At 55.5% G+C, this 57,671-nt stretch carries 47 protein-coding genes (1 of these 47 running past the window's edge); 18 read left to right on the forward strand and 29 right to left on the reverse strand.

The genetic code is table 11. From position 1 onward, the window contains the following. Positions 1 to 94: 94 nt before the first annotated feature. The 3 genes from JX360_RS07065 to JX360_RS07075 all read right to left on the reverse strand — a co-directional run bounded on the left by JX360_RS07065 (position 95) and on the right by JX360_RS07075 (position 3,861). Positions 95 to 2,812: a GAF domain-containing protein gene (locus JX360_RS07065; RefSeq protein WP_244349946.1), complete on the reverse strand. Its 2,718-nt coding sequence runs from the start codon at positions 2,810 to 2,812 to the stop codon at positions 95 to 97. 91 nt (positions 2,813 to 2,903) lie between these two features. Continuing rightward, positions 2,904 to 3,530 (reverse strand): MATE family efflux transporter, encoded by a 627-nt coding sequence (locus JX360_RS07070; RefSeq protein WP_244349947.1) that lies wholly within the window; start codon positions 3,528 to 3,530, stop codon positions 2,904 to 2,906. Next, positions 3,514 to 3,861 (reverse strand): ArsR/SmtB family transcription factor, encoded by a 348-nt coding sequence (locus JX360_RS07075; RefSeq protein WP_244349950.1) that lies wholly within the window; start codon positions 3,859 to 3,861, stop codon positions 3,514 to 3,516. The genes JX360_RS07070 and JX360_RS07075 overlap by 17 nt, the downstream gene beginning before the upstream one ends. A gap of 108 nt (positions 3,862 to 3,969) precedes the next feature. On the opposite strand from JX360_RS07075, the gene JX360_RS07080 reads away from it, so the two are divergent. Then, positions 3,970 to 4,302 (forward strand): hypothetical protein, encoded by a 333-nt coding sequence (locus tag JX360_RS07080; RefSeq protein WP_244349951.1) that lies wholly within the window; start codon positions 3,970 to 3,972, stop codon positions 4,300 to 4,302. Between the two features lie 45 nt (positions 4,303 to 4,347). On the opposite strand, the gene JX360_RS07085 is transcribed toward JX360_RS07080, so the two are convergent. The 7 genes from JX360_RS07085 to JX360_RS07115 form a co-directional block, all read right to left on the reverse strand. Continuing rightward, the gene (locus JX360_RS07085; RefSeq protein ID WP_244349952.1) at positions 4,348 to 4,623 is read right to left on the reverse strand and encodes a hypothetical protein; all 276 of its coding nucleotides are present in this window, start codon (positions 4,621 to 4,623) and stop codon (positions 4,348 to 4,350) included. Between the two features lie 87 nt (positions 4,624 to 4,710). Further along, positions 4,711 to 7,323, reverse strand: a complete 2,613-nt coding sequence (locus JX360_RS07090) for an EAL domain-containing protein (protein WP_244349953.1) — start codon at positions 7,321 to 7,323, stop codon at positions 4,711 to 4,713. A gap of 184 nt (positions 7,324 to 7,507) precedes the next feature. Further along, the gene (gene mutY / locus JX360_RS07095) at positions 7,508 to 8,608 is read right to left on the reverse strand and encodes an A/G-specific adenine glycosylase (protein WP_244349954.1); all 1,101 of its coding nucleotides are present in this window, start codon (positions 8,606 to 8,608) and stop codon (positions 7,508 to 7,510) included. A 62-nt stretch (positions 8,609 to 8,670) separates the two neighbouring features. Next, a complete protein-coding gene (locus tag JX360_RS07100) occupies positions 8,671 to 8,808 on the reverse strand; it encodes a hypothetical protein (protein ID WP_244349955.1) in 138 nt (45 codons plus the stop codon). A gap of 334 nt (positions 8,809 to 9,142) precedes the next feature. Next, the gene (locus JX360_RS07105) at positions 9,143 to 9,760 is read right to left on the reverse strand and encodes a CHRD domain-containing protein (RefSeq protein ID WP_244349956.1); all 618 of its coding nucleotides are present in this window, start codon (positions 9,758 to 9,760) and stop codon (positions 9,143 to 9,145) included. Between the two features lie 235 nt (positions 9,761 to 9,995). Further along, entirely contained in the window at positions 9,996 to 11,021 is a 1,026-nt protein-coding gene (locus JX360_RS07110; protein WP_244349958.1) for an aromatic ring-hydroxylating dioxygenase subunit alpha, read from the reverse strand. A 299-nt stretch (positions 11,022 to 11,320) separates the two neighbouring features. Continuing rightward, a complete protein-coding gene (locus tag JX360_RS07115) occupies positions 11,321 to 12,337 on the reverse strand; it encodes a glucokinase (RefSeq protein ID WP_244349959.1) in 1,017 nt (338 codons plus the stop codon). A 364-nt stretch (positions 12,338 to 12,701) separates the two neighbouring features. Here JX360_RS07115 and JX360_RS07120 point away from each other — a divergent pair, with 364 nt between their 5' ends. From JX360_RS07120 to JX360_RS07135, 4 genes are all read left to right on the forward strand, one after another. Next, positions 12,702 to 13,319 (forward strand): DUF3120 domain-containing protein, encoded by a 618-nt coding sequence (locus JX360_RS07120; RefSeq protein WP_244349960.1) that lies wholly within the window; start codon positions 12,702 to 12,704, stop codon positions 13,317 to 13,319. A gap of 243 nt (positions 13,320 to 13,562) precedes the next feature. Then, positions 13,563 to 15,521, forward strand: a complete 1,959-nt coding sequence (gene acs, locus JX360_RS07125) for an acetate--CoA ligase (protein WP_244350009.1) — start codon at positions 13,563 to 13,565, stop codon at positions 15,519 to 15,521. Between the two features lie 94 nt (positions 15,522 to 15,615). Further along, positions 15,616 to 16,866 carry a cysteine desulfurase family protein gene (locus JX360_RS07130; RefSeq protein ID WP_244350010.1) on the forward strand — a complete coding sequence of 417 codons (1,251 nt, stop codon included), beginning with the start codon at positions 15,616 to 15,618 and terminating at the stop codon, positions 16,864 to 16,866. A 63-nt stretch (positions 16,867 to 16,929) separates the two neighbouring features. Next, positions 16,930 to 17,529 (forward strand): CPP1-like family protein, encoded by a 600-nt coding sequence (locus tag JX360_RS07135; protein ID WP_244349962.1) that lies wholly within the window; start codon positions 16,930 to 16,932, stop codon positions 17,527 to 17,529. Here JX360_RS07135 and JX360_RS07140 read toward each other — a convergent pair. Next, entirely contained in the window at positions 17,526 to 17,663 is a 138-nt protein-coding gene (locus JX360_RS07140) for a hypothetical protein (protein ID WP_244349963.1), read from the reverse strand. The two genes, JX360_RS07135 and JX360_RS07140, sit on opposite strands and share 4 nt — an antisense overlap. 151 nt (positions 17,664 to 17,814) lie before the next feature. Between JX360_RS07140 and JX360_RS07145 the strand changes: the two genes are divergently transcribed. From JX360_RS07145 to JX360_RS07155, 3 genes are all read left to right on the forward strand, one after another. Further along, on the forward strand, positions 17,815 to 19,713 hold the full coding sequence (locus tag JX360_RS07145) for a peptidoglycan D,D-transpeptidase FtsI family protein (RefSeq protein WP_244349965.1): 1,899 nt from the start codon (positions 17,815 to 17,817) through the stop codon (positions 19,711 to 19,713). A 96-nt stretch (positions 19,714 to 19,809) separates the two neighbouring features. After that, on the forward strand, positions 19,810 to 22,455 hold the full coding sequence (locus JX360_RS07150; RefSeq protein WP_244349966.1) for a TIGR03960 family B12-binding radical SAM protein: 2,646 nt from the start codon (positions 19,810 to 19,812) through the stop codon (positions 22,453 to 22,455). 725 nt (positions 22,456 to 23,180) lie between these two features. Beyond that, on the forward strand, positions 23,181 to 25,415 hold the full coding sequence (locus tag JX360_RS07155; protein WP_244349968.1) for an Rne/Rng family ribonuclease: 2,235 nt from the start codon (positions 23,181 to 23,183) through the stop codon (positions 25,413 to 25,415). A gap of 238 nt (positions 25,416 to 25,653) precedes the next feature. On the opposite strand, the gene chlP is transcribed toward JX360_RS07155, so the two are convergent. The 6 genes from chlP to JX360_RS07185 all read right to left on the reverse strand — a co-directional run bounded on the left by chlP (position 25,654) and on the right by JX360_RS07185 (position 38,398). Beyond that, the gene (gene chlP / locus JX360_RS07160) at positions 25,654 to 26,874 is read right to left on the reverse strand and encodes a geranylgeranyl reductase (RefSeq protein ID WP_244350011.1); all 1,221 of its coding nucleotides are present in this window, start codon (positions 26,872 to 26,874) and stop codon (positions 25,654 to 25,656) included. 140 nt (positions 26,875 to 27,014) lie between these two features. Next, the gene (locus JX360_RS07165) at positions 27,015 to 31,772 is read right to left on the reverse strand and encodes an alpha-2-macroglobulin family protein (protein ID WP_244349971.1); all 4,758 of its coding nucleotides are present in this window, start codon (positions 31,770 to 31,772) and stop codon (positions 27,015 to 27,017) included. Between the two features lie 113 nt (positions 31,773 to 31,885). After that, the gene (locus JX360_RS07170) at positions 31,886 to 33,115 is read right to left on the reverse strand and encodes a type II secretion system F family protein (RefSeq protein ID WP_244349972.1); all 1,230 of its coding nucleotides are present in this window, start codon (positions 33,113 to 33,115) and stop codon (positions 31,886 to 31,888) included. Between the two features lie 182 nt (positions 33,116 to 33,297). After that, the gene (locus tag JX360_RS07175) at positions 33,298 to 34,437 is read right to left on the reverse strand and encodes a type IV pilus twitching motility protein PilT (RefSeq protein WP_244349973.1); all 1,140 of its coding nucleotides are present in this window, start codon (positions 34,435 to 34,437) and stop codon (positions 33,298 to 33,300) included. 137 nt (positions 34,438 to 34,574) lie between these two features. Beyond that, complete coding sequence (locus JX360_RS07180) at positions 34,575 to 36,635, reverse strand: GspE/PulE family protein (protein ID WP_244349974.1); 2,061 nt, start codon at positions 36,633 to 36,635, stop codon at positions 34,575 to 34,577. Between the two features lie 125 nt (positions 36,636 to 36,760). Beyond that, a complete protein-coding gene (locus tag JX360_RS07185; protein ID WP_244349975.1) occupies positions 36,761 to 38,398 on the reverse strand; it encodes an acetolactate synthase large subunit in 1,638 nt (545 codons plus the stop codon). A 184-nt stretch (positions 38,399 to 38,582) separates the two neighbouring features. Between JX360_RS07185 and JX360_RS07190 the strand changes: the two genes are divergently transcribed. Together JX360_RS07190 and JX360_RS07195 are read left to right on the forward strand one after the other, a co-directional pair. Beyond that, positions 38,583 to 39,641 carry a dipeptide epimerase gene (locus JX360_RS07190; protein ID WP_244349976.1) on the forward strand — a complete coding sequence of 353 codons (1,059 nt, stop codon included), beginning with the start codon at positions 38,583 to 38,585 and terminating at the stop codon, positions 39,639 to 39,641. A 9-nt stretch (positions 39,642 to 39,650) separates the two neighbouring features. Beyond that, positions 39,651 to 40,712 (forward strand): N-acetyltransferase DgcN family protein, encoded by a 1,062-nt coding sequence (locus tag JX360_RS07195; protein ID WP_244349977.1) that lies wholly within the window; start codon positions 39,651 to 39,653, stop codon positions 40,710 to 40,712. A 20-nt stretch (positions 40,713 to 40,732) separates the two neighbouring features. Here the strand turns inward: JX360_RS07195 and JX360_RS07200 are convergent, their stop codons facing one another. Then, positions 40,733 to 41,173: a DUF29 domain-containing protein gene (locus JX360_RS07200; RefSeq protein WP_244349978.1), complete on the reverse strand. Its 441-nt coding sequence runs from the start codon at positions 41,171 to 41,173 to the stop codon at positions 40,733 to 40,735. An 88-nt stretch (positions 41,174 to 41,261) separates the two neighbouring features. Between JX360_RS07200 and JX360_RS07205 the strand changes: the two genes are divergently transcribed. The 4 genes from JX360_RS07205 (at position 41,262) to JX360_RS07220 (ending at position 45,016) form a co-directional block, all read left to right on the forward strand. Continuing rightward, complete coding sequence (locus JX360_RS07205; protein ID WP_244349979.1) at positions 41,262 to 41,411, forward strand: hypothetical protein; 150 nt, start codon at positions 41,262 to 41,264, stop codon at positions 41,409 to 41,411. Positions 41,412 to 41,670: 259 nt separating this feature from the next. Next, complete coding sequence (locus JX360_RS07210; RefSeq protein WP_341830538.1) at positions 41,671 to 42,165, forward strand: DUF2062 domain-containing protein; 495 nt, start codon at positions 41,671 to 41,673, stop codon at positions 42,163 to 42,165. Between the two features lie 204 nt (positions 42,166 to 42,369). Then, the gene (map, locus tag JX360_RS07215) at positions 42,370 to 43,155 is read left to right on the forward strand and encodes a type I methionyl aminopeptidase (RefSeq protein ID WP_244350012.1); all 786 of its coding nucleotides are present in this window, start codon (positions 42,370 to 42,372) and stop codon (positions 43,153 to 43,155) included. 7 nt (positions 43,156 to 43,162) lie between these two features. Then, complete coding sequence (locus JX360_RS07220; RefSeq protein ID WP_244349981.1) at positions 43,163 to 45,016, forward strand: chloride channel protein; 1,854 nt, start codon at positions 43,163 to 43,165, stop codon at positions 45,014 to 45,016. Here JX360_RS07220 and JX360_RS07225 read toward each other — a convergent pair. From JX360_RS07225 to JX360_RS07240, 4 genes are read right to left on the reverse strand one after another with little or no spacing between them, the layout of a single operon-like run. Then, positions 44,999 to 45,742: an endonuclease III domain-containing protein gene (locus JX360_RS07225; RefSeq protein ID WP_244349982.1), complete on the reverse strand. Its 744-nt coding sequence runs from the start codon at positions 45,740 to 45,742 to the stop codon at positions 44,999 to 45,001. The two genes, JX360_RS07220 and JX360_RS07225, sit on opposite strands and share 18 nt — an antisense overlap. 33 nt (positions 45,743 to 45,775) lie before the next feature. Continuing rightward, positions 45,776 to 46,852: an undecaprenyldiphospho-muramoylpentapeptide beta-N-acetylglucosaminyltransferase gene (gene murG, locus JX360_RS07230; RefSeq protein ID WP_244349983.1), complete on the reverse strand. Its 1,077-nt coding sequence runs from the start codon at positions 46,850 to 46,852 to the stop codon at positions 45,776 to 45,778. 45 nt (positions 46,853 to 46,897) lie between these two features. Further along, positions 46,898 to 47,884 (reverse strand): photosynthesis system II assembly factor Ycf48, encoded by a 987-nt coding sequence (locus tag JX360_RS07235; RefSeq protein WP_244349984.1) that lies wholly within the window; start codon positions 47,882 to 47,884, stop codon positions 46,898 to 46,900. Between the two features lie 8 nt (positions 47,885 to 47,892). After that, positions 47,893 to 48,198, reverse strand: a complete 306-nt coding sequence (locus JX360_RS07240) for a rubredoxin (protein ID WP_425244372.1) — start codon at positions 48,196 to 48,198, stop codon at positions 47,893 to 47,895. A gap of 371 nt (positions 48,199 to 48,569) precedes the next feature. Between JX360_RS07240 and JX360_RS07245 the strand changes: the two genes are divergently transcribed. Both JX360_RS07245 and accC read left to right on the forward strand, forming a co-directional pair. Beyond that, on the forward strand, positions 48,570 to 48,980 hold the full coding sequence (locus JX360_RS07245; RefSeq protein WP_244349986.1) for an FHA domain-containing protein: 411 nt from the start codon (positions 48,570 to 48,572) through the stop codon (positions 48,978 to 48,980). A gap of 126 nt (positions 48,981 to 49,106) precedes the next feature. Beyond that, positions 49,107 to 50,459, forward strand: coding sequence for an acetyl-CoA carboxylase biotin carboxylase subunit (gene accC, locus JX360_RS07250; RefSeq protein ID WP_244349987.1), 1,353 nt, complete (start codon positions 49,107 to 49,109; stop codon positions 50,457 to 50,459). A 123-nt stretch (positions 50,460 to 50,582) separates the two neighbouring features. On the opposite strand, the gene JX360_RS07255 is transcribed toward accC, so the two are convergent. Together JX360_RS07255 and JX360_RS07260 are read right to left on the reverse strand one after the other, a co-directional pair. After that, entirely contained in the window at positions 50,583 to 52,325 is a 1,743-nt protein-coding gene (locus JX360_RS07255; RefSeq protein ID WP_244349988.1) for a mechanosensitive ion channel family protein, read from the reverse strand. 147 nt (positions 52,326 to 52,472) lie between these two features. Continuing rightward, positions 52,473 to 52,907, reverse strand: a complete 435-nt coding sequence (locus tag JX360_RS07260) for a cupin domain-containing protein (protein WP_244349989.1) — start codon at positions 52,905 to 52,907, stop codon at positions 52,473 to 52,475. A gap of 169 nt (positions 52,908 to 53,076) precedes the next feature. Here JX360_RS07260 and JX360_RS07265 point away from each other — a divergent pair, with 169 nt between their 5' ends. After that, on the forward strand, positions 53,077 to 53,568 hold the full coding sequence (locus JX360_RS07265) for an ABA4-like family protein (RefSeq protein WP_244349990.1): 492 nt from the start codon (positions 53,077 to 53,079) through the stop codon (positions 53,566 to 53,568). 58 nt (positions 53,569 to 53,626) lie between these two features. Here JX360_RS07265 and JX360_RS07270 read toward each other — a convergent pair whose 3' ends face one another. The 3 genes from JX360_RS07270 to JX360_RS07280 form a co-directional block, all read right to left on the reverse strand. Next, the gene (locus JX360_RS07270) at positions 53,627 to 54,496 is read right to left on the reverse strand and encodes a prohibitin family protein (protein ID WP_244349991.1); all 870 of its coding nucleotides are present in this window, start codon (positions 54,494 to 54,496) and stop codon (positions 53,627 to 53,629) included. A gap of 75 nt (positions 54,497 to 54,571) precedes the next feature. Next, entirely contained in the window at positions 54,572 to 54,862 is a 291-nt protein-coding gene (locus tag JX360_RS07275; RefSeq protein WP_244349992.1) for a hypothetical protein, read from the reverse strand. Beyond that, on the reverse strand, positions 54,859 to 55,431 hold the full coding sequence (locus JX360_RS07280; RefSeq protein WP_244349993.1) for a thylakoid membrane photosystem I accumulation factor: 573 nt from the start codon (positions 55,429 to 55,431) through the stop codon (positions 54,859 to 54,861). The genes JX360_RS07275 and JX360_RS07280 overlap by 4 nt, the downstream gene beginning before the upstream one ends. Before the next feature lie 226 nt (positions 55,432 to 55,657). Here JX360_RS07280 and JX360_RS07285 point away from each other — a divergent pair, with 226 nt between their 5' ends. Next, entirely contained in the window at positions 55,658 to 55,924 is a 267-nt protein-coding gene (locus JX360_RS07285; protein ID WP_244349994.1) for a hypothetical protein, read from the forward strand. Here the strand turns inward: JX360_RS07285 and JX360_RS07290 are convergent. Together JX360_RS07290 and JX360_RS07295 are read right to left on the reverse strand one after the other, a co-directional pair. Further along, the gene (locus JX360_RS07290; RefSeq protein WP_244349995.1) at positions 55,921 to 57,144 is read right to left on the reverse strand and encodes a RuBisCO small subunit-like domain-containing protein; all 1,224 of its coding nucleotides are present in this window, start codon (positions 57,142 to 57,144) and stop codon (positions 55,921 to 55,923) included. The two genes, JX360_RS07285 and JX360_RS07290, sit on opposite strands and share 4 nt — an antisense overlap. 227 nt (positions 57,145 to 57,371) lie before the next feature. Beyond that, on the reverse strand, positions 57,372 to 57,671 hold the 3' portion of the coding sequence (locus JX360_RS07295) for an ATP-binding cassette domain-containing protein (protein ID WP_244349996.1). 480 nt of this gene lie beyond the right edge of the window; 300 of the gene's 780 nt are visible here — the last part of the coding sequence; its start codon lies beyond the right edge, outside the window — the gene reads right to left on this strand; the stop codon is at positions 57,372 to 57,374.

Raw genomic sequence — 57,671 nt, forward strand, 5'->3', positions numbered from 1 at the left:
TAACTCTACAAACTCTTGGATTTTGACTCCAGCAAGACCCAATAACTTATCAAGAGGAACCAATGTTCGTCATGGAACTCAGTATCTCATTATACTATCGACACCAAAATGTCAGGAGAGCCATCTGTTCATGGGGGGGAGTGTACTTGATGGCGTTGTTGATTAATTCACTCAAAATTCGGTCAAGTAGGCATTTATCTGTGGTAAGGGGGGGCAAGTCTGACGGAATCTGGCAGAACAGATTCAATTGGCGCTCTTGAGCACGCAACAGAAACCCCTCCAACAAAACCGGGATCCAATATTGCAGGCGAACGTTAGCCAGTTCAATGTTTTGGCTACCGGATTCCAGCCGTTGCAAATCAAGGAGATTATTTACCAGCTCCAATTCTTTGGCCCATTCATTGTTTAAGATGCTGAAGTATTGAGTATGTGTATCCGGGATCCCTTTGAGTTCCATCATTTTCATCGCCATGCGCATAGAAGTAAGGGGGGTGCGCAACTCATGGGAAACCAGATTGAGAAAATCCTCTTTCATCTGATTCAGTTCAGTGAGTTTTTGTACCTGTTGCTGTAGTTCAGCATGGAGGCGGGCTTGACGGATCCCGATGGCACACTGGCTGGCCACCTGTTTGGCTAAGCGGATCTCGGCAGAGGTAAACTCCTGATCCTGTGAACGCATCAGTCGTAAAAAGCCCAGTATCTGTAGCTCATTTTCGATGGAACACACCACATTAACCGTCCGCGGCCAAGGTTCGCAGAGGCGACAAAAATACATCGTCTTCCCTTGTAGCAGTTGTGAGAGAGAATCGAGATTCACCTCTAGCAGGGATCCCTGTAAATTCTCATCATAAACCGTATCTTCGTAAGCAACCTGATACGACAAAGATTCTGGCAAATCAACACCAAAGTTATGCAGTTGAGGAGGGTCAAAGAAGTTAATGTTACAGCAAGAGAGGTGAAAAACTTGCGCTAGCTCAGAAACGGTTGCTTGCAAAACATCTTCTTCGTTGAGACTAGAGCGAATCTCATCACTCAACCACCGCAGCAGTTGTTCGTGATTCACCAGTCTTTGGAGTTCTTGATTGCGCACCTGCACTTGGTATCGCAGTTCATCATTGGTTTCTCGCAGTTGCTGCACCAAATTAGATTGTTGAATAGCAATGCCCAGTTGATTGGCTATCTGACCCAGAAGTTGAACCTGCTGATCTGTCCAAGGATAGGTCTGATTCAGGAAAAAGAGGGAAAGTCCTCCCCAGGTTTCCGAGCCGATACGAATGGGGACAATCAACCAAGCGCCGGGATAGCGTTCCGAGATCTTGACATTGACTGGATCAGACACGGTTGCAGTGTTGTCAATGCGGATGACCTGTCCCTGTTTCAATAAATTAGCAATGGGATTGTTCCGATCAGGGATTACCAGGTCTTCCTCTTCAATGACTTCTGTCAAGGGAGAATAGGCCGCTTGCCGACGCCAAATGCCTTCGGCGGGCAGATATTGGTTAATGGAAACTTGATCCACGGGAATGAGCTGGCCAATTCCGGTCGTGGTGGTGCGGAAAATATCCTGGATTTCAAGAGAGTCACGGATCGCTTGGGTGATTTGATGGAGCAGTTGCGATTGGGCAAATTGTTCTTGAAGGGCCTGTTCTGCTTGTTTGCGGGCGGTGACATCCAAAATCATCGTGTCCCACAAGACATCGCCATTTTCAAGTTGCTGCGGTTGTCCTGCGGCTTCCAGCCATTTGAGTTGTCCAGAGGGGGTGCGAATTCGCCAGGCCCAGTGCCAAGGTTCTAAAGTTTGAGCAGATCTCACCACCGATTCGACCATGGCAGGGCGATCTTCTTCCAACACCATTTGCCACAGTGGACGGGCATCTTCCTGTACCGCTTGGGCCTCTAATTCCCACAACTGAAAACAACCGGGACTCATGTAGGTGACTTGATCGGTTCCATCTGGATGCAGCACATATTGAAAGACAGCTCCAGGGATATTAGACACCAAGTTTTGAAACCGCGTTTCACTGTGTTTAAGGGCCCCTTCGACCTGTTTGCGCTCGCTGATATCCCGCGAAATACACAACAGCGACTCCAATGCCCCTGCCCCATTCCATTCTGGGGAAATGGTCATCTCAAAGGTGCGGATCCCTTTTAGGGTCTCTGTTTCAAACTCAATTGTTCTCCCCCGCCCGGTGGCAATCACCGCTTCGGCTGCCGCCTCCCAAATTGTCACCATCGCTTCCGACAGTCCCACCTCGCGGCAGGTTTTGCCCATCATTTGTTCGGCAGGGATCCCGCTCAGTCGGTACAGTTCACCACTGACATAAAGATGGCGCAGGTTGAGATCAAAACGCTCGATCACATCGGGGGAGTTATCCAACAGTTGCTGAAAGGTTTGGGCCTGTTGCTGGGCCACTTGCCAACACACCTGCTGCAGCTGTTCCCGGCGGATGGCCCCCAACACCTGGCCGTTGGCATCCACAACCGGGCAAGAAGGGATCCCCTGTTGGCTCATCCAGATCAGCAGGTCTTCAGGGTTGCGGTAGGCCTCTAGTTGGACAGGCAGAACCCGCTCCCAAGCCAGATCCGCAGCAGTGATAGCCGGTGAACAGTGGGTCTGGAGCCATTGCCGATACAGTTGACTCTCCTGCAAAAATCCCCATTCACCGGAAGAGAATAGTAGGAAGGCGTAGTCGTGGGAGGATTGCACAAACTGTTCGCGAATCCGCACCAAAGCATCAGAAGGATCAAACACAAGAATACAAGGATCAATGGCTTGCTCCAGCAGTGCCATTGCCTCAGATGGCGAGATCATGGAGTACCTTGGCCCGATTGCTTAATTCAGTTGTAACCTGACACAAACGGAATTCTGGTTATCCTTTGTGCTCCAGGTATTCAACGGGTGTTCAACGGGTTAACCGGGCAAATCTCACGGTCAGGATAACAGCAGCCACCGTCAGCCCTATCGCCAGCCCCCACCAGAGGCCAAATCCGCCCATCCCTACGCCAAAACCCAGCCAGTAGCCAGTCGGCAAACCCACCCCCCAGTAGGCCAAAACCCCGATCAAAAACGGGATCCGCGTATCTTTTAACCCCCGCAACGCTCCCGCCGCGATCACCTGCCCCCCATCCACCCATTGAAAAACCGCCGCTACCCCCAGCATGAATACCGAACCGAGGGCCAATGCCGCCCATCCTGCCGCGCGAGTTCCAGGTCGGTTGGCCGCTCCCCACTGCTGCCCCACCTGCACCGTAGCCCCATAGGAAATGCCCCTAACCACCGCAAAGGCCACCGCTGCCGTTTGAATCGCCATTTGATGAGCCGCCAAAGGGGTTGTTCCCAAAGCCCCAGCCGCCAAGGTCTCTTCCCCCAGCCAACCCATCATCATGGCATCGATAAACGTGGTGGCGGTTTGGGCCATTTCAGCCGCTGCCAAGGGGGCCGATAAGCACCAACAGGCCCTTAAGGCCAGCAACCAATCGGAGCCGAACTCCTGAAGGATCCCTGTGGGAGATTTAGGCGTCTTCTGCACAGGGGGTCGCAGCTTCGGGAGGGTCCGCTTGCCCTAGTTGATCCAAAAAGTGCTGGAGGAGCTGAAAGCGAGGCGAATTAAGACTGTAGTAAATCCAACGTCCTTGCTGACGAGCATTGACCAGTTCCGCATCTCGCAAGGTTTTCAGGTGAAAGGACAGCTTCGACTGGCTGACTTCCAAAATTTCACACAGATCACAAACACACAATTCCCGACCCTGCAACAGTTGCAGCACCTGCAGGCGAATCGGATCCGAGAGGGCGTGAAACCCTCCTTGCAGCTGTTCAGAGGTCAGAGGGTGATCCGCGCGGTTAACCAGAAAAGAAACCATAACTCAAGGGCTTTTAGTCCCACCATCATAGGACAAGCCTTCAGGTCACGGGGACGAAGGGAGGTTATACTACAGAAGTAATACATACTGGTTCGGGAGGATCCCTTCATGAGCACTGCTACCACACCCCGCATTCCCACCACCGAAATGGAGGTGACCAGCATTCGACTGGAACGGGAACTTAAGGATCGGCTCAAGTTGCTGGCCGGGGATCAGGGCTATCAGGCCTTGGTACGGGAAATTCTTTGGAGCTACGTGCACCGTCATTCCGGAGACAGCCTTACCCTTAGCCCCGCCGATATTCAAGCCAGCTTCCCCGCCACGGCCCACCAAGCTCAGCGTTGTGCCCTCACTGGCCAACCCATTCAACCGCAGGATCCCATGTTGCTAGGGTGGACGACCGACGGAAAACTCGTCGCCCTTAGCCCCTCCAGTCTTTAATCCCCTGTAGGGGATCCGAATCCACACCCAACTGCACCGGATCCCCTAGGTGCCGCGAATTTCCCGATATTTTCTGGCCCGTTCTTCGGCGGGGTCTGGAGCCTGAGCCTTGGCAATGGCTTCCTCCAGTTGCACCATTACCGTTTCCGCTGGTTCTGTGGAACGGACAACGTAAAACATCATATTGACAGCTTCAGTGGAGGTCAGCTTCAAGGTTTCTTTGCCCTTGGGTACCAGGGCGATCTTGCCATCAGTGGTAGTAATGGCTGCATGGGATCCCTTGGCGAGAATTTCTCCCGCTTTTTCCAGAGTGACGAGCATATCCGTGGCTTACGGAAGCAGAACTCCCTTTATCCTATCGGATGTCTTGGAAGAACAGGGCTAGCTCCATCTAGGCCATTTGGCGGATTATGCATGTTCACGCAATTGCTGCAAAAAATCTGTTGCCGTGACGGGACGCCCCAACAAAAAACCTTGCACCTCATCGCACTTCAGGTTTTGCAAAATATCCAATTGTGAGAGGGTCTCTACCCCTTCGGCGGCCACCCGCAAATCCAAGCTATGGCCCAGATCGATAATGGCAGCTACCACAGCAATATCGCTCTTTTCGTAGCGGCTCAGGGGCACCATCGTCGTGTTCAAATCGCGGATGAAGGAGCGATCGATCTTGAGCTTGTGCAAGGGGAATCGCTTCAGGTAGCTGATGGATGAATAGCCGGTACCAAAATCGTCGATGGCCAACTTCACCCCCAGATGGTAAAGCCGGCGTAGAATCTCGAGAGTTTGTTCAAAATCTTTGGCAGCGGTGGTCTCGGTGATTTCCACTTCCAAAGCAGCAGCGGGCAGTTGGGTTTCTGCCAAGATACTTTTCAGCCGTGTCACCATATCCTGCTGTTGGAACTGTCGCATCGATAGATTAACCGCCACTGTAATCTCCGGCCAGCCTTGGGTACGCCAACGTTGAGCTTCGGCGCAGGCCCGCCGCAATACCCATTCCCCTAGGGGCAAGATCAACCCGGTTTCTTCCGCTAGGGGGATAAACTGCTCGGGTGAGAAAGACTCTGGGCTGGAGGGATCCCAGCGCACCAGAGCTTCTGCCCCGACAATTTTTTGCCCGTTGATATCCCATTGGGGCTGGTAGAGCACCTGCAGCTGATCTTGCTCAATGGCACGGCGCAGACGGCTTTCTAGGGTGAGGCGACCTAGGGCTTCTGGCTGAGGGTCGGAGTGATGAACCTGATAACTGTTGCGGGACTGGGCTTTGGCTCGATACATAGCGGCATCGGCATACTGCACCAGGCTATCTAGGTCGGTGGCATCCTGTGGGTAAAAACTGATGCCAATGCTGCCGCTGACGTACAGCTCATGGTTGTCAAGCAAAATCGGCTGATCAAAGGTATCCAACAGAGACTGGGCCAAGTTGAGGGCCCGCTTGGGATTGTCCAGGTGGGTGAGGATAAAGGTAAACTCATCTCCCCCCATACGCGCCATCAAATCTCCGGCTGGAACCTGTTCTTGCAACCGTTTGGCAATGAGCTGGAGCACCCGATCCCCGGCACTGTGGCCCAGGCTATCGTTGATGGTTTTGAAATCGTCTAAATCCAAAAACAACACTGCCAAGGGATGGGGCTGCTGGAGGAACTCTTGCAAGCGGCGCTGAAATAGGCTGCGGTTGGGCAGTTGGGTTAGGGGGTCGTAGTGGGCCAAATGCTCCAGTCGGGCTTCTGCTTCTTTGCGCTCGCTGATATCGATGGCAATGCCAATCACCCCTTCCTGATTGGGCAGGAGATCCACCCGGCACTCATAAGTGATCCCGGCTACTTTGGCTTCATAGGCACAAGGGATCCCTTGTAGGGCCAGGCGATGATGCCGACTGTGCCAGCCCTCCTCGGATTCCCCGTACACTTCCGCTAGGGTTCTGCCCAGAGCCGCCTGTGGATCGATGCCAAACTGATGTAAGTTGGCCCCGGAAAAATAGGTGTAACGCAGCTCTCGATCCACCAACCAAATGACAGCAGGTATGTGGGACAAAATGGCATGGCGTAGGCTTTCACTTTTGCGCAGGGCCTCTTCTGCCCAACGGCGTTTGAACTGATCCAAAGCAACAGACTCTGGATTGAGGTTCGTGGGTAAGGGTTTATCCCCAGGCTGACGTAGAAAATCTGCCGGTAATTCCTCGGTTGCTTCGCCCTCATGTTGACTGAGATGACTGAGAAACAATTGCTCGGGCAACAGAATGTGCAACAACTCCTGTGGGCCTACCCATCCCATAACTTGCGCCCGGCGATTCACCACCAACAGTTTCTGACTCGGCTCCTGCCGCAAGCATTCGTAGACCGACCCCAAATGTTCAGAAGCATCCAGAGGTGTTCCATAGGGGAGACAGTGGGTTTGGGCGGGTAAGGATTGCCAATTGGGAGTTTCTTGAGCAATCTGCAACACTTGCTCGGCCTGGATCCAACCGACGGGTGTTTGGCGCTGGGGATCCCATAGCAACAACGATGTGACCCGATGGTGGACTAGCAACGACAACACTGCTCCCAGAGACAGATCTGCAGGTGCCTGTAGCTGCAAAGGCTGGATCCAGGGTTCCACTGAATTGAGCTGTAGGAGTTTGGTTGGATTGAGGGCTTGCAATAGGCTATGGGGGGTGAGGATTCCTTTCAGGTGTCCTTTGGCATCCAAAACGGGTAAGGCTTCCGTTTGCTGTTGCGTCAAGAGGCGAGCGGCATCCAGTAAAAAACGCAGCTCCTGTTCGACGGCTCGCTTTGGCCAAGGGATCCCCTGCGGCTCTCTCCAAGTCAAATCCTGTACGCAGGTATGGGGTGGGATCCCTGAATGAAGCGCCTGTAGCAGATCCAACGCAGAGAGATATCCCAGGAGATGCTTGCCCCGTTCCACCCAGACAACGGCTGGAATCGCGGGATCCCTTTGGGCCGTGCAGCGAATGGCCTCTAGCACAGGAGTATCCGGCGCTACAGATAACCAACGGCGCAAAAGAGCAGTTCGCAGGAGTGGCACACGCAGCAGAGAAGAATAAAGACGAATCCGCTAAGAACGGCGTGAAATAGGTGAATAGGTAGTGAAATAGGTAACGGGGAAGTCACGCAGCAAAGGCCAGATACATCAGATACACTACAGCCCCTTCACTTGTTTGCGCAACAGCGCTTGTGTCCCTTGCCCCTCTGGCTCAGGGATAAGCCAGTCAGGGATCCCGACTTGATTCGCTATCCAGTGCTCCCCTTTGTTCAGCCAGCCAGGCGTGCAGGTAAGGAAACAACTTTTGATTGGCCCCTGGGAAGGGAAATTTTGAGAGTTCTGCCGGACGGACCCAACGGACTTCAGTACACTGCAGGGGACGGGCTTCCCCACTCAAATAGCGGCAGATGAAGGCAATCAAAGTAATAGTGAAATGGGTGTAGGCATGTTCAATGGTGGCCAGTTCCGTCACCACTTCAATATCGATACCGATTTCTTCTTTAACTTCCCGCACCACACATTCAGCCGCCGTTTCCCCCGGTTCAATTTTCCCCCCCGGAAACTCCCACAACCCGCTTAGCATCGAGGTTTCTAGTCGTTGGTCAATGAGGATTTCTTTTCCTCGCAAAACGATCGCCACGGCAATTTGCTTGTGGGGACGGCTAGGACGAGGCACAGACATAGGCAACTGGTGGTGTTGACCTCGATTGTAGGCGCTACATTCCGCTTGCCAAGGACATTCTCCACAGCGCGGCTGTTTGGGGCGACAAACTGTTGCTCCCAAGTCCATGAGCGCTTGATTGAAACGCCGGGGCTGCACGGGATCCAATACTTGTTCCGAAAGCTGCCACAAGAGGGGCAAACACTGGGCTGGAGGGTGTTGCAAAGCAACCAGACGCGCCAACACCCGCTTCACATTGCCATCCAGAATCGGCACAGGTTGATTAAAAGCAGCGCTGAGGATCCCGCCAGCGGTGGTCCGTCCAATCCCTGGTAACGCCAGAACCGTCTCCAGATCAGTGGGAAATGTGCCCTGCTGCTCCTGCATGAGGATCTGGGCGGCTTTGTGCAGGTTTAAGGCGCGTCGGTAGTAGCCCAAGCCCTCCCAAAGTTTGAGCACCCGTTGTTGGGGAGCGGCAGCCAAGTCGGGGATCCGGGGCAACGCCTGCATCCAACGCTGGAAATAGGGGATCACCGTTGCCACCTGGGTCTGCTGCAACATCACCTCTGAAACCCAAATCGCATAGGGATCCTGAGTGTGCCGCCAAGGGAGATCCCGACCATGGGCGCGGTACCAACGCCCCAAAGACTCCCGCAGTCGTTGCAAAACCCCTTCCTCCCAAACAAGCTGGGAAAGTTCAGGTTCTGGGGCAAAAGTTCGCTGAGACTTCAAGCAGTGTAGGCGAAGTGCAGCGCCCACCAGATTAAGGTCGAAACCACTCCGGCCACAATAACTGCCGAAATCAGAACAACAATCGGGCTATCCGCCCCGTTGAACTTCATGATGCCGCGATTATAGTCAGCCATCGTTTCCTCCCACCGGCCTTGGCGTTGGGGTTGTCATGGGTATGGGTCAGGATTTGCCAAAACCATTCACAGAATAGCCAATTTTTCCAGGATCCGATCTTCTTCTGGAAGCTTACGACTCCTTCCCCTATTATCTCGCACCGGATCAATCGAAGGAAGGATCCCTGTCCTACACAGCACCAGGGACGCAACCCTTGCCGGAGTCAGCCTGTGAAGGAGTGTAGCCAATAACCCGTTGCACCTGCCTCTCAATCTGAAATCAACCTGAAACAGAAAAGGATCCCAGCCGGGATCCCTGGATTTTGTTAGGTGGAATTGGGTGGAATTCAACCCTCTAGAGTGGGAAAACCACCTGGGCGCGCAGTTCTCCCGGTGGATTGGCCTCGGTATGGATATTGATGTAGTAGGCACCAGCTAGAAAGCTGGTTACTTGCTCGGGGGTGAGGCTGGTTTCCAATTGGAAGCTCCCCGACTGATTTCCTGGATTGGGCAACATATTCAAGACAAAAACCACCGGCCCTGTGGCCTGCGTAAAGGATTGTCCTGCCTCAGGTTGGGCAATGTGAATGTGGCCGGGGCCAAAGTCAGCGATGGGGAGAAGGGGAGTGGTTAAGTTGGTGAAATTGCCCTGCACCCTTAGGGTACGGGTGGTTTGGTTGAGGGTGACAACTGCACTGCCACTGGCAGAACTGGGCACCGTTACCGGAGGCACCTCAACATCGGGAGAAAGGGTCAAGGCAGCGGTAGACACCACATCCCCAGGAGGCGGAGGCAAAAGAGTAGTACCCGAGCCACTACTGCTGCCACAACCACTGAGAAATAACAAAGCCGCTAGGCAAAAGCCACAAAAAAGCTTGAAAACCTTGTGGGTCTGAACATTAGAAACACTGAACAACATGGAAACAATCTCCTCAAACAGGGGACAGGTTAAGTTGAATACGAACCAAATCACGATTCGGATTCTCCTGAGATGTCATTCTTCGGCAAAATAGAGCGACATTTTTGAACCATTGCTACCCCAGCAGTGACGGATTATGGGTGTCAACAGATTCTGAATAGACTCTGAATAGATTCCGAGTAGATTCCGAATAGGATTGAACTCCTGACCCAGCACAATAAAACAAGGGATCCAGGGCCAGAACATCCCTCTGAAGGTGAGCACTAGGGTCAAAAAGGGATCCCCTTGTTCAAACAGGAGCACGTCGTTGTTCAATTTCTCCATGCGCCTTCAACAGAGCTGCCAACTTACGGCGCATCAGGATCCCGGGTTTATCAGAAGCCATGTGTTGTTCGGCTTGAATATCGAGGGGCGTATCGTAGTCGGTGGTTTCCAAGACTTCGCGGTCTTCTTCAGTCACCTGGCGGTCGTAGGCGATGATATCGGCGGCTTTGGCTTGTTCTTCTGTGTCGTTGCGATAGACAAACTGCACCAACTGGCTGTGGCCATCATCGATGGGGGTGGCTGCCGAGAAGATCAGGTGGTGGAGGCCGTTGGGATAGTGAATTTTTAGGGTGCGGGCAAAGGGCATATACCAGCGGCGCACATTGGTACGGATGGTCCTTTCCTCTTCCATGTTCAGGTTCTTTTTCTGGAGTTCGCGGTTGATCACCTCCATCCAGTGACGCACCAGCAGGCCATCCTCCAGCTCAGTCACCTCATCCAGAGGTGGCGGCACCGGGTTGGATTGATCCCCATGGGTTTTGCCATGGCCATGGACAAAGTGGGGGTGGGCACTGTCAAAAGAGTTTTCCATGAAGCGCAGACCGCTACAGGCCCAGGGCTCGTAAAACTCGTGAATGTACCGATAGCTGGGATCCGCCGCTTCCGGAATTTCGGGAATGGGCAGCAAGGGATCCGCCAAAGCCACCCAAGCATAGCCGTAGCGTTCTTGACAGAGATATGCGGCCACTTTGTAGCTGCGGGGAATGAAGTCTTCGGTCAGTTGGGGCACCTTGACACAGGTTCCTGAGCCGTTGAACTCCCAGCCATGGTAGGGACAGCGGATATGGCCATCACACACCATTCCTTTGGAGAGCTGTGCAGAGCGATGACAACAGAGATCCTCCACGGCTGCCGGTTTGCCCTCTTTATCCAACCACAAGACCAAAGGCTGTCCCAACAGGGTAAAAGACTGCGGCCCCTCTTGCAGGAGCGACATCGGTATCACCGGATACCAGAAGCGTTTGAGAACGGGCTGTTGGGTAACCAGCATGGCACTTTCCTCTAAGTCAACTTTCTGAGTCCATCAATAAAAAAAGAAATCCCGCCCTCTTCTGGCGGGCGTACAGGAACTTGACAATTCAAGCCTGAACTATCTTGAACCATTAAACTGTTATTCTGAGCCATATTGTGCAGACTTTCCCGGATTTTGCAGCTCAAAGGCTCACCCGGAAAGCCTGGCAGCATCGTAGAGGAAACAGATTCGCCATTCCGTATCCGGTGTAACAGTCATCCGAAGGGATCCGATCTCGGCAGTTGTTTAAGATTATTTAAGATTTTCTAAAGGATTTTCTAAAGAGTAGAGGCATAGGCAGCCGCTCCCATAAGACCTACCTGTGCATTGACCACCACCTGAACCGATAACTGCTCTAGCAGGGGACGCATTCGACCCTTATCCAAAAACGAGGGCAAAAACTCCCCTTGGTGCAACAGGCGCAACAGCTTAGGAGCAATGCCGCCGGCGATGAATAGCCCTCCTCGTGGCAACAGTTGCAGAGCAAAATTTCCGACCGTAGCCCCGTAGAGGCTGATGAACAGACGTAGACATTCCACCGCCAAGGGATCCCGGGCTTCCATTGCTGCATTGGCAATTTGGGCTGCGGGGTCGATATGTTCAGCGCCTTTTTCCCAAGCCTGAATTTGGGCCAGCAACTGCGCCTCTCCTTGCCCCCAGCCGCTATCCCGCAGAAATTGGTAAATGGCAACAATCCCCTGCCCCGAGACCACCCGCTCGGTGGAGATGCGCCCGTACCGTTGTTGCAAATATCTCAACAACTCCCATTCCAAGGGGGTTCGCGGTGCAAAATCCACATGTCCCCCTTCGCTGGGGTGAACCTGGTAGCCGCCTTCTCCCCAGGTGAGGTAAGCCTGCCCCAACCCAGTACCTGCCCCAATCACACCAATGGGGGCCTGCGGTTGCCGCTTGCCTGCTTGCAGGGTATCCAGGTCTTTGTCTTTTAGGGTAAGCACGCCGTACCCCACAGCGCTGAAGTCGTTGATTAAGGCCACATGAGGGATCCCCAGGTCCACTTCCAACTGGCTGGCTTGTAGATCCCAGGGTAGGTTGGTGACCTTAGCCCTTTGCTCCACTACCGGGCCAGCAACGGCAAAACAAGCGGCCACCGGTTGGGGATCCCGACCCAACTCCCGCTGAGCTTGCGCCAAAAACTCCTGCACAATCGGGGTTAGGCTGGGATAGTTTTGGCTGGGATAGCGGCAATGCCACAGGCTGTGCTCTGGATCCCGGGCATCGGCAAGGCTGAGGCTGGTCTTGGTGCCCCCAATGTCTCCTGCCAAAAGTAAACCCATCCTGTTTCCTCCGCAACCTCTTCCCTCTCACCCTGACATCCCTAGGAATGGAATGCCAATCTCAGCTCAACTCAAGGAGGCACAGGGATCCCCATCAACACCTGTTCCCGCCTCTGTCCTCACCAAGCTGCCCTTATCAAGCCATTGGGAACTGGAGAATTGCCCTCCATTAGAGGGCAGGCAAGGACAGAGAAGGTGCTATGTTAACTGATGTAAAGGTTTTTAATATTGCATTTTGTCTTCTACACCTTTTTTGCCGCCGTTCCGGGATGAGCCTTTGCTCCAGTCCCAGAGCCTAGCAGGAATCCATTCTCGCTCTCTTCGTTCCGGAAAACGCCTCAAGCCTGCCTATGTCATGGGGGGGATGTCTGCTTTATTGGTCAGCCTGCCGGTTTTTCTACAAGCGCCTCTGGTGCGCTATGCCCCTTGGGTGAGTTTGGTGTTGTCTTTGGGCTGGCTGGCCCTCAGTTTGCACCTCTACTCCCAGTCCCGTACCCGTATCTGGGGAGATTTGCTCTACGGCTTCACCCTGACTTGGTTGGCGGGATCCCTCTATTGGGGTTGGTTGCGGTTTGAGCCCCTTTGGCATATGCCCGTAGAAGCCCTAGGGATCCCGATTGTGGGGTGGGGAGCACGGCAACGGTTTGCCCGCATTGGTACCTGGTTTTATCTCGGCTCTCTTTGGGGCACGGCGATCACTGATCTTTATATTCATTCAGTTGGTTTGCTGCCGGAGTGGCGACAGGCAATGCAGTTCGACCGTTTGGATCAGGCGGTGATACCCTTCATGGCCGCTCTTGATAAGATGGCAACTCCATTGGGGGTGACTTGGGGAATTGGTTTGGGACTGCTGTTATTGGGGGTCGGCCTGTGGATGATTCAGGGATCCCGGCGGTTACATCATTGGGCTTTTGCGGGAGCCGTTTTGAACACATTGCTGGTGGATGGTTTATTTGGTTGGGGGGCAGCTTTGTTGCGATAAGGGCTTGCCGCGCTGACCGGTTGGATCTCGTGCTTGGGTTGGAAAACCCCAACGCTACAATTGGGCAAGTCTTGAATGGGAACCGAACAGGTCGCCCAGGCTTTTAACTTACGGATTGCTTGAATCTCCGACTGAGCACCTCTCAACATCCGAAGAATCCTTACAGCCAATTGAGCCCACCCACGGGATCCCTTACACTACCCCTTGCCTAGGTCTGTATTCGGATCCCTTCTCACCGTTGTCATGTCTCAACCAACGCTCGAATCCATCCTGCAGGAGAACCGCCTTTTCCCACCGCCTCCTGCCTTTGCCCAACAAGCCCGCATCACCCCCGAACGCTACGAACAGCTTTGTCGAGAGGCCGAACGGGATCCCTTGGGGTTTTGGGAACGGTTGGCGCGTGAGGAATTGCACTGGTTCAAACCCTGGCAGCAGGTCTTACAGTGGGATCCGCCGCAAGCGCAGTGGTTTGTGGGAGGACAACTGAACCTCAGTTACAACTGCCTGGATCGTCATCTGGAGAATGGCCGCCGCCACAAAACCGCCTTGATTTGGGAAGGAGAGCCGGGCGATATTCGCACCTTGACCTATGAACAACTGCATCAGGAGGTCTGTCGCTTCGCCAATGGTCTAAAAGCGTTGGGCATCCAAACGGGGGATCGGGTGGGGATTTACATGCCGATGATCCCCGAGGCAGCGATGGCCATGCTGGCCTGTGCCCGAATTGGGGCGGCTCATACAGTAGTGTTTGGGGGGTTTAGTGCCGAGGCTCTCAAGGATCGGCTGCGGGATGCAGAAGCCAAAGCCGTGATCACAGCCGACGGGGGTTGGCGCAAAGATGCCATCGTTCCCCTGAAGCCCCAGGTGGATCTGGCGCTGGCAGAGGGGGTACCGAGCGTTGAAAAAGTCCTGGTGGTGCAGCGGACGGGGCAAGCGGTGGAGATGACCCCAGGCCGAGATATTTGGTGGCATGAACTGGCCCCCACCGTCAGCGAGGACTGTCCGGCCCAACCGATGGATGCAGAGGCCATGCTGTTTATCCTCTACACCTCCGGCACCACCGGTAAACCCAAAGGCGTTGTCCATACCACCGGCGGCTACAACCTCTACGCCCATATCACCTGTCAGTGGATCTTCGATCTGCAGGAAGAAGATATCTACTGGTGTACTGCCGATGTTGGTTGGATTACGGGGCACAGCTACATCGTCTACGGCCCTTTGTCCAACGGGGCCACCGTCTTTATGTACGAAGGAGCCCCCCGACCGTCTAAGCCCGATTGTTTTTGGGAGTTGATCGCTCGGCATCGGATTTCCATTTTCTACACAGCCCCGACGGCGATTCGCGCCTTCATGAAAAGCGGGGATGCCCTGCCCCGCCAACACGATCTGTCTTCCTTGCGTTTGTTGGGTACCGTTGGTGAGCCGATTAACCCAGAAGCCTGGATCTGGTATCACACCGTCATCGGCAACGAACGCTGCCCGATTGTCGATACTTGGTGGCAAACGGAAACTGGCGGTATCATGATCTCCCCCTTGCCAGGGGTGACGGCAACCAAACCGGGATCCGCCACCCGTCCTTTTCCAGGCATTCAAGCGGATGTGGTGGATTTGGAAGGGGATCCCGCGCCCGCAGGGGGGTATCTGGTGATTCGCCAGCCCTGGCCGGGGATGATGCGCACCGTGTACAAGGATCCGCAGCGATTTCGAGCCAGCTACTGGGAGAAGATCCCCCCCAAGGATGGGCAGTACTTTTACTTTGCCGGGGATGGTGCCCACCGAGATGAAGACGGGTACTTTTGGGTGATGGGTCGGGTGGACGATGTGATCAGTGTGGCGGGGCATCGCCTCGGAACCATGGAACTGGAATCCGCTTTGGTGTCTCATCCTGCGGTTGCCGAAGCGGCTGTCGTCGGTCGCCCGGATGAGTTGAAAGGAGAAGCAATCGTTGCCTTTGTTATTTTGTCAGATGGCCAAGAGGGTAGCGAATCTCTACGCCAAGAGCTGATGCAACACGTCGTTACCGAAATTGGGGCGATTGCCCGACCCAGTGAAATCCGGTTTACGGATGCTTTACCCAAGACCCGTTCGGGTAAAATCATGCGCCGTTTGTTGCGCAATCTGGCTGCTGGATCTGGTATTTCAGGCGATACCTCTACCCTTGAAGACCGCGGAGTGCTGGAACGGTTGCGACAAGAGGTTTAATCGACAGGGATCCTGCCCAATCCCCTACCCTCAGACAGGCCCCCCATTGGGAGCACACTAAGATGAGGAAGTATGGAGTTCCTCGCGTGTGTTCATGCTGCCTCTGGATCCCGCCCTTTATTTTGACCACAGCGCCACTACCCCGCCCCGGCCCGAGGTGATCGAGGCGATGCAACAGGCGATGCAGGACAGTTGGGGCAATCCCTCCAGTTTGCACGCTTGGGGAGAGCGGGCGGCAATGGCCATGGAGCGGGCACGACAGCAGGTGGCGGATCTCCTCCACTGTGAGCCGGAATCGCTGCTGTTTACTTCCGGCGGCACTGAGTCCAATAATCTTGCGTTGTTCGGGGTTGCCCAAGCCTATTCCACCCCCCAACACCTGATTATTTCCAGCGTTGAACATTCTTCGGTGGAAAATGCGGCCCGTCAGTTACAGTCCCAAGGCTGGCAGGTGACCCGCTTGCCGGTGAACCGCTTTGGACAGGTGGATCCCGAGCAGTTAAAGGGTGCCTTGCAGCCCAATACTGCTTTGGTCTCGATCCTGCACGGCCAAAATGAGGTGGGATCCCTGCAACCCATTGCTGAACTGGGCCACATTTGTCGCCAAGCCGGGGTACTGTTCCACACGGATGCTGTACAGACGGTGGGGCGGATCCGGTTGGATCTGGCGCAATTGCCCATCGATATGCTCTCGCTGTCTGGCCATAAGCTCTATGGGCCGCAGGGGGTGGGGGCCTTGTATCTGCGACCGGGGGTGGAGTTAAGACCTTTGCTGCGGGGGGGTGGCCAAGAACGACGTTTACGATCTGGCACCCAAGGGATCCCGGGGATAGTGGGCTTGGGGGTGGCTGCGGCCTTAGCAGCTGAAGAATTAGAGGCGGAAACAGAGCGGTTGCGCCGTTTGCAGCGCCAGTTGGATAGGGCATTGCAGAGAATCCCTGGACTGACCCTGACAGGGCCGCCCGATCTGCAACAACGCCTACCCCATCACCTCAGCTACTGTACTGACTGGATCCCGGGCAATATGTTGGTTACAGCTATGAGTCGTCAAGGCATCGGCATCAGTGCTGGATCCGCCTGTAGCAGCGGCCAATTGATCCCCAGCCGCATCCTCTTGGCGATGGGCTACTCAGAAGCGGAAGCGTTGGGATCCATTCGCTTGAGTCTTGGCAAAGCCACCACTGCCGCTGCTGTGGAGCATGTGGCCTGTTGTTTGCAAGGGCACTTCCTTTCTAATCCGGGATCCGGATCCCTTGTAGAGTTGGGAACTCAGCCCCTGTTGGTGGGTTCCTATCGCGCTACGCGCCGTGCGGAGCACGAACGCGCCAGCGGGCCGGAGGCATAGTGCCTTGTGGGCTGGGTTTGGTTAAGGTATTGGAGAGTTCCAGGGCTGGTCATCATGGCTGAGATGAGTCCGTATCAAGTGTTGGGAATCAGCGAAGAAGCCTCCTTCGAGGAGATTCAGTCGGCGCGAGAGCAATTGCTGGCTAACTTGAGTGCGGATGAACAACAACAGGAACGGGTGGAGCAAGCCTACGATGCCATCTTGATGCAGCGGCTGCGCATGCGCAAAGAGGGCAAAATTGCCGTCCCCGACCGGATTCGCTATGCCGAACAACGGGCTACCACCCTTGAACCGGAGCTGAGTGTACCACCACCTGCCAACCAAACTCCGCGCTGGGTTAACCGCTGGCTGGATACCCCTACTGCTGCGGATACCCTCTTGCCCGCTGGCATTTTAGGGGGATTGGTCGGTTGGGTGGTCTTAGCTCCTGATGAATACCCTTCCCTGCAGTTGGCACTGGGGTTGATGGCCTGTATTTATTTTCTCTACCGCAAAGAGCGGCGCTTCATTCGCTCCTTTCTCTTAGCCCTGGGAGGATTGAGTTTGGGGTTGTTACTGGCCTATGGCATTGCCATCCCCCTCACGGGTGGAGATGCTCCCGGAGCACTGTTGGTGGGGATCACTTTTGCGGTGATGTGGTTGGTGACCAGCTTCTTACGCTAACTGTGGGCTTTGATTAAGGCTGCCAATTTGCGCCGCATTAGGATCCCCGGTTTATCCGCTGGCATGTGCTGTTCGGCTTCCAAGTTGAGAGGCACATCGGGGTTTGTGATCTCTAGAGTTCTCCCATCTTTCATCAGTTCCCATTCAATAGCCCCAACACGGGTTGTTCTCGATCTAGAACAGATCGGGATCCCGGCCACAGGAGTTCCGACCTACACTAGCGGTGGTATCGGTATGGGAATCATGCTCGAAGGCAGGTCTAGGGGTGGGTTATCTCGGTTGGCCTTGAAACGGGCTTCGCGTTTGCGTCAGCCTGCCCTGAGTCCAGGCCAGCGGTCTTTATCCGAGAATGCAGGGCCGGTCCGGATCCCACGCCGACGCCGCGCCGAACCAGGGCAGTACCTTCCCGAGCGATTGGGGCTATGGCTGCGGTGGATCCTAGGGAATCGGATCCCGACGGTACGGCAACTGGACTTTCGCACCTGGATGACTGGCTTGGTACTAGTCATTGCCCTGTTTCTGACGGGGGTGCGTTTGGTCTACCTGCAGCATCAACAGGCGCCGATGTTGCAGGAGCGGGCACAGGCCCAACAGCGTGCCCAGTTACGACCCTTCATTCCCCGCCGCTCCATCCTGGATCGCCACTCGATTGCCAAACAGCAAGCAGAGCTTCTGGCGGTTGATCGCCCTGTCTATACCCTCTGGGCCCATCCACGCTTGTTCGGCAAACGTACCCCCCAGGAGATTGCTGCTGCCCTTGCCCCTCTGTTGCGTCGTCCGGTGGAGCAACTGACAGAACAACTCACCAGCAATCGGGCTGTGCGGGTGGAGCGCTGGATTTCCCAGGAGGTGGCGGATCAAATTCAGGCGCTCTTTCTGGATGGGCTGGAGTTGGTGAGCGAACGGCAACGCATTTATCCCCAAAAGGAAATGGCTGCTGAGGTGGTGGGCTATGTGGATCTGGATCATCAAGGGCAAGCGGGATTGGAATACTCCCAGCAAGGGTTGATGGAGCGTACTGTACAGCCGGTTACCATTCCCCGCGACGGCTATGGGCAACTGTTGGCGGCGGAAGTACCCGAGGGTTTGCTGCAATCCCGCGAGACGGTGCTGCAACTGACCCTGGACATGCGGCTGCAACGGGCCGCCCGCGCTGCTCTGAAAACGCAACTGCAACGGTTTCAAGCGCTGCGGGGCACGGTGATCATTCTGCAACCGCAAACGGGAGAAATTTTGGCTTTGGTGAGTGAACCCACCTATGACCCCAACCGCTATTTCGAATTTGACCCAGGCCTATTTCGCAACTGGGCCGTCACCGATTTGTACGAGCCGGGATCCACCTTCAAGCCGATTAACATCGCCATTGGGTTGGATGCTGGGGCTTTTTCCGCGGATGAACGGGTGTACGACGAAGGGCGCATCCTCATCGGCCAATGGCCGATCCAAAACTACGACTACAACCAGCGGGGAGCCCATGGCTGGATGAGCGTCACCGATATTCTCAGACAATCCAGCAATGTCGGCATGGTGCATCTGATGCGCAAGCTGGATCCACGGCAGTACTACAATGCTTTGGTGCGGCTGGGACTCAACGAGCGCAGCGGGGTGGATTTGCCCTTCGAGCCCGCCAGCCGTTTGAAGCCGCTGCGGCAATTTCTGACGGTGCCAGTGGAACGGGCTACCACAGCTTTTGGCCAAGGGTTTGCCCTGACGCCGCTGCAATTGGCCAGCTTGCATTGCATCATCGCCAATGGGGGATTGAAGGTGCAGCCCCATGTGGTCCGGGGTTTGGTGGAGAAGGATACTGATACCCTGGTCTGGGGATCCGCCCAACCCCAACCGGTGCGGGTTCTCTCGGAGCAGGCAACCTTGAGTGTGCGCACCCAAATGCGGGATGTGGTGGACTTTGGCACAGGGCAATCCGCCAAGATCGAGGGTTATGAAATCGGCGGGAAAACCGGCACGGCCCAGAAGGCGGGCCCGCGGGGAGGCTATTTGCCGGGCAAACGCATCACCAGTTTTGTCGGTTATTTTCCGGCCATTCGCCCCAATTATGTGATTTTGGCCGTCATTGATGAACCGCGTGGGGAAGATGCGTTTGGGTCAACGACGGCTGCCCCGATTGTTCGCTCGGTGATTCAAGAGATCATCACTTTGGAAGGGATCCGCCCCAATGCAACTTAACTTCTACAGTCGCAGCGGTTAGAGTCGGATCAGGATCTCAAGATCTGGATCTTCGAAGATCTGCAAGATTTGTTTTGACGTGTTTTGGGATTGCGAATGCCTTCTCTTGCTTCCACCCAGCTGGGTCCGATTGACCTGGATCAACTGCTCACCCCTGAGATTCAGCGCCCAGCTCGCTACTTGGGGAAAGAGTTTGGCGCCGCTCATCGACCGTGGGACTCGGCCCAAGTGCGCTGGGTACTGAGTTACCCAGAACTGTACGAGGTGGGGGCCTCCAACCTGGGCCACCTTATCCTTTACAACATCCTCAACGCCCAATCGGATCAACTGTGTGACCGTGCTTATCTGCCGGGGCCGGATCTGAGTGCTCGCATGCGGCAGTTGGGGATCCCGCTGTTTGCGGTAGAATCCCGCCGTCCCTTGCGGGAGTTTCACCTCATCGGTTTTAGCCTTGCCTACGAGCTGGGGGGAACCAACATTCTGGAGATGCTGGATCTGGCCGGGATCCCGCTCCACTGGACAGAACGACAGTCCCTGAGGGTACAGGATTGCCCCTTGATTTTTGCGGGTGGGCCAACAGCCACTTCCAACCCAGAACCCTTTGCGGACTTTTTTGATTTCTTTGTCTTTGGGGATGGCGAAGAGGTGCTGCCGGAGATCGGCGCGGTTTTGGCCCAATCCCTAGACAAGCCCCGCCAGGAGGTGTTGCTGGATCTGGCCCAGGTGCCAGGGGTGTATGTGCCGCAATTCTACTCCGGGATCCCGCCCAAGCCGATGGTGACCGGGGTACCCACCCGAATCCGGCGGCGGGTGGCTATGCCGCAACCGGAATACTCCGTCGGATTGGTGCCCTTTGTGGAAACCGTGCATGACCGACTGGTGATGGAGGTGCGGCGGGGTTGTACCCGTGGCTGCCGCTTTTGCCAACCGGGCATGCTCACCCGTCCAGCACGGGATGTGGATCCCGAACAACTGGTGGAGGCAGTGGTCCAAGGCTTACAAAAAACCGGCTACAACGAATTTTCCCTCTCTTCCCTCAGTTGCTCCGATTACCTGTCGCTGCCGGCGGTCGGGGCAGAACTGCACAATCGCCTTCTCAACGAACACATCGCCCTTTCTCTGCCCAGCCAGCGGGTGGATCGCTTCGATACACAAATTGCCGCCATTATGAAGGGATCCCGGCGTTCCGGCCTCACCTTTGCTCCGGAAGCGGGTACCCAACGGTTGCGGGACATCATCAATAAGGGACTGACCGATGCCGATCTGATCCGGGGCATTCGCACCGCCGCCCAAGAGGGCTGGGACAAGATCAAGCTGTATTTTATGATCGGGCTGCCGGGGGAAACCGATGCGGACGTGATCGGGATTGCCCGCACCGTGCAGATGTTGCAACGGGAATGTGCCGCTGTTAGTCGTCAGCGGGTGAACTTTACCTTGACGATTTCCAACTTCACCCCCAAGCCCCATACCCCCTTCCAGTGGCATCGGGTGGACTACGCCGATATCCAGCGGAAACAGGCCCTGCTTAAACAGGAGCTGCGGCCGTTGCGGGGGGTGAAAGCCCACTTCACGGATATTCGCTTCAGCATTCTGGAGGATCTAATTGGGAAAGGGGACCGCTCTCTGGGTCGGATGATCGAACGGGCTTGGCGATCCGGGGCTGGTATGGATGCCTGGTGGGAAAACATTGATGCTGCCTATGCGGCCTGGGTGAGGGCCTATCGCGGGGAAGAAACGGCGGCAGCAGCAGAGCCTGACCTGCCCAATGCTCATCTGCCCATTCATGAGTTTGACCTAGAGGATCCTCTCCCCTGGGATCATGTGGATACCGGTATCGACAAAAAGTGGCTGCAAAAAGATTATCGGCGTGCCCTCGAGGCCATGACCGTCGAAGACTGTTCCTTTGAGGGCTGTTCCGCCTGTGGCATCTGTGGCCCTGGGTTTGGTCACAACATTGTCCTTCCCCCTGCCCCTATTCCGCCGCTGCAAAGCAAACCCACCCCCACCAACGATCCCCTCGAACCGGAACAGGCCGCCCAACGCTTTCGCATCACCTATGGCAAAACCGGGGATCTGCGCTGGTTGGGCCACCTAGACTTGATGCGTCTTTGGGAACGAGCCTGTCGGCGAGCGGGTTTGCCCTTAGCCTTCAGTGGGGGGTATCACCCAATGCCGCGCCTTTCCAATGCCAATGCTCTGCCCATCGGACAGGTGGGATCCGGTGAAATTTTGGATGTGGAACTGCTGCCCCGCTACCTCTTTGGGGAACGATTGCCCTTTACCCCGGAGGAGCTGCAGGCTCGCCTCAGGGAACAACTGCCTGCCGAAATCCCCATCCAGGCCATCCGGGAGATCGACCGGCGGGATCCCTCTGCCACCGAGGCGGTTTATGCAGCAGAGTATCAACTCACCGTCCGGGCTGAAGGCGCGGACCCCGATTGGTCAGCCTGGGTGAATCGGATCCTAGATGCTTCAGAAATTTGGATTGAGAAACGCTCCAAATCCGGCAAACCCTACCCGCTCAACGCCCGGGCTCTGCTTTACCATCTGGAGTTTCAAGGCCAAGCCTCAGCGGGATCCGCCTGCCTTTTCTATCGGGGCAGTTGCCGCAATGATGGTGCCTACCTACGGCCTGCTCATCTGGTTCAAATGGCTCAACATTTGGGGTTACCGACCTGGGAGCTGGTGGCGGTGGAACGGTTGCGCTTACTACTCCAGGATCCGGAGTCGAGCTTGGGTTGAGTCTGGCGTAAGGTTGGCTCGGCCAGTTCCCGACCCATTGGCACCTTCTTGCTATCCCTGCTGGCGTACCGACGAACGAGGCTATGGGCTTAGGGAGTCCACAAGCGCTATAATTTTGCCATTGCTGGCTCTTGCTGCTGTAAAACTCGCTAGACCTCAACCTCGCCGGTGGCAGGGCGGGCAGCGAGTCAAACATTGGGCCGGATCCCGGAATGGAAACAGTCTTTGCTCAATGCCCAGAGGACGCAAACACGCGCGATGTGGTGGATATGAGTAAAGGGGGCAACTCACCCCTGGTTTTTTCCATCAGGGTGCTTCTTCCCGGTTGCCTACTTCCTGCTATGTAACCTGTTGAGGTTGCACTTGGGGATTGGCAACAGAACAGAACCTTGGGCAAAGTTTGGGCTGGATCGGAGTCATGTTCAAGCCGGAATGTGAGCAGCCGTTCTCACCCTCCCAGGATGCTCGAGGGATTTCCTATCCTTGGCACATGGCCATCCCCGTTGATGCCCAGGCATCCAAACCGAAACAAGGCTTACGGGCCAGCCACGACAAAGCTTAGTTCAAGCATCAGTTCAAGAAATGGATAACCCCATGTTCATTAGGTTTTGGCTAGCGGATCCCCGGTGGATCCCGGTAAGGAGGTTTTTAGTGTCCTTCCGTAGTGTCCTTCCGTATAGAGATGTCGCTGGCATTGTCTGCTCCTGGCGCAGGGAGGCCTGTTGATGCCTAGGCAGATCGTCATTGCCGAGCAACATCGAGTTGCAGCCGTCTTCGCCGAAGATCAAGTGCAAGAGCTCATCGTCGCCAGTGGCGTTCACCAAGTAGGGGACGTTTACGTGGGGGTGATCGAGAACGTCCTGCCCAGCATCGATGCTGCTTTTGTCAATATCGGCCCTTCCGAGCGCAATGGTTTTATTCACGTCACCGACCTCGGCCCACTGCGCATCAAGCGGAGCCATGCTTCCATTACTGAGCTGGTGTTACCCCAGCAAAAAGTATTGGTTCAGGTGATGAAGGAGCCCACTGGCAACAAAGGGCCACGCCTTACCGGAGATCTGGCCTTTCCAGGGCGGTATTTGGTGCTGCGCCCCTACGGTAAGGGCGTTCATTTGTCCCGCCGCATTGAGGATCGAGAAGAACGCAACCGCCTAAAATCCCTGGCCATTCTGATCAAACCGCCGCAAATGGGTCTCCTGGTGCGCACTGAGGCAGAAGGGGTGTCTGAAGAGGCGATGATCGACGACCTGGAGCAATTGAAAAAGCTCTGGGAAGATATTCAGCAGCAGTACCAGTCGGCGCGTGGGCCAGGACTACTCAACCGGGATGACGATTTTATTCAACGGGTTTTGCGGGATGTTTACTCCGAAGATGTGAACCGCATCGTCACGGATTCTCCGGCAGGAGCCAAGCGAGTCCGTGGCTATCTGCAAAGTTGGAACAAAGGTCAAATGCCTGCTGGGGTCTTTGTGGATGCCCACCGCGAACCCACCCATATCCTGGAATATTTCCGGGTGAATGCTGTCATTCGCCAAGCTTTGCGCCCGCGGGTGGATCTGCCTTCGGGTGGCTATATCATTATCGAGCCCACTGAAGCCCTGACGGTGATCGATGTCAACTCTGGCTCCTTCACCCAATCGGCCACCTCTCGTGAGACGGTGCTGTGGACCAACTGTGAGGCTGCCACCGAAATTGCCCGCCAACTGAAATTGCGCAACATTGCCGGGGTAATCGTGGTGGATTTCATCGATATGGATTCCCGCCGGGACCAGTTGCAGGTGTTGGAGCACTTTAATAAAGCGCTTTCCAGTGACAAAGCCCGCCCACAGGTGGCACAACTGTCGGAATTGGGGTTGGTGGAACTCACTCGCAAACGGCAAGGACAAAGTCTATACGAGATCTTCGGCCACTCCTGCCCCACTTGTGAGGGATTGGGGATCCTAGCGCGATTGCCGGGGGTTGAGCCTGGTCGCCTGCTCACGATCGAAAACGGTCTAACTGTGACCCTGCCCGATGATACGAGTGAGGGAGATGAAGACGGTTCGAGCCCAATCTTGCCCCGTGACAGCGATTCCCAGCGGGTGCGGTTGCGAGTGGGGAACGATGGGGTGCCACGTGCAGAGAGTCGTGTCCCGCTACGGCGATCCCATTCTGGCCCAGGAAAACGACGGTACAGTCCCGCCGGTGGCCTGGATCCCTTTTCTCCCTTTGGTAGCCCAGTGGAGTTGGAGGAGGCTCGCTCAGAAGGTGGGCCAGGCTCTGGCCCACAAGGAGGACGTAAGCGTCAAGACTGGGGGGATCCCCGGCAGCGCAGTGGATCCCGGGGGATCGGTAGCGAAGGAGATGCCCTCCCGGCTGCAGAAGCTTTTGCGGATGAGTTTCTGCCAGAAACGGCCAGCGAGCTTAGCTCTAGTCCACGAGCCGGCCAAAAACACAGAGATTCCCGTCGTCCTGGACGCGGAGAAGAGGGGGAAGGCTACAGCCCCCGTAAAGACTACATCTCGTCAACCCGAACGGAAGAAAGTCGGCCTGCTCCAGCCCGGCAAACCATCACCGTTGAGATGACGCCGTTGCAGCAACGGGTGTACTCAGAATTGGGCCTGTCACCGCTCTTGCTTCTCAAGCAGCCGCCGCCCCTGGGTCGAGATACGGTGGTTACAGTGGCCCTGCCGGGTAAGGCGCCAGCCTCAGTGAATACGACAGTAGATACGACAACAGCGTTAGAAGTCCGTGAATCGGCGCCTGTCGATACATCGGAACCTCAAGTGGATGTTGGGATTGAACCAGAAGCAGAACCACCGGTTCCCAGCCTTTCTCCTCCAGCAAACTTGGCTGAGCCAGAGGATACTCCGCCGCAGTCAGGTGCCGAGCCACTGGCCCCGGAGCCGGAAGAACTGGCGGTGAACCCAGCCCAGCAATCTCCAGCAGCCTCAAGACGACGGCGCTCCCGCAGCAGTTAGAAGTTCGATGTGGAGTTGACTGGGTTTACAGCCCTTTAAGGCTCCGCACCGCTGTCGCGAAGGGGATTAACCCTAGGTGACTAGCGTTGCGCCCTGTGGCCCCCTGTAGGACGATGAACCGCCGGGTTGTCCGTAGGACGAGAGGTGTTACTAAGTTGGCCCTGTCAATTTGAATCGGGAGTGGGAAGCTGCAGTTGTCCGGAACGAAGCTGAGGTTTGTGAAGAGAAGAACTTGAGCTTAGGGCGCTAGAGCATTGCCCCGAATCAGGCTACCCAGAGTCTTAACTGTGACTTTCAACTGCACCCAAGGGTTCATGGGAACCACTGTTTTGTAGAGATAACTGTCGAAGGTCATCTTCTGCACATCTTTATCAGCACACATTTCTACAAAGGCTTCGCGGGTCGCATTGGAGCGATAAAACACCCGTTGCAAAATATCCAGCACTTTGTAGGTCATGCCGTACTGGCGATCCCAGCGCTTGAGATACAGTTTCAGGTCATTTTCACTGGGGATCCGTGTCCCTTGGTTGGAGACTTCCACAAGGGTTTCAGCGCACATACGACCGGACTTGGCGGCAAAGTAGATCCCTTCCCCACTGGATTTGGTGACGTAGCCCGCTGCATCTCCCACCAAAGCCGCACGCCCCACCACCCGGCGTGGACGCGGATGTTCTGGAATCGGATGGGCTTCGACTTTGATCACCTGCCCACCCCGAATCCGTTCGGCAGCCCGAGCCCGGATCCCGGCTTGCAGCTTTTGGATATTCGCTTGGTTCACCTTCATGGTGCCGGTGCCCACAGCCACATGATTGGATTTGGGAAAGACCCAAGCATAAAAGTCCGTGGAAACGTCATCCCCCACGTACATTTCCGCTCGATCTTCGTAGTAGGCCATTTTGTCATCGGGGATTTTGATTCGCTCCTGAAAGGCCAAGGCATAGTTGTAGTCACCGGCATCGATGGCTTCTGCCACCTTGGAGTGGAAGCCATCGGCCCCAATCACCACATCCACGGCCAAAGAACGGGGTAAACCCTGTTTGGAGCCATCGGAAAAATCGTTGTAGTGCAAGATGTAGGGATCCCGGCCATTTTTCGGGATCTCCAGATGCATCACTTTGCCGTTAATCAGCTCTGCCCCTTTTTCGTGGGCCCGATTGCGCAAGAAAGCATCGAGAATCTCGCGGCGGCACATGCCGATATATTCGTCTTCATTCTCCAAACTGATGTCCACCTCGTAGTTGGAAGGGGAGATCATTTTCATCTTGCGCACTTTGCGGTCGATGATCTCTGGGGGTAGGTCGAACTCTGACACCATGCAGAGGGGAATGGCACCTCCACAGGGCTTGGCATTATCCAACTTGCGTTCGAACAAGAAGGTTTCAATACCGGATCGGGCTAGAACTTCAGCAGCAGAAGATCCGGCTGGCCCGCCTCCCACAACAGCAACTCTCAGGCTCAAAGCTCTCTCCTCGATGCAAATGCGATCTGTCTTATTGACAGCAGGCATCCTACCACAGCTCTCCAGAAGCCTTGCGAACTTTGACGAAGTGTTGCAGTTCCCGTTGGTGAAGTCTTGCGGGAAAACGGAAAACTCTATCTTCAGGGAACAACCCTAAGGAAGTGGCTGGCGCTGCGGCCATGGCGACTGGGATCGTACATTTCCTCGGCAAAGGCCGGTGAAATTTGGAATTGGCCAGGAATTTCGGGACGGAAAAGATAGACAAACTCATGGCTCCCTTTCTCTAGGAAGGTGCTGAAGAAGGCCACCCGATCCTCCCGATTCTCTTGGTGGGTCCAAAACCAGTTCCACCAGTATTCCGCTGTGGAGCCGGTGAGCAGCCGCGGATCCTGAGAGGTAATCTCTGCTCCACTAGGCAAGGGATCCTCGATCATCACGTAGTGGCTATCCTGTTCTGCTTCCACCGTCAGCCGACCCAGCAGCATTTCTCCTGCGTGGACAGAGTCGCCTGCTTGTAGGGGCCGTTCGCGGTAAAGAATTTGTCCATTCGATTGGCGTTGGGGTTGCAGGCGGAAGTAGCTGCGGGTTACCCGGAAGCCTTGGTTCTCCGCTGGGGGTGGGTTGGGGGTAAAGGCTTCTCCTGTCAGGCTGTAGTAAAGGGGGCCTGGGCCGGATTTTTCCAGGCGCAGGCTGCTGAGGGTATCCACATCCGTATCTGCCAGCTCAATCCGCTGGCGAGGATTATCCGCAGTGGCCGACCAGCGACCAACTGGGGATCCGGTTGTCCCATTCAAAACCAAAACTTCCCCTGGGCCGGGAGTTTCCTGGATCTGGGCCTGGTAATAGGCGGTGAGGCCAAGGAGGGCATCGGCAGTAGCTTTGGTGGTACGCCAACGGTTGTCTTGCCGCTGCTGAAGGATGGCTGTTGCCAGTTCTGCCGTGCGGGGATCCCGCAATTGGGTGGCCAACTGTAACAAAGGCCCCGCCACCTCCATCTCGTCATAGGTGGAGCGCTCATGGAAGGGTGCCTGGGCCAAGGGGGCAGGGGCTGGGATAAACCAGCGTCCTTGGGGGTCGGCTTGATGCCGTTGTAGGGCCTGATCCAAGGCCGCTTGCGCCAGGTCGGTTTGTCCTTGTTGGATGGCGGTCAAGCCTTGATAGGTCAGGCCAAAGGTGGAAAGCTCCTCCCCAGTGGGCAGGGTTGATGGAGAACTTGAGGGATCCCAAAGGGCGAGGCTGTAGGTGACAAAAGCTTGCATGTCGGGGGAGAGGGCTTGTGGCCGGCCCAGTTGCTCCCGCAGATAGGTGAGGGCGCGTTCCACCTGCCACTCTTTCGGGGCATAGCCGGCGGCTTTGGCCAGAGCCAATCCCTGCAGGATGTACCCGGTCAAGTAAGGGTTGCTGCTGTCGTAGGCCCACCAACCCCAACCGCCATCAAAATTTTGGGATTCCTCGAGGCGCTGTAAACCCGCCCGCAGGACTTTGGGCAGCCGCTCCAGGGTTTGAGACAGCAGGCTCAGACCCAACTGCTCCGTAGCTTGAGCCACCGCCAGGGCCGGCAGGAAGCGGCTTAAGGTTTGTTCAGTGCAACCGTAGGGGAACTCCACCAAGTAATCCAGTGGCCCCAGCAAAGCCGCCACTGGGCTAGAGGCCAGTTCCAGGCGAGTCTGCCGGGATCCGGGCACCCAGGTTTGCGGCCAGGGTAAGGGTAGGGTACGAGCGGTGGATCCCTGCAGTTGTCCGGCCTCGGAGAACCGTTGTACCGCACCGAAAGGCTGGCTGGGGATCCGCAGTTGCAGAACATCTTGTAGAGTGCTCCCCTCCGCCCAAACTCGCACGGTGGTCTCCCCGGCCCCCAGCACCTGCACCGGCCACTCCACCCGTTCTGCCCCTTGAGCCGCCACAGTGATGCGTTGACGCGGATTGCTAGAAAGCTGCAGGTTCCCCGGCACCTCCAGGTGTACCTCCACCCGTTGCACCTGATCGGTGCGGTTTTGCACGATGGCTGCCAAAGTGAGGGTATCCCCCACCCGGAAAAAGCGGGGGGCAGCCAGCCGCACCAGCAGATCTTTACTCACCACAAGGTTGCTCAGGGCGGATCCCACTTGGGTATCGGCGGTGGCGGCACGAGCAGTCAGTCGCCAGGTGGTGAGGTTGTCTGGCCAGCGGACCTGCACTTGCGCCCAGCCATTGTCATCCGTGACCAGATCGGGGAACCAAGCAGCTGTGTCTTGAAAGTCCTGACGGATTTGGTTGGCCAGCTTATCCGCTCCACCTGGGTATTGCTGGGGGAAAGAAGTGGTCGTAGTGACTTGGTTGTAGCGGCGCCCGTAGAAGAAGCGGCGAATATCCGGGGTGCGATCTGGGCGTAGCAGGTAGATGGCGCTGTCCACAATGCCCAACCCGACTTCAGCACTAACCGGTTGCCCTTGGGCATCGCGGGTGCGGATCTGGATTTGGGCGGTTTCCCCTGGTTGATAGGTGGGCTTGTCCGTTTGCAGATCGACTTGCAAGAAGCGATCCAAGGGGGAGACCCGCAGAATCGTCTCATTTTGGTACAGCCGCCGCTCTGGGCCAACCACGGTGGCGGTGGCATAAATGTTGGGGCGATAGTCACCAGTAATGGGGAGGGTGAGGGTGGCGGTATGCCCCTGGAGACGGAGCACCTGCACCTGATGCAGTCGGGATCCCTCGATGCCCACCAAGACCGGCACATCCGGCACCGGTGAGACAATCAACAACTGGGCCACTTCCCCCACCTGATACACCTGCCGATCCGGGATGACCGCAAGGCTCTGGGCTGCTCCCCAGCTGTGGAGAGGGCTACCCGGTTGCACCACCCAAAGATCAGAAATCTCCTGAGCCTGATGCCGTTGCGGATCCCGTGCTGTGAATCGCACCCGATAATCTCCGGGTTCTAGGTCGGCGGGTAAGTTTAGCGTGAGTGTTCCTGCTCCATTGTCAATCTGAAAGGGCTGGCGGCGGAGGATATCTTGGCGTTGGTAGGTGCTGCTGCGGGGATCCCAATCCCAGCGTTCCAGGCTTATTTCCCCCCTGGTGCTCACGGGGTTGCCATCGTAATCTCGGGCTTGCAACCGATAGGTGACCAACTCGCCGGGGGCAGGCAGATGGCGATCCGCTTCCGCAAACAAGGCAAATTGAGCAGCTGTCACCCAGGCACGACCGGAGCCGGTGACAACACGACGGCTAATATCCGTCACCTCCACCTCGATGCGCAGTTGCTGCACCTGCTGGCTGCCCCAATAGCTTTCCTCCTCCCAGTTCAGATCCTGTAAAAGCCGGTTGAGACGCAATTCGGCTCTACCATTGGCATCCGTGAAGCCCTTCCCTTCCGCCACTAGCCGACCATAGCCACCGTAATACCCCTCATCCGCTCCAATATCGCTGGCAAAAAAGTCTTCCGCCTCAGAGCGGAGCAACAGGCCGTAGCGTAGGCTCCAATCGGGGCTGCTAAACACACGGTAGTGCAGCTGAGCATCGGCCACAGGCCCGCCGAAGAGATATTGGGACTCAACCTGAACCGTCAGGGATCCCCCTCGCAGCAACCAAGGACGGGAGGGGGAAACCGTCACCTCAAATTCCGGCTTGCGGTAGGCTTCCACCTGAAAAGAGGTGTACTCACGGCTGGTACCCTGCGGGCCCAAAACCTGCCAATCCAGACCATAGCTGCCCAATGGGGCTTCTTCTGGCAAGGTAAACTCCCCGTGAACACTACCGAAGGGATTGGTGGTTAGGGTTTGCTCGCTCAGGGGATCCCCATTGGGGGCGGTAATGGAGAGGCGGACGGGACTACCAATGGGGGGAGGGGTGAGGGTGGTTTGATCCCGGACAAGGGCCCGAAAATAAACCGTTTGGCCAGGTCGGTACAGGGGGCGGTCAGTGTAAGTGTAGAGGCTCTCACCCTGGTTCCAGCCATAGGCATAGCTGGTGGACAAGGATTGCAGACTGGGGTCGGATCCCTGGGCATAGATCAGGATCGAAGGGTTATCTTCTGAGGGCAACGTGAACCTGGCTAGCCCATCCGCATCCGTTGTCCCCGTCAAGGGATCCCCTGCCGGCAGGAGAATCTGCAATTGGATCCCAGCCAGAGGCCGTAACTCCCGCAAATGAACCGCTTGCACCACCAGTTCGCTGGGGGTTTGCTTTTGGATCAGCCCCAGGTCACTGACCCAAAACCAATGGTCGGAACGGGGCAATGGACTGGAGGGATCGGGGCTTTCCTGTCCCTCCGCTTCTACCCAGTAGGCACCCGGGGGCAGGATCCCCAAATCCAGGGTTTGGGTAGTCCAACCTTCCGGTTCCTGTCGGATGGGTTGCGACCAGCTGCGGATGAGCTCTTGCCGCACCAGAGGCTGCAGCGCAGGGTTTAAGGAGCCATAGCCGGCGTTGGCCAACTCCCGCAGCAGGGGGGATCCCTGCACATCCCGCAGAGAGAAGCGATAGAGATGGAGCTGTACTGAACGTAAGCTGGTGGCCCGCAGCTGGAGTTGGGCTTTTTCTGCGGAGGTAAAAACCTGGCTGGTGCTGTAGAGGGTGAGGCTGGGGGACAAAAGCCGAGGTCGTAGGGTGGGAATCCGCGCTGTCGCCCCTTCCCGCACTTGAGCCAACCCTTCGCTGCGCAAAGTTTCCAGTCCAGTGCTTTGCACAGTCACCTGGTATTGACCCACGGGCAAACGATCCAGCCGATATTGGCCTTCTTCATTGAGGCCAACGCTGCGAGTAACTGGGCCGGAAGCAATCACTTGCACCCTTGCAGGAGTAGCCCCTATTGGCAGCTCTACACTCCCCACCAGGGATCCCGTCGGTTGTTCCGAGAGCAAAACTGCTAATCCCAGCCCCAGGAACACCACCAGGGCTATCAACCACCGCCGCAGCATCGGATCCCTCCCCTAAGTTGATCCCATACTGCCCTAGCAGAGGGCTTCTCCAAACAAGCTACGGATCTGGATCAGAATCGGGATCCTAACTGGGCAATCCGCGCGGGCTGAGCCTATTTCACCAGATCAAACACCCCGAACATGGGCAGATACATGGCAACGATAATACAACCCACCATACCCCCCAGAACCACAATCATCAGGGGCTCGATCAAGCTGGTGAGGGCGCGCACCGCCTCTTCCACCTCTAATTCGTAGAAATCCGCCGTCTTCATCAACATAGCATCCAGCTCACCGGTTTCTTCGCCGACGCTAATCATCTGCACCGCCATGAGCGGGAAAACTTTTGCCTTGTCCAGAGCTGGCGCGATCTGACCCCCTTCGGAGATCGCCTGCCGGGATGCATCAATGGCGTTGGCCACCACCTGATTACCCGAGGTATCGCGGACAATTTCCAGAGAGGTGAGCACTGGCACGCCTGAGCGAGTCAGGGCCCCGAAGGTGCGGCAAAAACGGGCAACAGCAGACTTCTGGATTAGATCCCCAAAAATTGGCAGTTTCAGGGCAATCGCATCAATGGTTTCTTTGCCAGCGGGAGTTCTATAAAAGCGTTGATAGGCAAAAAACAGAGCCACCAAGAAGCCCACTAAGCCCAAGCTGTATTGGGGGGTGCGCAGGAACTTACTGATGTTGATAAAAAACTGGGTAAAAGCGGGCAATTCCCCACCCAAGTCATTGTAAATACTTTCAAAGGTGGGCAGAATAAATAGCACCATACCCAAGAAGATCGCTGTCGCTAGGATGGTGACCACAACGGGATAAGTCATGGCCGACTTAATTTGTTTCTGGAGTCGATCCATGTCTTCTAGCAGTTTGGCCAGACGATTCAGTACCTCATCCAGCACACCACCCACTTCCCCCGCCTGTACCATGCTGCAGTAAAGGCCATCAAAGGCATCCGGGAAAGGGCGAATGGAATCGGACAGGTTTTTCCCCGCCTCCACATCAGAACGAATGGCTTTCAGATATTTCTTGAGTTTGGGGTTGCCAGTTTGCTCCTCCATAATCGTCAGGGAGCGCACCATCGATACACCAGAGTTGATCAGGGCAGCAAACTGTCGAGAGAAGACCGCTTTATCGCGGGTATCGATGGATCCCATCATCGACAGATCAAAAGAAGACTTGTCGAAGGAGATCAGGGGCTTCTCCTCCTGAATATCTTCAGGCTTGGCGAAAATACCCTCCTGACGCAGCCGTGAGCGGGCATCCGCTAAGCTATTGGCCACCACCGTTCGGCGTACAGGTTGACCGGCTTGTAACCCCCGAACCTTAAAGCGAGGCATGGCTTCACCTCTGGTAGATCATTCAAGTGATTCAGTGTAACGGAGTCGGATCCCTGAGTTTGATATACAAACCCAAACCTGTGACCCATTCTGCTCTCTTAAGCTAGAGCTTAGCCACAAATTGGTTCTCTCGCTAGAGATTGGTGATGAACCCTCACCCAGGGATCCTTTTTACTTAGGGTCTAGCGACGGGCAGCCACTGCAGCCGGTCGTTGTTGAGCCGCCGCCCCAGCCGCCGGCGCCCCAGCTGTATTCCCCAAAAGCCGTTGCAGTTCTTCGGGACGGGAAGTCTTGGACATGGCGGTATCGAAGTCGATCTTGCCCTCCAGGTAAAGATCCGCGAGATCCCGTTCTAGGGTCTTCATGCCCTGCTTACCACCCGTTTGAATGGCGGAATAGATCTGGGCTGTTTTCCCTTCCCGAATCAGGTTGGCGATGGCGGGAGTCACAACCATGATCTCCTGTACCAGCACCCGGCCCGGTTCACCCGGTTTGGGATTGAGGCGGCGAGCTAGGGTTTGGGTGAAGACGGCTCGCAGGGAGTTGGACAACTGCACCCGAATCTGTTGCTGTTGCTCGGGCGGAAACACATCCACCAAGCGGTCAACCGTCTGAGCAGCAGAGCTGGTGTGGACGGTGGCAAAGCAGAGGTGACCGGTTTCGGCAGCGGTGATGGCCAACTGAATGGTTTCTAGATCTCGCATTTCCCCGATCAAAATAACGTCAGGATCCTCCCGCATCGCCGCTTTTAGAGCGTTGGCGAAACTCTTGGTGTCTTCCCCCAGTTGCCGTTGGTGAACAATGCTGCGAATGGGGGTATAGATGTACTCGATTGGATCTTCGATGGTGAGGATGTGCTCGGCCCGCTCGCGGTTGATCATGTCTATCATTGAGGCCAGCGTTGTCGATTTGCCGGATCCCGTTGGGCCTGTCACCAGCACCAAGCCCCGGGGTAAGCGGGCCATCTCTTTACAAATATCCGGTAACCCCAGTTTGTCGATGTGGGGGATCTCAGCCGCGAGGGCACGCATGGCACAGGCATAGGTGCCGCGATCCCGGTAAACGTTGACCCGAAAACGGCCAATACCCCGCACCCCGTAGGAACAGTCCAACTCCCAGTTTTGTTCCAGATGCTTACGCTGGGTGTTATTGAGCATGCTGAAGATCAACCGCTGCACTTCCTCTGCTGAAAGGGGGTCATGTTCTGTCGGTTCCAGGCGACCATTGACACGGAAGTAGGGGGGCAGACCCACCGAAATGTGAATATCGGAGCCGCCCTTTTGGACGACTGCCTCCATCAAGTCTTCGATCATCAGTTGCATAGGGTCGGGGTCTCCAAAAGTGAAAAAATAAGGTGGATCCGGCAATCAAAGGGAAGCAATGGCGGTGTGACAAAGTGGCAACCGTATAGGACTGTTATAGTCGACACCTCAGCATCGTCAAGCATTCAGCCAATTTCCTAAAACTTCGGCGTTAGACAATAGGGGCAATCCATCCAGTCGATGTGCAGCGCGGCCCCACAGTTGCGACAGGTGTTGAGGGCCTTGGCGCGGGCTTTTAATTCACTTTCTAGGCCCTTGTCGGTGAGGGTGACCCGGTCGACTTCCTCCAAAGTGGTGTGGCCCTGTTTCACCAGCATTAAGCTGTAGGCCAGCAGGGTCTTCATGCCGCTTTCCACTGCTGCTTCTTTGATCACCTCAGTGGGAGCCTCCTTGTTAATCAACTCGGCAATGCGGTCGTTCATGCGCATCAATTCATAAACACCAATACGACCTTTGTAGCCGACTCCACCACATTTTTCGCAAATGGGTTTGCCGGAGGCTTTGTGTTGCTCCACTTCTTTGGGTGACAATTTGTTGGCTTTGTAAAAGGTGAGTTGTTCGCCATCGCCGGATAGGGTGAGGCCGTAGCGAGCCAATTCTTCTGGGCTGGGATGGTATGGGATCCGACAGTTGCTGCAAACCCGACGCATCAAGCGTTGCGCCAGTACTCCCAACAACGAGCTGGAGATCATAAAGGGTTCGATCCCCATCTCCGTTAGGCGGGCGATGGCTCCAGGGGCATCATTGGTGTGCAGAGTTGTCAACACCAGGTGGCCGGTCAGAGAGGCTTCGATGGCCGTTTTGGCGGTTTCATGGTCGCGGGTTTCTCCCACCAGAATCACATCCGGATCCTGCCGCAGAAAAGCTCGCAGAATCATGGCAAAGTCCATACCCTTTTCCCGGATCACCTGCACCTGGGTGATCCCTGGTAGGGAGTATTCGATCGGATCCTCGGCGGTACTGATGTTGATGCCCGGATCGTTGACTTCGGAGAGGGCCGAATAGAGAGAGGTGGTTTTCCCAGATCCGGTTGGCCCGGTAACCAGGATCAAGCCAAAGGGTCGCTTGACGATCTCTTTGAAGCTCTCAAGGGTTTCTGGATCCGTGATCAATTTATCCAAACCCAGTTGTGTGGCGGAGTTGTCCAGGATCCGCATCACGATCTTCTCGCCGTAGCGGGAGGGCAGGGTGCTGACCCGGAAATCGACTTTGCGCCCCTTGAACACACGGCGAATCCGTCCATCTTGGGGCATACGCCGCTCGGCAATGTTCAGGTTGGAGATGATTTTGAAGCGGGCGGTGAGGGCGGGGACGATCTTTTTGGGGAACTGTTCAAAGGCTTGGCGCAACACCCCATCTTTGCGGAATCGTACCCGTAGGTACTCCTCCTGGGGTTCGATGTGGATATCAGAAACTCCCTCCTGCAGGGCTTTGATAAGAATTTGGTTGGCCAGCTTGACAATGGGGGCATCGTCGGCAGATTTGACCTGCTGCTCCAGGGATCCCTCGCTGGCTTCATCAGTGGTAATATCCTCGATACTGTCTAGGTCAATCTCGGCAGTGTTGACGACCACCTCTTCTTCCGGCTGAGCGGCAGCAGTGTCGTTGATCCCCTTAATGGCCAGCAGATCCGCCTGCACATCCATGTAGCGGTTGATCAAAGTATCAAAATCCCGCTGGCTAAAAACTCGCCGCTGCAGTTTCAAGCCCTGAATGCGGAATCGGCGATGAATGTCGTCTAACGCCTGGAGATTATCCGGCTTCACCATTGCCACCAGCACCTGGTTGTCTTGCTGGCGGATGGGCAGAAATTTGTAGCGGTTACAGATATCTAGAGGCAGGATCGAGTCGATTAAGGCTGTAATCTCCGATATCTCTACCTGCTCCAAATCCAAGTCGAGGGACGGGATCCCATAAATAATTTTTAGCTCAAACAGTTGTTGACGTTTGTAAGCGCGCTCAAGATCGGGAGTAATTTCCTTGCCGACAATGTCTTTAACAATCAGGGCAAGCGCTTTGCCATTACCATCTCGCTCTCCCTTGAAAGCGTTTTGAATTTCTTGAATCTGAGTATCATTGGCTAAACCCAGCTCTTTTAATTTGCGGCCAAAGGGGGTGATGCTGGCATTGGCGATGGCCAGGGCTTTGCTGGCAGCAGTGCTGCGGCGGGGGGTAAAGGGAGGAGGAAGGTCATTCATGCTACTAGGCCACCAATGATGTTTCTATTTCACTGCACTTGGCTACAGGGGTCAATGGTAAGGATACGCAAGCTTCCCCTCCCTGGATGGGGGCAAGCCTGGGTTTACTATGCCCCCATTGAGCCTCAAATCTCGCAAACTAAGGCTTGGGAGCGTTGGCTGAAGTAGAGATTCTCGCTGTAGTCAACGGGGCAGTCGATAATGCTGGGGACGGGCTGAGCCAGAGCTTGCTTGAGGGTGGGAATTAGTTCGCCGGTTGATTCAACGCGGTAGCCCTTTAGTCCCATACTTTCCGCCAGCTTGACGAAGTCTGGATTGCCAAATTTGATGAAGGCGGAATCCCCATATTGGTTGTGCTGCTTCCACTCGATCAGGCCGTAGCCGCCATCGTTGAAGATGAGGGTCACGAAGGGGGTGCCGACCCGAAGGGCCGTTTCCAGTTCTTGGCAGTTCATCATGAAGCCGCCATCCCCTGTGACGGCCACAATGCGGCGCTCGGGATGCACCAACTTGGCGGCTAAGGCCCCCGGGATGGCAATGCCCATGGCGGCAAAGCCGTTGGAGATCAAGCAGGTATTGGGCTTATCGCAGTGGTATAGGCGGGCCATCCACATTTTGTGGGCTCCCACATCCGAAATAACGATATCCTCTGGTTCCAAGACCTGGCGTAGGTCGTAAATCAATTTTTGTGGTTTGACCGGGTAGCTCTGATCTTGGGCATAGTGGTGATATTCGCGGTAGATATTCGCCCGCAGGCTGATGCCGTAGGGATCCGGTTTACCAGAGCGATCGGAGCGGCGCAGCAGTTCTAACAGAGAGTCGGAGATATCCCCTACCACCTCCACCTGTGGGATATAGCTGCTGTCGATTTCCGCCGGTAGAGCGGCGATGTGGATGATGGGGATGCTGCCATCGGGGTTCCATTTCTTGGGGGAATACTCGATCAGGTCATAGCCGACGGCGATCACCAGATCGGTTTTGTCGAAGCCACAACTGATCAGATCCCGCTGTTGCAATCCCACTGCCCACAAAGACAAGGGATGAGTATAAGGGATCACTCCTTTGCCCATAAAGGTATTGGCGACGGGGATATTGAGGCGGGTGGCAAATTCTGTCAGGGCGTCACTGGCTTGGGCACGGATGGCGCCGTTGCCCGCTAGAATCAGAGGGTTTTGGGCGCGGGAGATTAAGGCGGCGGCTTCGTTGAGACTCTGGAAAGAGGCGTAGGTTTTTTTAAGGCGATCTCGGCCCAGGGGGATCCCGCTGGCTTCCATGGCGGCGATGTTCTCCGGCAGGTCGATGTGAACGGCTCCCGGTTTTTCCGTTTGCGCCAATTTGAAGGCTTTGCGCACAATTTCGGGGGTAATGCTGGGGCGGACAATCTGGGCATTCCACTTGGTGACCGGCTCAAACATGGCCACCAAATCCAGGTATTGATGGGATTCGATGTGCATGCGATCGGTGCCCACCTGTCCGGTAATGGCCACAAGCGGCGCTCCATCCAGGTTGGCATCAGCTACTCCGGTCATCAGGTTGGTTGCTCCCGGCCCCAGGGTGGATAGGCAGACCCCCGCTTTACCGGTGAGGCGACCGTAAACATCTGCCATAAAGGCGGCCCCCTGTTCGTGGCGGGTGGTGATGAATTGGATGGAAGAGTGGCGGAGGGCTTGTAAGACCTCTAGGTTCTCTTCTCCGGGTAGGCCGAAGATATACTCTACCCCCTCGTTTTCAAGACAGCGGATCAGCAGTTCGGCGGTATTCATAGCGGCAGGCGGAGAGGGGGGATGATGGGTCTGCCTCCCACCCTAGACGGCGGGGCGGGAGGGCAGGGCAACGGGTAACTTTATTTTCTGGGTTCGGGAGGTGCCAGGGAAAGAGGGGGATGGGGGGAGAAGCTAAGCTCAGAAGAAACTGGCACACAGGCTCCATTCGAAAGGATTCCTCCCTATGCAGGTTTATGTCGAAACTTTCACCATCCACAAGCGCTACGCCCTCACCATTAGTCGCGGTACCCACACCGATACCACTTTGGCTTGGGTCAGGATCGAGCAGGAGGGGGTGGAGGGTTGGGGAGAGGCTTGTCCGTTCTCGCTAAGTGAAGATCAGCACCAATCCCTAGAGGATATTTTGACGGGGCTGGAAGTGACCAAGGGGTTGCTGCGGCGATACTCGGCTTGGGAGCGACAACAGGTAGAAGAGCGGCTGCGGCAAGAAGGGATCCCTTCGGCGGCTCGGGCAGCGGTGGATATGGCTTTGCACGATTGGATGGGGAAAAAGCTGGGGATGCCGTTGTGGCAGTTGTGGGGGTTGGATCGGGCCCGCATTCAACCGACCACGATGACAATCGGGATTGCTTCACCTCAGGAAGCTCAGCAGCGGGCTTTGGTCTGGATGAAAGAAACCCAAACCCAGTCCTTCAAAATCAAGCTGGGTAGTGATCAGGGGCTGATGGCGGATCAAAACATGTTGATCGCGGTGCAGGAGGTGATCCCACTGGGATCCCTGATCACGGTGGATGCAAATGGGGCTTGGACAGTGGAGCAGAGCTTGAGCATGAGCAACTGGCTGGCGGGGCAGGGGGTGAGTTACCTGGAGCAGCCTCTTAATCGGGGACAGGAGGCGGGGTTGATCACCCTCTGGCACGAATCCAAGCTGCCGATCTTTGTGGATGAAAGTTGCTTGGATAGCCGTGATATTCCGGCTCTGACGGATCGGGTGCATGGGATCAACATCAAGCTGATGAAATGTGGGGGCCTGAGCGAAGCGCTGCGCATGATCCACACGGCCAAATCCAACGGGTTGCAAGTCATGTTGGGCTGCTACAGCAATACGGCTTTGGGCAATACGGCGGCTGCTCATCTGGCTCCTTTGGTGGATTATTTGGATTTGGATAGCCACCTAAATCTGGTCGATGATCCTTTTTCGGGGGCCATCCTGCACAATGGCTGTTTAGTGCCTACCGACCAACCGGGCTTGGGGGTGACTTTGTCAGGCGTTTTGGGGTAGCAGTCGTTCATGTCAGGAGTGGGATCCCTTTCCAGTCAGAGCCGTGTGGCTATCCTATTGCACGGGGGTCTACTGCGGGAGCAAGGGAAAACGGGGCTATCGCTGCTGCGCTACGGTCAGTTTCAGATAGTGGCGGTGATCGATCGGGAGCAGGCGGGGGGATCCTTGCCGGAACTGACGGGGATCCCGAAGTCGATTCCGATTGTGGCTTCGGTGGCAGAAGCCCTGGCCTATCAGCCGCAGGTTTTGGTGATTGGGATTGCACCTTCTGGAGGACAGCTGCCCCAGGAGTGGCGGGAGGAGGTGGGTCAGGCCTTGCGGGCGGGTTTATCTCTGGTCAATGGGTTGCATACCCCCATGGCGGGGGATCCCCAGTTTCAGGAGTGGCTCCAGCCGGGGGCCTGGATCTGGGATATTCGCCAGGAACCACAGGGGTTGTCGGTGGGGAAAGCCTTGGCGCGGACGCTTCCCTGCAAACGGGTGTTAACGGTAGGGACAGACATGAGTGTGGGCAAAATGTCCACCAGTCTAGAACTCCACCAGGCTAGCCTTCGGCGCGGCTTGCGCTCCCGTTTTTTGGCTACTGGACAAACCGGGATCATGCTCAGTGGCGATGGGATCCCGTTGGACGCGGTACGGGTGGACTATGCCAGTGGGGCGGTGGAGCAAGGGGTGCTGCGGTATGGCTCCGACTGTGACATTCTCCACATTGAAGGCCAGGGATCCCTGCTCAACCCCGCCTCGACGGCAACCTTACCCCTGCTGCGTGGATCCCAGCCGACCCATCTGATTTTGGTGCACCGGGCTGGACAAACCCACATCAAGGGCATGGACTATGTACCGATTCCACCCTTGCCCAAGGTGATTGAGTTGTACGAGCAGGTGGCGGGCGCTGGTGGCGCCTTTGCCTCTGTACGGGTTGCGGGCATTGCCCTGAATACCTTTGGCTGGGAGGAAACGGCTGCCCTGGAACAGATCCGGCAGGTGGAAGCAGAAACGGGACTGCCTTGTGTGGATGTGGTACGGTTTGGGGCGGATCCCTTGTTGGAGGAGATTTTGGCGGGAGATTAATTCTCTGCAGGGTTTGGGTATCAGGCGTCGTGATCGGGGAAGAAACCGTCATCCAGAAGCTGCTCCAAGCTGTAGGGCAGGGTGCTGGGCAAATCCCTGTAGTCAAGAGGGGTTTCTTGGACTACCTGATCGACCCCCCGCTCAAAGGCTCGGGACAGGGCTTCCATCAGATAGGGCTTGAGGCTGGGGTTTTCCGCGAGTAGGTCTTGCACCTCTCGTCGTTGGATGCGTAGGGTCGCTACCCAACTTTTGCCCCGCAACTGGGGTTGAAACTGCCACTTCAACAGCTGAGCGATCAAGATCGCCAATCGATTGCGCAACTCCTGTCGCTGTTGTCTCCCCAAAGACTCAATTTCCTCCACCAGGTGTTCGCGATCCAAGCGCTCCCATTGGCGGGATTCTAGAAGCTGAGCCTGCTCCAGTGTCCAGGCATAGAAATCGGTTTCGTAAAGGGTGTTCATTCTTAGATATTCCTAGATTGAGCCCATGGATGCAAATGCACAGTCAAGATGGGATCCTAAAGATCATCCTTCCTCACTGGATTCAATCATGGCTACTCCTCCCGAAAAGCCGGAACCCAAAACCGGATCTGGATCCCTGCAATCTCTGTTTAGCATCACCCTGTTCGTGTTTTTGGTGGCCTTGGTTTCCTATTTGGGTCTGAATTTCCTCTTGGCTTTGGTGGATAAGCTCACCTAATGAGATGGGATCCCGCACCCTCAAAGGCCTCTGTCCCGCTGACGCGTTCGTGCTCCGTATGGCGCGTAGCGCGAAAGGAGAGTCCTATTTCGAATGAGCCCTTGGGAGATAACTAGAGAAAGGGCTGTATCGCCAGCAGCGGGAAAGATACACTGGATTTACAGGACTTAACACCTTCTCTTCCCTTGCCACCATGAGTCCCCCTCTTTGGTTGAGGCTGCCTCCTCTACCCTCCTTTTTTCGCCCATTGGGATCTGCTGTGCCCAATTTCCAGTCTCAATCTATTCTCACCTTGACCCGCCGGGATCCCTCCTGGAAGCGCGGGTTACGCTATCTTTACCTGCGCCTATTGCGGCTGCAATCTAGCCCGAAGGAAATTGCCCGGGGCTTGGCGGTGGGGGTGTTTGCCGGCTGTTTCCCGATCTTTGGCTTTCAAACTTTGGCTGCTTTGGTGTTGGCTGTCCCCTTTCGCGGCAATAAGCTGGTGGCGGCGGCGGGAACCTGGGTGAGCAACCCCTTCACCTATGTGCCCATCTACGCCTTTAACTACCAGGTGGGGGAATGGCTACTGGGATCCCAGTCTTCGATTGCAACCACCGAGTTGGTGGCAGCCACTTGGCAAAGTTGGATGCAGTGGGGTATGGAGGTTTCCCGTACCCTGTTTGTGGGCTGTGCCTTCGTGGGTTTTTGGGGAGCTCTCGTCAGCTATTTTCTGGGACTGTGGCTGGTGCAGCGGATTCGGCACCGGCGGTAGGGATCCTGAACCTGTCGATGGACTCCTTTTTCTGCAACCTCCACAGACAAACTCAGGCTCCCCTGCAGAAGTTAGTTGTAGCCCTCCCAACCGTAAGCCTCATGGAAAGTCTTAACGATGGAAGATATGCGTACTCTCTGGACTGATCTCGGTCGCCGTTCGCAGCGTTTGGGGAAACAACTGGGATCCGCTCTGCAAATGGGTATGAACCAACTCACCCAAGCTCCTCAACCTCTGGTCTTGCTCTCTTCCCGCGAGCTGGAAAAAATGCGGCGGGCCTGCCAGCTGGCAGCGGAATTGCTCAATCACCTGGAGCCGATGGTGCAGCCTGGGGTCACCACCCAAGAGCTGAACGATGAAGCGGAACGCTGGACACAGGCTCACGGTGCCAAAAGCGCACCCTTGGGGTACCACGGTTTTCCCAAATCCATCTGCACCAGTGTCAATCATGTGGTCTGTCACGGGATCCCGAGCCCGAAGCAGATTCTCAGAGAAGGGGACATCATCAACATCGATGTCACCCCCATCTTGGGTGGCTACCACGGCGATACTTCCAAAACTTACTTTGTTGGGCAGCCTTCTGAACGGGCGCGGCGGCTGGTGGAGGTGACGGAAGAATGTCTGCGGCGCGGAATTGCGGCGGTGAAACCTGGTGGTCGAGTTGGGGATATCGGTGCTGCGATTCAGGAATATGCCGAGTCCCAGGGCTACTCAGTGGTGCGGGATTTTGTCGGGCATGGGGTGGGGCGGCAATTTCATACTGCCCCTCAAATCCCCCATTATGGTCAGGCGGGGCAGGGAGAAAAACTGCGCCCCGGTATGGTGTTTACCATTGAGCCGATGATCAATGAGGGGACTTGGGAGGTGAAGGTGCTGGCCGACAAGTGGACGGCTGTGACTTTGGATGGCAAGCTCTCGGCCCAATTTGAGCACACGGTAGCCGTAACCGAAACGGGTGTGGAGATCTTGACTCTATCGCCCACCGCCTGAGGAACCCATGAACAGCGTTTCGGATCCTCGCCTGCGCCTTTCTTCAGAGAACCTGTTGCTGCTGTTGGCGGCAGGGGTGGGTTTGGGTACGGGGTTGTTGGTGATTGGGTTTCGGTATCTCATCGGCTGGTTTCGCCACTTGCTCCAGGATACTCTCGTCGATAGCCTGTTGCCGCTGGGATCCTGGGTGTTGGCCTTGGCACCAATGTTGGGGGGGGTTTTGATCAGTGCCCTCTGGGTGGCGGTGCCCCTGCCCAGCTTTAGCCTCTCCAGTCTGGTCAGCCCGGCTCGCCCTTTGGCCCCTCGACCGTGGTGGATCCCGCTGAAGCTGCTGGCTGCTGCGATTTCTTTGGGGGCAGGGGCTTCTCTGGGCCCGGAGGCTCCTAGTGTGGAAAGTGGTGGCCTGCTGGGATCCCTGTTGGGGCAGAACCTGAACCTATCACGGGAGCGGGTGCAACTGCTGGTGGCAGCGGGGGCAGCGGCGGGGTTGGCGGCGGGGTTTAATGCTCCGATTGCTGGGGTTTTTTTGGCCCTGGAGTTGGCCTTATCCCGCAGTTTTACCACCTCGGCGGTGAGTGTGGTGGTGTTGGCGGCGGTGGTGTCTGCTCTGATTGCCCAGGTGGGGTTGGGGGCACAGCCGGCTTTTCTCCTGCCCGCCATTACCCAGCCGGCTTTTGTGCTGCCTGCCTACGAGGTGCAGGGGCTGCTGGAGGTGCCTTTTTATCTGGGCTTGGGCCTTTTGGCCAGCTTGGTTTCGATTGCTTTGAGCTACAGCCTGGAATGGGGGAAACGCCTGTTTGTTTGGGGTCCACTGGCTGGCTGGCCTGCCTGGAGCAAGCCAATCCTGGGGGGGTGGTGCCTAGGTCTTTTGGGGTTGGGGATCCCCTTGGGGTTAGGGGTGGGCTACGAGACGATTGAGTCCATTTTACAGGCTGTGCCCTTCTCCTTGAGCCAATTAGGGCTGTTGCTACTGGGTAAGTTGCTGTTAAGTGCTTTGAGTGTCGGTAGCGGCTTTGTGGGGGGAACCTTTGCTCCGGCTTTGTTTTTGGGAGCGGTGTTGGGGGCGGGGTATGGTCAGGTGCTGAGCCAGGTGCTGCCGTTAATTTCCCTTTCTCCTCCAGCCGCCTACGCGATGGTGGGCATGGCGGCGGTATTGGCGGCCAGTGTGCGGGCCCCTTTGACGGCTATTTTGCTGCTGTTTGAAATGACACGGGACTATCACATTGTTCTACCCTTAATGGCGGCGGTGGGCTTGAGCATTTGGTTAACGGAGCAGTTGCATCCTCCTGCCGTTTACCCCTCGGTTCGACTGGAGAGCCTGCGGGCCAAGGGTGAAGCAGGGCAGAAGGCTGGGTTAACGGTGGAGGAGGTGATGGTGGCCCCCTCTTTGCTGTTGCGGCAAGATACGCCGGTGCGCGAGGCTCTGGATAGTTTGGTGCAGGGGAAGTGCCACAGCGCTTTGGTGGTGGATGCTCAGGAGCGGCTGCGGGGTATTCTCACCCTCCAGGATCTAGAACGGGCTTTGGCCCGCAAGGAAAGCTCGGAACTGGCGGAATTGACGGTGCAGGAGGTGAGTCAGGCTCCTGTTCTGACCACTTTCCCGGATGAAGCGGTGGTGGTGGCGGCTGAGCCGATGTACCAATACGATTTGCGCCAGTTGCCGGTGGTGTCCCGCGAGGATCCGGAGCACATTGTCGGTCTGTTGGATCGGGAGCGGGTGTTGCTTTCGCAGGAGTTGCAATCGGTGCGGCAGGCCCTAGAGCCGGAGATTCCTGCCGAGGAAGACGGGATCCCTGGCCCGAGTTCCGATTCTCAACCTGTCCCACAACCTGTCCCAGAAGAATCAACGCTGTCGCAGTAGAGCGGAAGGACACTCTCGTCGCAGCGGGCAACGGCCACATTCGGGCATGCGGGCTTTGCAGATGCGTTTACCGAGGCGGATGAGGTTGATGTGCAGGGAATAGGCTTTGCCGACAGGAATGTGACTGGACAGTTGCACAAAGGTATCGTCGGGTGCTTTGGCCCGAACTAAGCCCAGACGATTGGCTACCCGATGCACATGGGTATCCACCGGGCAGAGGTCACGGCCCAACCCAAACAGCAAGACACAGGTGGCGGTTTTTAGCCCTACCCCTTTTAGGGAGAGCAAGTAGTCGAGGGCCTGTTCGGTGTCCAGTTCTGCCAAAAAGTTTAGTTGCAGGGATCCCTGTCGGTCTTGGATTTCTGCCAACAGTTCTTGAATACGGGCGGCTTTGAGGTTGGCCAATCCCCCGGGACGAAGGATTAGGGCTAGCGCTTCCGGATCGGCAGTCAAGACCTGTTCCCAATGGGGATAGGCGGCTTTGAGGGCGCGAAAGGCACGACTGCGGTTGTGAAAGGGCTCTGCACCACTAACACGAACGGTGGTGTTTTGGGAAAGAATCGCGCCCACCAGTTCATCCAGTAGGTCAGGGTGGAAAGACACGTCACCAGGGCTAACGGGCCTGGGGATCCCAAAGCACTGCTCTAGCCGAGTCAAAACCTGCTCTACAGTTAGGGGCTCTAGAGCTTCGGAGTGGTTGCGTAAGCGGTGCGGCGTACTGTCCAATCCCTGCGGTATCACAGCTGACCCCTTGTGGGACTAACGGGCCGAATCTTGGAAGATCCCTTGCAACAGGTGGGCCATCGCTTTGCCCGCTGCTGGATAGGCAGTGGTTTTCAGGTGAGTGGCCATTTGAGTGACCGTTTGGGGATGAGCCAACCAAGTCAACACCTTTTGCCGGAGTAGGTCTAGATTCTCTTCGGATTCTCGCATGACCACTCCCCCACCGTACTGCACGAAAGCGAGAGCATTGTGGTACTGATGATCCTCAGCCGCGAAGGGATAAGGTATCAAAATGGCCGGTGTGCCTGTAGCTAGCAACTCCGCCACACTCATCGCTCCAGCACGGCTAATGGCAAAATGGGCTCGCTGCAATAGATTGGCCACATCCGCTCGAAAGGGAAACCGCCAGTAACGGGGATGCTGCGGGATCCCAGACGGTGGAGCCTGAGCTTCTGCCTCGCCGGTCAAATGGACAATCCAGGCCCCCGCCTGCAACCAAGCCTCTGCACAGGCGGCGACCATGCGGTTCAATCCCCTTGCCCCTTGGCTACCCCCCATCACCAAAATGAGGGGTTCCCCGTCGGGGATGGGGATATCGGCAGGAACGGGTTGGGGGCTGTAGAACTCAGACCGAACGGGTGTCCCCACCACTTGGGTGGTCACTCCCGGTAGATAGTTTGCGGTTTCCGCCATCCCCAAGGCCACCAGCCGGCACCATCTGCCCAACCGCCGGGTGACTTTGCCGGGGATAACATTGGACTCATGAAGCACCACCGGCACCCCAAGGGAGCGTGCCGCCAAAATGGCCGGCGCGGCAATATACCCACCTGTACTGAGCACCCCATCAAACTGTTCTGCTTGTAGCAGCTGACGCACTTGCCAGGTAGCTGCTATAAGCTGCAAAAGGGCTCGTCCCTTGTCCAAGAGGGATCCCTGTAGGCCAGACATGGCAATGGCATGGAGCCGATAGCGATCCTGCACCAGCTTCACCTCTATCCGATCCGGTACCCCCAACCACTCGATGTGCCAATCGGGTAGTTGCTCGGCAACGGCTAAGGCGGGAAACACATGCCCCCCGGTACCACTGGCAGCAATCAACAGCCTTGGGGGCATAGCGCCCTTCCTCACGGGTTTGGGTACAAGGATCCCTGTGGGTTGCTAGGAGTCAGAACCAACGTAGCGCAGTAGGGTTCCCCGTTGGCCGAGGATGAAACCTTGCTCGGGGGTCGGGAACTCAATGCTGTAGAAATTGGCCGGTATATTGCTGAGCTTGGTGGCCTGTTCCCAGGTTTTGCCACCATCTGGGCTGTGAATCAGGGTAGCCCCTCCCCCGACGACCCAAAGATCATGGTCGTTCTGGTAGGCAGCATTCAAGTAGCCGAAGCTCAGGGCACGACCGGGACGGATGGGTTGTATCCACTCACCGGAGGTGAAATCGTCGGTAAGGGTAATCTCCGCCCCTTGGTTCAGCTTCCAGGCGCTGCCATTGGGGCCGAAGCCCATATTCTGGATACGACGGGAACTTTCGCGGGGATAGGGCTTCCAGGTTTGGCTTTCGGGGGAGTAGAGGAAGTAAAAGCTACCCCGAGAGGAGACCGCCAGGTATTCCCCATTGGGGCTACGGGCGATGTTTTTCACCACACCGATGGGTTGATCCACGCGGGCATGCCAGTTTTGCCCACCATCTTCGGTACGGTAGATGGCTCCAACATTGGTGACCATCTCGGCTGACCCTGGACCCAAAGCCTCGATTAAGAGAGGCTCACCTGGCAACTGAGCGCTGAGGCGGATGAGAGTCCAGTCGGCTCCTTCGTTCAGGGTGTGCAAAAGAATCTTCGGTTGCCCGACCACCCAGCCTTCTGATCCTGCAAAGCTGATGGAAGATAGGTAGGCTTCCGGATCCAACCCTGTCAAGTCTCGATTTTGCCAGCTGAGGCCGCCATCTTGAGATTCCAGCAACGTCGCCTTGTCCCCCACCAACCAACCATGGGACCCGGTACTGCCGGTGAAGGCGATGTCCAAAAGGGTATTTTCTGTGGGCACTTGCACCTGTTGCCACGGCACCTCTCGCATGCTAGGCATTCGCGCCGCCATCAGTAGCACTGACAAGGAGAGGAGCAGCACCATTCTCAGAGGTTTGAACATTTTGACCATCACTCGACAAAGTAGAAACTCATCAGGAATAAAAATCCAAGCGCCAGACCCAAGAAAATGAGCAGGTTCTTTTGGATGGGGGGCATCGCATTCACCCCAAGCCCATAGCGCAAATTCTCCTGAAAACCTGAGGGCTTCCCTTTTACCCCCACCGCCTGGAACAGACGCTTGTCCGCCCGACACACCGGACATTTCCAATCCGCAGGCAACTCTTCAAAGGGTACTCCCACTGGGATCCGATTGAGCTGATCCCCTTTGGCAGGCTCATAGACATAGCCACAGGAACGACATTCGTAGCGCTGCATCTGCAGAGGATCGCTCAGCTGTGCATCAGTTTCGTCTTCAGCCAGCTCAATCAGGCGAAGCGGCTTTGACCCCAAACTGGGATCCGGTTGCGAGCCTTTCATGGGTAAGGGATCCATTTGTGTTGTGTCTTTGATCCCATTATGAGAGGGTTTGTTACAAAAATCTACCTGAAGGCGGCCAATCGCTCCGCCAGGGTGCCGGTGTGTGATTCAAAGCTGGAGATACGCTTGAGATGGGTTGGGATTCATCCAATTAACCCTTATCCTTCTCCGCCTTACCTAGAGTCCAGTAAGGGAGCTAAAGTTGCTACAGGATCCCATGTTATCGTTTTGGCAATCCTGCTTCCGTGGTGTGCAAGCGGGTGTACCTCATGACCAAGCCTCCTCCCCGACCCACCCTCAATCATGTGCTGATCGTCAAGGATCGCAACGGGCCTAAGGCCTACTGGTTAACGGCTGAGCTGTATTCGCTGGGCCGGGATCCGGGTAATAGCATTCGCATTGATTCGCAATATGCTTCCCGCCATCACGCTATTTTGGTAAAAACGGAATCTCCTTCCTCGCCGGATGGGTTCACCTACCAGATCATCGATGGAGACATTCACGGCACTCCCAGTACCAATGGCTTGTACGTCCGGGGGCAGCGGGTGGAGTTCCAGGATTTGGAAGATGGGGATGAAATTCAATTTGGCAATGATGCGACTGCCACCTATTCGTTGCAAACTAAGGAGCTGGATGCGATTCTCTCGACCTTCGAAAACACCCAGATTGTGGGTCTATAGATGCTCTGGCATCCTTGCCAGCAGGCCCTATAAGCCGTGGTAGGATCAATTTTCGCAAGTTCTGTGTTTAGCAGGGGCCGCTGGACTCTGGCGGCTAAGGTTTCCACTTTCGCTTGAACGCCCCTCATGCCGCCCATCACCAAGATCCTGATCGCCAACCGAGGTGAGATCGCCCTACGCATCATCCGCACCTGTCAGGAAATGGGGATCCCGACGGTCGCTGTTTATTCCACCGCCGATGAAAACTCTCTGCACGTGCAACTGGCAGACGAAGCTGTCTGTGTCGGAGATGCCCCGGTAGCCAAAAGTTACCTGAATATCCCCAACATTATTTCAGCAGCCCTTACCCGTGGGGCAACAGCCATTCATCCCGGCTATGGGTTTCTGGCGGAAAATGCCAAGTTTGCCGAAATGTGTGCGGATCACCATCTGATTTTTATCGGCCCCTCTCCCGAGTCCATGCGCAAGATGGCAGACAAAGCCACAGCCCGGGAAACCATGCAATCGGTGGGGGTACCTACAGTGCCCGGTAGTCGAGGATTAATTAGCTCTGATGATGAGGCGTTAAAGTTGGCGGAGAAAATTGGCTATCCCGTGATCATCAAGGCGACAGCAGGGGGAGGCGGGCGCGGCATGCGGGTGGCCAAAGATGCCCAGGAGTTGCTCAAGATGATGCGCACCGCTCAGGGGGAAGCCCAGGCAGCTTTTGGAGATGGCGGGATCTATCTGGAGAAGTTTATTGAGCGGCCCCGCCATGTGGAGTTTCAGGTACTGGCGGATACCCACGGGAATGTGGTGCATCTCTACGAGCGGGATTGCTCCATTCAACGGCGACATCAAAAGCTCTTGGAAGAGGCCCCCAGCCCAGCCCTGACGACAACTCTCCGCGCTCGTATGGGAGCTGCTGCGGTGAAAGCAGCTAAGGTGGTGAACTACGTGGGGGCGGGGACGGTGGAGTTTTTGCTGGATAAACACGGCCAGTTTTATTTTATCGAGATGAATACCCGCATTCAGGTGGAGCATCCCGTCACGGAAATGGTGACTGGGCTAGATCTGATTGCTGAGCAAATTCGTATTGCCCAGGGGCAGGCTCTTTCCTTTCGTCAGAAGGATGTGCAACTGCGGGGGCACGCCATCGAATGTCGTATCAATGCTGAGGATCCAAAGCAGCAGTTTCGCCCGCAATCGGGCACGATCAGCGCTTACCTGCCACCGGGGGGGCCAGGGGTACGGATGGACTCCCACATCTACACCGACTATCGGATCCCGCCCTATTACGATTCCCTGTTGGGTAAATTAATCGCCTGGGGGCCCAACCGAGCAGCGGCCATCCGGCGTATGCAACGGGCTTTGGGTGAATGTGCCATCACTGGGGTACCGACTACGATCCCTTTCCACCAGCAAATTCTGCGTCACGAGGCTTTTTTAAAGGGTGAGGTTTATACGGATTTCATTCCGCAACATATGCCCCTCGGATAACTTTCCTATTGGCACGTTGTATTTCTAGACAGGACTCGAAGTTAGAGAATTTTTTCATCGGATACGATTGAATCTCCTAGGATTTTATATCAATAGAGGCTTCCTGAATTTAATGTGAATATGCTAAATAGTAACCGGAGATTCCACATAGATAGTTGGATCCTGAAGGAAAAACTGGATGCCAAATTTCATGAGTTTTTTGGAAATCTTTTCGTTGGCCAACTCCAAGAGCCTCTTGCGTAACTGAATGGAGTTTTCGCTAGAGCCAAGAATAAAGAAGGTGATTCTGGCCCTAGTGATGCGTTCTTCTGCATTACGGAGTAAAGAGATGTTGGTACTGCCTGGGTCAATACCAAATAAAGAATTGGTTTCTTCCGAAATCACTTGCTTTACCAAAGCTGCATCTTGATCCTCAAGGGGCTTGAGAAAATCCAGGTACAGCAATACCATCACCTTTTTGGCCATGGTCAGGTTTTCAATCTCAGCATTGACCAAATTGGAGTTGGGAACGATCATCAGAGTGCTTTTGGCGGCAGTACGAATTTTGGTGGAGCGTAGACCGATGGACTCGATACGACCGATTTGTCCATTTGCCATGCGGATATAATCTCCAGGGACAAAGGGACGATCTAAGTATAAAACAATGGTACTAAGGATTTGTTCGATAATTTTTTGAGCGGCAAAAGCTACTGCCAATCCACCAATTCCCAGGCTGGTGAGCAACCCAATCAAGTTAAATTGTTGGGTTTGAGCAAAGACAAATATAGAGAATACAATGATTACTGCATTGATAATGGTCTCAATCACTAACACAAATTCATCAATTTCCAATCCCAGCTTACGAATGAGATCTATGCCGTAGAGCCGTACCACTTGTCGAAACCCTCTAGATAAAAGCCAGGCCAAGCTGACGACGAGAGCTAGGTCGAGCCAAGGGCGCAACAAAGCAAACAGTGTGGAGTAAGGCCTTAAAATATTGAGAGAGGCATGTAAAAGTAAGACTGTTCCTGCTATCTGTTGAGCTCCTCGTAAAGGAGTGAGAACTTTTTCCAAAATGACAAAGACTTTGGCAGAGCTGAAACGATGAAATAGAGCGATGAGGATGGATGGTGTGCTATAGCCAATCAGGAGTGACAATGTCACTAAGCCCAGAAAGATTGGTAAACGAGGAGTTGGATCTGGGTCTACGCTCCAATTTAAGGCAATGCTAACTTGGTAAAACCAATGACGTGTGCGGGGGAAGAGGCGGATGATGTAGGCTCCTGTCACCAGCCATAAACTCAACTGACTGAACAGAATGACTAGGGTTAACAGGGGTTGTGGAGAATTGGATCCTCTCCCCCAACGGCGACGTAACCAGCCCAAGACACTATGCAAAACCAAGGCAGCACCGACGGCAATCCCAGCTTGAATCCCAGCGGTTTGTAGGTACTCGACACTGCGTTGGGCTTGGGCTTCTGCTAGTGCTGTTTCTAGGAGAGCTGCCCATGCTTCCGCTTGTGCTTGGGGAGACTGATTCTCCTCGACATCTTGGTCGGTGACTGTCAGTAGATATCGTCCATCCAAGAGTAGGGTGGGTAAGTTATTCCGCTCCTCAATTTGAACTTGTACAGGTTCTGGAGTGGTGATGGCGTCTGCTAAGAAAAGGTTAATGAAGTTGGCGCGTTCCTGGGCATTGAATTGGCCGGAAGCCCGTACTTGAAACAACACCTGCCCGTCCAGCACAATCGATGCGGAGTCGCTTTCTCTGTTGATGATGTTCGATTGAGGCCAAGCCGGGATCCCTAGCAGGATCAACAACAGGATCCCAATGCAAAACCCATGAGCGATTTGAGAAGCGCTGCGACGACTTGTGAATCTGCACATGATTGATTTGATAAGGACTGGAAGGGGCAGATCCAGCATACCCAGCACGGGTCAAGGGATCCCTTTTGCCCTAATGAGTGCAATAGGTCTGGGTTACCCACTGATGGGCGAGCCTACCTTGCAGGATTTGAAGGAGCTGTTCCTCTTTTACCCATCGAGGTAAAACTCGCCATTCTTGTGGGCTCCGACTGTGCCGGTTTCCGTTTCTATCCACAGCAAATCATCATCAGGGTAAAATGCAACGTCTCCAGGGATGCGGCTACCGATTTCCAGATATTGGGCAGGCTGATCGGAATGGTTGATGAAGTGATGGGCATCTCGCTGCCCGGCAGGGTAACCGGCACACATGCCTGCTTTCAAGATTTGTTGACCCCGATCAGTGACGAGTGTTACCTCACCCGAGAGGATATAGACAAATTCGTCTTCAAGGGTGTGCCAATGGCGTAACGCAGATTGACCGCCTGGCCCTAGGGTAACCAGGTTGACCCCGAATTGAGTCAGGCCACAGGCTTCTCCCAGGCGTTTTTTGAGGCGATCTCCCATACGGGAGCGAAAGGGTTCGGGATATCCTGATCCGCCCACATCTGGAACCTTTGCGGGATCTTGTGCGGGAGGTTGAGGAGTCTGCATGACAAACTCTGGGAGAGGAGGTTTATTATTTATTTTTTTATTTTTATTATCCGGTGCAGCTTAGGGATCCGAACAGGTGCGGGGGCCGATAATGAACAGGTAGCGTTGTGGGTTGCCGAACATGCTGGAGATGATCTTTAACGGGGCCAACTGGTTTGCGTTGCCGTTTTGGGTTTTGATGATCCTGCTGCCGGGTTGGAAGGTAACCCGTCAGGTGATGGAGTCGTTGTTGCCGATTGCAGTGTTGGCGGCGGTGTACTTGTACCTGCTGGTGACGGGGTTTGATGGGGCGAGTTTGCAGAGCTTTTCGGATCCGCAGCTTTCTCTGTCGGATTTAACTCAACTGTTTGCCCGACCGCAGGTGATGGCTGCTGGTTGGGTTCACTACATTGTGATGGATTTGTTTGTCGGTCGTTGGATCTATCTGGAAGGACGGGACAAGCAGGTTTGGACAAGCCATTCGCTGCTGTTGTGCTTGTTTGCGGGGCCGGTTGGGCTGCTTGTCCACTTGTTCACAGTGGCTATTGTGCAAGCGATTCGACACAATCGATCCCATGCTGCTGAGTCTCAGTTGTCTGAGCCAAGTGTAGAAGCACCGAAGGAATCGACTTAGGGTGCTGTGAGTGTGGGGTTGATGACCGGGATCCCACATTATTTTTCAATGATCTTATTTATTCAGATTTGCTCAGAAAATCTCCAAAGTTGAGAATGACGTTTTGCTCGCTGACGATGGTTTTGATGTCATCGGGCAGGTTGCGGACATACTCCAACTGAATCACGTTTGGATTGTTACGGAGCGCTTCTCCTTTCAAGGTAATGGCTTGGGCTTCACCACTGGCTTTGACGATCATTCTTTGTTTGATCAGTTCAGCTTGTTCTACTCGGAACACTTCCCGTTGCTTTTCCTGTTCGGCAATTTGCTTGGCTTCGATAGCCGACTGAAACTCCTTAGAAAACTCAACATTCCGCAGCAACAAGCTTTGTAACACAAGCCCTTCTGCCTGCATGAGGTTGGTCAATTCTGCCGCAATTTGTTCTTGAATCTCAGCCCGTTGCTCGGAGTAAACACCAATGGCGGAGTAGCGGGCAATCACGTTGCGGACTACGGCCTGAGAGGCGGGACGAATAATTTTATTCAGGTAATTGGGGCCAACATTTTGATGGATCTCGGGAACTCGTGCCGGATCCAAGCGATAGCGCACAGACACATCCAGATCCACCCGTTGACCATCGGCGGTGAGAGCTGTCAAAGAATCATCCGCTTTGACGCTGCGTTCCTCACTTTGGCTGGTCATGTTGTAGGTTTGGGTGCGGACGTCGTAGAGGGTGGGGAATTGCAGCACCGGGATCAGCAGATGGATCCCTTCCCGGCGGGGGCTCATTTCGACGCCAGTCAGACGGTTGAAAATGACGGCTTCATAACCGGGCTGAACCACTAGCAAGCAACGGGGCAAGAAAATCAGTGCTGCCAAAAGCAAGCCAATCAGAGGTAAGAAGCGGGAGATCTCAAAGTCGAGGGGCAACCGGTTGGGTCGTCGCATGGTAGAGGGGGGGTGGCGTCTAAGAGCCTTTTTATCTTAAGGGCTGGATTGGGTCAGGTGGCAGGTGGCTTGGGCTTAGGTGAGAAGCCACCGTTGTAGGGCAACACCGAGCAGAAGGCCAAGGCCACCAAAGCGTACCACTTGCCAGAAGGTGGCAGGGATGGGGTTGAACACTTCTAGTAGATAGGCTTGAAGGCGCTGTTCCAGTTGGCCGGCTTCTGCTTGAATTTCGGCCCATTGATCGGGGGGGAGTTGGGTGATACGCTCCATTTCTCTGAGATCCGCAAGGCGGGCCTGGAGGGTGCTGAGTTGGTGTTCCAGTTGGGTGAGGGGATCCGGAGGGTCTGGCTGGGGAAGGGCTGTCACGGTTCGGCCTCTGCTGGAGCTGGGGTTGGGGCTGCAGGGAAACGGGATCCGGCAAATCCGGTTTGGATTTCATTGAAGGGTTTGGCTTTGATCACGCCTGGAGGAACGGGATCCAACTTAAACAGGGCGCGAATGGCGTTTTCCACTTCGGTGATGGGGCGATTACCGACGGATTGGTAGGCAATATTTCCTTCCGGGTCGAAGAGGAGGGTCTGGGGGACTTGGCCGGTGTAGTACTGGCCACGCTCATCCTCCGGCGAGAGGGAATCGACCGAATAGGGGATGAAATAGACACCTAAGCCATAGCGAACTTGTAGGTTGGCAACGGTAGCGGCGTATTTTTTGCAGTCACTGCTGTCGTCGATGTAGTACACAAGTAAGGCCGGGATCCCTTGTTCTTTGGCTTGTTTGAGGGTAACGCGGGGAGGGATCATGCCGCCATTAGATCCATATAGAGCAAAGATATTGCCGTCATAACGATCATCATTGAGGAGGGCGCTAGCGGGGGCTGCAGACAGACTCATATAGACGACCAGCAGAAAAACCAGGAAAATACGGAGCAATAGCATGAGCAGCGGCTAAATCCTTAAGACAAACGAGGGATTCTCTCATTCTGCCATCTGATCCCCACGCTACAATGCGGGTGAGTCCTGTGAATCGCAAGTGGTTTGATTTGTTGACGGGTTTTCCCACCTCTGGCGACGCTCTATTATGGGAAGACCAACTTAAGATTATTGGGGCTACTTGCTGAAATCAGCTCAGTCATAAGCTTAGATTTAATTTAGGAGAACCCCTATGGCCACTACGGCTGAATCTTCAAATATGCCTACAGAACTATTTGGCAATCTTTATCGTGGGGCGCGGGTGAAACATGCCACTTTTGGAGCAGGATTGGTGGTTAAGGTCACCCCTGCTTTTGCCTTTGATGTGGTTACTGTTAAGTTTCATGAGGCAAGCCAAAAACAAATTCAGGTCTCGAGAGGATCCCATCACCTCGTTCTGGAATCAGTATGGATTGAATGTCCTGAAGAAGTTGTGAAGCAGGGGGAGAATCCGCTTTAGGGACGCTGAATGATGGTCTCTACCATGCGTTGTTTCTTGACGGGATCCACTCCCACTAGGCGGACATATTCTCCGGGAAAATGGCTCAAGCACTGCTCAACTGCGGCGCAAGCTTGGGCTAGTTCTCTTAGGTGTGTGGCTCCACAACCTTGCCAGGAATTGACTCGATAACGGCGTTTGTCCACGTGTTCGACCTGGATTTCATAGCCTTGTGCCAATATCTGCCGAATTTGGGTTTCTACATTTGAGGGCAACTGCAGGCCAGGATGGGCCACAGACTGGTTGGAGGGGGTGACCTGATGTGAACTTGGCTTTGGAGAATGTTCTCGAGTTGGCGACGGTTTGAGGCCGAGATATTCTTCGGAGAGGCGGCGGGTTTCCACCTGTTGTTGTTGGGTTTTGAGCTGGTGGCCCCATTCCAGCAACTGTTCCAGAGAAAATTGGGGGGGTGGGAAGCTGGGAGTGCCTTCTTTGCTTTTGAGGAGACGGAAGGAAACTCTTTCTAGGCCCACTTGTTGGATGAAATGCCACACCTGTTGATCGTAGATCTGTGAGCGCAAGGCCCCGAAAAAGTCGATGGCTTGATCTGAAAAGGTATCCACCAATCGCTCGATGTCTGAGAAGGGGATTCCTTCGGATTGGAACATGCCTTGCACAATGTGGAGGCGATCCTCACGACTGGGATCCCAGTAAAACTTGCTCATGCGGCCATCGCGGATGAGGGGGGCATACAGGGTGGAGAAGTCGTTGCCCGTGACGATGATCGGCACTCTGGGGAGGGGTTTGGGATCATAACTGCCGGGGAGCTGCACATTGGTGGGGTTATCAGCGATGTTCATCAGGGTGGCGCTGACCAGTTGTGTATTGACGGTGTACTGGGTCATGGCGTTTAGACGACCGGCTCCGGCATCCAAGTCGTTGATCATTAACACGGCCATTTGGCCGAATTTGCGGATATGCTCGCCAGCTTCCCGATACCGGAGGCGGATCATACGGGCGGGATCCCCGGCATCGGGGCTTTCTAACTCTCCGCCAGAAATAAGGATGGCATGAACCTTCATGCGCTCAAAGATCAAATCACACTGAAAGGTTTTGCCTTCTCCTTTGCGGCCATGAATTCCGAGGATGAGGGGAACGCGCAGATTGGGGAGGTCGAGATGATTTTTGGTCAGGTGGAGGGCGACGGTTTTGAGAAAGGCGGGGGCGATGTAGTAGCTCATCTGATCTCGGCTCTGACCTCAGAGCAATGGGTGCGAGGGCATTCCTGTTCATTGTCTGTCACAAGACGGGTGGATCCCTGGGGTTGAGGCTGGTTCTGGGGAGATTTTGGGGTGGCGAGGGGCGGAATCTGATAAGAAAACACCTCGATACTCCAGATAAGTATCAATTATCTGGACTATCAACCCACTCATAACGGCTGGGACAGCCCAGGGATCCCTGAAAATCCTCAAGTCCTCAGGTAGTAGGCCAAATACTCCTGCACAGCCCGACTCGGTGGAGCCAGCATCAGCTCCTGCGGGGATCCCGCCGCCACAAAATATCCCCCTTCTCCACTCTCCTGCCGCTCGAGCAGCAGCAGCCAATCGGCAATCCTCAGTGCCGCTCGATATCCCCGACTGGCCACAACCACCGCGCATCGAGAACAGAGACTGCGCAGCAGGTGATTCAGATGGGCTTGGGCCACTGCATCCAACCCCATCCAAGGTTCATCCAGTAGCAGCACCTCCGGTTTAACCGCCAGTGCCCG

Source organism: Thermostichus vulcanus str. 'Rupite' (genome assembly GCF_022848905.1).
GTDB lineage: Bacteria > Cyanobacteriota > Cyanobacteriia > Thermostichales > Thermostichaceae > Thermostichus > Thermostichus vulcanus_A.

Excerpts from the sequence above, each read along its gene's own strand:
- JX360_RS07065 (WP_244349946.1), bottom strand. The coding sequence starts at position 2,812 with ATGATCTCGCCATCTGAGGCAATGGCACTGCTGGAGCAAGCCATTGAT.
- JX360_RS07075 (WP_244349950.1), bottom strand. The coding sequence starts at position 3,861 with ATGGTTTCTTTTCTGGTTAACCGCGCGGATCACCCTCTGACCTCTGAA.
- JX360_RS07080 (WP_244349951.1), top strand. The coding sequence starts at position 3,970 with ATGAGCACTGCTACCACACCCCGCATTCCCACCACCGAAATGGAGGTG.
- JX360_RS07085 (WP_244349952.1), bottom strand. The coding sequence starts at position 4,623 with ATGCTCGTCACTCTGGAAAAAGCGGGAGAAATTCTCGCCAAGGGATCC.
- JX360_RS07100 (WP_244349955.1), bottom strand. The coding sequence starts at position 8,808 with ATGGCTGACTATAATCGCGGCATCATGAAGTTCAACGGGGCGGATAGC.
- JX360_RS07110 (WP_244349958.1), bottom strand. The coding sequence starts at position 11,021 with ATGCTGGTTACCCAACAGCCCGTTCTCAAACGCTTCTGGTATCCGGTG.
- JX360_RS07115 (WP_244349959.1), bottom strand. The coding sequence starts at position 12,337 with ATGGGTTTACTTTTGGCAGGAGACATTGGGGGCACCAAGACCAGCCTC.
- JX360_RS07120 (WP_244349960.1), top strand. The coding sequence starts at position 12,702 with ATGTCTGCTTTATTGGTCAGCCTGCCGGTTTTTCTACAAGCGCCTCTG.
- acs (WP_244350009.1), top strand. The coding sequence starts at position 13,563 with ATGTCTCAACCAACGCTCGAATCCATCCTGCAGGAGAACCGCCTTTTC.
- JX360_RS07130 (WP_244350010.1), top strand. The coding sequence starts at position 15,616 with ATGCTGCCTCTGGATCCCGCCCTTTATTTTGACCACAGCGCCACTACC.
- JX360_RS07135 (WP_244349962.1), top strand. The coding sequence starts at position 16,930 with ATGAGTCCGTATCAAGTGTTGGGAATCAGCGAAGAAGCCTCCTTCGAG.
- JX360_RS07140 (WP_244349963.1), bottom strand. The coding sequence starts at position 17,663 with ATGAAAGATGGGAGAACTCTAGAGATCACAAACCCCGATGTGCCTCTC.
- JX360_RS07150 (WP_244349966.1), top strand. The coding sequence starts at position 19,810 with ATGCCTTCTCTTGCTTCCACCCAGCTGGGTCCGATTGACCTGGATCAA.
- JX360_RS07155 (WP_244349968.1), top strand. The coding sequence starts at position 23,181 with ATGCCTAGGCAGATCGTCATTGCCGAGCAACATCGAGTTGCAGCCGTC.
- JX360_RS07165 (WP_244349971.1), bottom strand. The coding sequence starts at position 31,772 with ATGCTGCGGCGGTGGTTGATAGCCCTGGTGGTGTTCCTGGGGCTGGGA.
- JX360_RS07170 (WP_244349972.1), bottom strand. The coding sequence starts at position 33,115 with ATGCCTCGCTTTAAGGTTCGGGGGTTACAAGCCGGTCAACCTGTACGC.
- JX360_RS07175 (WP_244349973.1), bottom strand. The coding sequence starts at position 34,437 with ATGCAACTGATGATCGAAGACTTGATGGAGGCAGTCGTCCAAAAGGGC.
- JX360_RS07180 (WP_244349974.1), bottom strand. The coding sequence starts at position 36,635 with ATGAATGACCTTCCTCCTCCCTTTACCCCCCGCCGCAGCACTGCTGCC.
- JX360_RS07185 (WP_244349975.1), bottom strand. The coding sequence starts at position 38,398 with ATGAATACCGCCGAACTGCTGATCCGCTGTCTTGAAAACGAGGGGGTA.
- JX360_RS07190 (WP_244349976.1), top strand. The coding sequence starts at position 38,583 with ATGCAGGTTTATGTCGAAACTTTCACCATCCACAAGCGCTACGCCCTC.
- JX360_RS07195 (WP_244349977.1), top strand. The coding sequence starts at position 39,651 with ATGTCAGGAGTGGGATCCCTTTCCAGTCAGAGCCGTGTGGCTATCCTA.
- JX360_RS07200 (WP_244349978.1), bottom strand. The coding sequence starts at position 41,173 with ATGAACACCCTTTACGAAACCGATTTCTATGCCTGGACACTGGAGCAG.
- JX360_RS07205 (WP_244349979.1), top strand. The coding sequence starts at position 41,262 with ATGGCTACTCCTCCCGAAAAGCCGGAACCCAAAACCGGATCTGGATCC.
- map (WP_244350012.1), top strand. The coding sequence starts at position 42,370 with ATGAACCAACTCACCCAAGCTCCTCAACCTCTGGTCTTGCTCTCTTCC.
- JX360_RS07220 (WP_244349981.1), top strand. The coding sequence starts at position 43,163 with ATGAACAGCGTTTCGGATCCTCGCCTGCGCCTTTCTTCAGAGAACCTG.
- murG (WP_244349983.1), bottom strand. The coding sequence starts at position 46,852 with ATGCCCCCAAGGCTGTTGATTGCTGCCAGTGGTACCGGGGGGCATGTG.
- JX360_RS07235 (WP_244349984.1), bottom strand. The coding sequence starts at position 47,884 with ATGTTCAAACCTCTGAGAATGGTGCTGCTCCTCTCCTTGTCAGTGCTA.
- JX360_RS07240 (WP_425244372.1), bottom strand. The coding sequence starts at position 48,198 with ATGCAGCGCTACGAATGTCGTTCCTGTGGCTATGTCTATGAGCCTGCC.
- JX360_RS07245 (WP_244349986.1), top strand. The coding sequence starts at position 48,570 with ATGACCAAGCCTCCTCCCCGACCCACCCTCAATCATGTGCTGATCGTC.
- accC (WP_244349987.1), top strand. The coding sequence starts at position 49,107 with ATGCCGCCCATCACCAAGATCCTGATCGCCAACCGAGGTGAGATCGCC.
- JX360_RS07255 (WP_244349988.1), bottom strand. The coding sequence starts at position 52,325 with ATGTGCAGATTCACAAGTCGTCGCAGCGCTTCTCAAATCGCTCATGGG.
- JX360_RS07265 (WP_244349990.1), top strand. The coding sequence starts at position 53,077 with ATGCTGGAGATGATCTTTAACGGGGCCAACTGGTTTGCGTTGCCGTTT.
- JX360_RS07270 (WP_244349991.1), bottom strand. The coding sequence starts at position 54,496 with ATGCGACGACCCAACCGGTTGCCCCTCGACTTTGAGATCTCCCGCTTC.
- JX360_RS07280 (WP_244349993.1), bottom strand. The coding sequence starts at position 55,431 with ATGCTATTGCTCCGTATTTTCCTGGTTTTTCTGCTGGTCGTCTATATG.
- JX360_RS07285 (WP_244349994.1), top strand. The coding sequence starts at position 55,658 with ATGGCCACTACGGCTGAATCTTCAAATATGCCTACAGAACTATTTGGC.
- JX360_RS07290 (WP_244349995.1), bottom strand. The coding sequence starts at position 57,144 with ATGAGCTACTACATCGCCCCCGCCTTTCTCAAAACCGTCGCCCTCCAC.